Raw genomic sequence first — 57671 nt, 5'->3', positions numbered from 1 at the left:
ATGCCCGCGCGACGCTCCACTTCCGCTTTGAACGTCTCCACGCCCACGCGCTCCAGGGTGTATTTGGTTTTCGCGTTTTTACGGTCGGTACGGTTGCCCCAGTCGCGCTGGGTGGTCACTACCGCTTCCGCCACGGCCAGCGTGTGCTCCAGCGGCAGGAAGCCGAACTCGCTTGCGGTGCGGGCGTAGGTTTTCTTGTTACCGTGCTCAATGGACAGGCCGCCGCCCACCAGCAGGTTAAAGCCGACCAGCTTGCCGTTTTCGGCAATCGCCACGAAGTTCATGTCGTTGGCATGCAGGTCGATATCGTTCTGCGGCGGGATCACGACAGTAGTTTTAAACTTACGCGGCAGATAGGTCTGGCCAAGGATCGGTTCTTCATCCGTAGTGGCGACTTTTTCCTGATCGAGCCAGATCTCTGCATAGGCGCGCGTACGCGGCAGCAGATGCTCGGAGATCTTCTTCGCCCACTCGTACGCTTCGGCATGCAGCTCGGACTCATACGGGTTCGAGGTGCAGAGCACGTTACGGTTCATGTCGTTTGCGGTCGCCAGCGCGTCCAGCCCAACGGAGTGCAGCATCTGGTGGACCGGCTTGACGTTCTTCTTCAGAATGCCGTGGAACTGGAAGGTCTGACGGTTGGTCAGACGGATGCTGCCGTAGATCGTGTTTTCACCGGCAAACTTGTCGATCGCCTGCCACTGTTTGGTGGTAATCACCCCACCCGGCAGACGGCAGCGCAGCAGCATCGCGTGACGCGGCTCCAGCTTCTGCTCTGCACGCTCGGCGCGGATGTCGCGGTCGTCCTGCTGGTACATGCCGTGGAAACGGATCAGCAGGAAGTTGTCGCCTTTGAAACCGCCGGTGAGACCGTCATTCAGATCTTCAGCAATGGTGCCACGCAGATAGTTGCTTTCCAGCTTCATGCGCTCGGCGTCTGTCAGTTTACCTTCGACCACCAGTGGCCCTGGATGTTTTTCGCTCATTAGTAGACATCTCGCTGATAACGGCGCTCAACGCGCAGCTCACTTATAAATTCGTCCGCCGCTTCGGCATCCATACCGCCGAATTCGGCAATCACTTCCAGCAAAGTCTGCTCAACGTCTTTCGCCATGCGATTGGCGTCGCCGCAGACATAAATGTGGGCACCGTCATTGATCCAGCGCCACAGTTCTGCGCCCTGTTCGCGCAGTTTGTCTTGTACGTATACTTTTTCTTTCTGGTCGCGGGACCAGGCCAGATCGATACGGGTCAGTACGCCTTCTTTCACATAGCGCTGCCACTCAACCTGGTAGAGGAAATCTTCGGTAAAGTGCGGATTGCCAAAGAACAGCCAGTTTTTACCCGGCGCGCCGTCTGCCGCGCGCTGCTGCATGAAGGCGCGGAACGGCGCAATGCCGGTGCCCGGGCCAATCATAATGACCGGCGTTTCCGGGTTTGCCGGCAGGCGGAAGTTATCGTTGTGCTCGATAAAGACGCGCACTTCGCCCTCTTCTTCCACGCGATCCGCCAGGAAGCCTGATGCCCCACCCGTGCGGGCGCGGCCTTCGATATCGTAACGCACCACGCCGACGGTAATATGCACTTCACTCTCCACTTCAGCCTGCGAAGAGGCGATGGAGTACAGGCGCGGAGTGAGCGGACGCAGCAGACCGATCAGCGCATCGGCGTCCAGCTGTGCCGGAGAGAAGCGCACCATATCGACAATCGGCGTCGTCGCGGCGTAATGCTGCAGCTTCGCCTTGTCGCCCACCAGCGGCAGCAGAGATTCGCTGCGCGTCAAGGTGGCATAATTTTCGACGATATTCGGGGTGTTCACCGTCAGCTCAAAATGCCACTGCAACGCTTCAGAAAGCGGCTGCGTTTTGCCTTCAACGGTGACAGGCTCGTCGCCTTTCAGCCACAGCAGCTCAACCAGCTCTTTCACCAGCGCCGGATCGTTCTGATACCAGACGCCCAGCGCATCGCCAGGCTGATAGCGCAGGCCCGAGTCGCCCAGATCGATTTCGATATGGCGGACGTCTTTTTCCGAGTCACGTCCGGTGATTTTCTGGTTCACCGACAGGTTTGCCGTCAGCGGCGCCTCTTTGGTGTACGGGCTGGTGTGAATGTCGTTGACGGCACCCGTCGCGGTGAACGCGACCTGCGTCGACGTCTCTTTCGGCACGCGCGCTTTTAACACCTCAACGATGCGGGCGCGCCATTCGGCGGCGGCGGCCTGGTATTCGACATCCGCGTCAACGCGGTCCAGCAGGCGCTCCGCGCCCAGCTCCGCCAGCTTGCTGTCGAAGTCTTTGCCAGACTGGCAGAAGAATTCATAGGAGGTGTCGCCCAGGCCAAAGACGGCAAACGCCGTGCCATCCAGCTTCGGCGCTTTTTTCGAGAACAGGAACTTATGCAGCGCCACCGCTTCTTCAGCGGGTTCACCTTCACCCTGCGTAGAGGCAACCACCACCAGCAGTTTTTCCGACGCGATTTGCTTAAATTTGTAATCCCCGGCGTTGACCAGGTTCACGTTCAGTTTGGCGGCCAGCAGGTCGTCGCGCAATGCTTCGGCCACGCGGCGGGCATTGCCCGTCTGCGAGGCGGAAATCAGGGTAATGGCCGGAATTTCAACGGCCGTGGCCGATGCACCCGCCACAGCGCCAGGCTGTTGATTGAGCATTCCCCAGAAATAACCGGAGACCCAGGCAAGCTGAGTGGGAGAAAAATCAGAGGTGGCAGCCTGAAGGCGCGCCAGTTGCTCCGGGTTCAGGGGAAGCAAGTTTGAAGGTGGGGCCTGTGTTGTCATGCGTCGTTATGTTCCAGTAGCCAAGCGGACTTTAAGCGAATAAATCCAAACTGAAGATAAGGTTAACGGCGAGGATAATAACAATTAAAGAAGGGATGGAAATAATAAATAACCAAATGGACTAACCTGTTTTGGTTGTCATGCTTAGCGATAAAACCGATTAAATAACCTTATGAAATAAAAGAACAAAAAGCGATAAACACCCTGAATACGAGGAGGTTGCCGCTCAGAGCCGTTTTAGTTAATGCTAAAAATTGTGCTTTCCGGTACTATGCGGCGGTTTTTTCCGCATTACTGAGAGCGATCATGTCCACCACACTGTTTAAAGATTTCACCTTCGAAGCCGCCCACCACCTTCCGCATGTCCCTGAAGGGCATAAATGTGGCCGTCTGCACGGGCATTCGTTCATGGTGCGTCTTGAGATCACCGGTGAAGTTGATCCGCATACCGGTTGGATCATGGATTTTGCCGAGCTGAAGGCGGCGTTTAAGCCGACCTACGATCGTCTGGATCACTACTACCTGAATGAGATCCCGGGCCTCGAAAACCCGACCAGCGAAGTGCTGGCAAAATGGATTTGGGATCAGATGAAACCGCGGGTACCGCTGCTGAGCGCGGTGATGATCAAAGAGACCTGTACGGCAGGCTGCGTGTATCGCGGCGAGTGATGCTTGCCGGGTGGCGGCTTCGCCTTATCCGGCCTACAAAAGCCTCGAAACACAGGCCCGGTAAGCGTTCGCGCCACCGGGCTTTTTTTCAGGCAATATTCAGATATTTGTGCGTCTGCATCGACAGGCGCCAGTTGCGCGCAATACAGGTTTCAATGCACAGGCGCGTTGCATCGTCTTTCTGGCTGATAGGCTGCAGGGCAATCACCCGCTGCTTTTCATCCGTCAGGGTGGCCAGCAGTTCATCCAGCGCTTCGATATCACGCACGCGCCCTACCGGGTGCTTAATCTCATCCGCGCGCTCCAGCGCCTGAGACAGCACGTCGTACCCGCCGCGCATATTCACTTTTGGCGATACCGTCACCCAGGTGGTGTGTGAACAACGCACTTCATGGGTGCCGCTGGTTTCGATCTGGCAGCTGTAGCCGTTCTTTTCGAGCAGCTCGGTCAGCGGCGTCAGATCGTGGATGCAGGGTTCACCGCCGGTGATCACCACGTGGCGCGCCGTCCAGCCCTGACGACCAATAATGGCCAGCAGATCTTCAGAACTGCCCGCCCCCCACTTATCGCTCTCTTTGGTTTTCGCCAGAATGCTAAACAGCGACACTTCCCGATCTGCGAGCTTATCCCACGTATGTTTGGTGTCACACCAGGCACAGCCAACCGGGCATCCCTGTAAACGAATGAAAATAGCGGGAACGCCGGTAAAGTAACCCTCGCCTTGCAGGGTCTGGAACATCTCGTTAATCGGGTACTGCATAGTCATCTCAGTAAAGGGGATAAACGATAAGTATCGCAGATCCCCGCCGGATGGTCATGCTCCATCGGTGCTTTACGCGCCAATCGCCGCCATAAACCGTTCCGTAATTTGCTGTGGACGGGTGATCGCGCCGCCGACAACGACCGTATGCGCGCCCAGCGCCAGACACCGGGCCGCGCGCTCGGGCGTATCGACGTTGCCTTCGGCAACCACGGGGACCGTCACGGCCGCCAGCACCGCTTTCAGGAACGCACAGTCATTCTCCGGAAGCGTATGGCCTGCCGTTTCCTCCGTATAGCCGTACAGCGTGGTACCGACGCAGTCAAAGCCAAGCGTCTGCGCCGTCACGGCTTCGTCTACGGTGGAAATATCTGCCATCAGCTGTACCGAGGGGTAACGTGAGCGGATGGCCGTGACCAGTGTTTCCAGGGATTCACCGCCAGGACGTTCCCGCGCCGTCGCATCAAGGGCAATGATTTCCGGAGAGACGGCCATGAGCTCATCAACCTCTTTCATCGTAGCGGTGATAAATACTTCGCTCCCTGGATAGTCCCGTTTGATGATGCCGATAACCGGTAAAGACACCTGCTGCTTAATGGCCTCGATATCCACCACGCTGTTGGCGCGAATAGCCGCGGCCCCGCCCTGTGCCGCCGCCAGCGCCATTCTCGACATAATATACGGGCTGTGCAGCGGTTCATTTTCCAGCGCCTGACAAGAGACGATCAGTTTTCCCTTCAGGTTTTCCAGTACAGTTTTCATTACGATAAGATCTCTTCCACTTCGTTTTTGATAATCGTGACGTGCGGGCCATAGATGACCTGAACGCCGTTGCCGCGCACGATAACGCCGCGCGCCCCGGTGGCTTTCAGCGCCGCGTCATTCACTTTGCTGCCGTCTTTAACCGTCACGCGAAGACGCGTGGCGCAGCAGTCCACCTCGCCCAGATTGTCTTTTCCGCCTAATCCGGCGATCACCGCAGCAGCGCGTTCGTTTTGCGGCAGACTGACTTCGTCAGCAATCGCCTCCTTTTCCCGACCCGGCGTCGCGAAATCAAAGCGGTTAATCAGATAGCGGAAGGTAAAGTAGTACAGGAAGAACCACGGTACGCCGACCAGCGGAACGAACATCCAGTTGGTTTTGGCCTCTCCCTGCAAAATGCCGAACAGCACGAAGTCGATGAAACCGCCGGAGAAGGTTTGCCCGATGGTGATATGCAGCATGTGCGCGAGCATGAATGCCAGCCCGTCAAACAGCGCATGGATGACGTAGAGTACCGGCGCAATAAACAGGAACGAGAATTCGATAGGCTCGGTAATCCCCGTCAGGAACGAGGTTAACGCCGCAGAAAGCAGCAGTCCGGCAACGCGTTTTTTGTTCTCGGGTTTTGCCGTGTGGTACATCGCCAGGCACGCCCCGAGCAGGCCAAACATCATCGTAATAAAGCGCCCGGACATGAAGCGTGATGTTCCCTCATAGAAATGTTGCGTGTTCGGGTCAGCCAGCTGAGCGAAGAAGATCCGCTGCGTGCCTTCCACGAGGTGTCCGTTGACGATTTCACTCCCGCCAAGCGCGGTGGTCCAGAAAGGCAGATAGAAGATGTGGTGCAGACCGAACGGGCCCAGCATGCGGAGAATAAAGCCGTACAGCAGGGTGCCCAGATAGCCGGTCGCATCCACCAGCCCGCCCAGACCAAAAATCAGCTTCTGGAAATGCGGCCAGACCACGGTCATGAGCGCACCGACGAGTATCGCCGCCAGCGAACTGATAATGGGAACAAAGCGCGAGCCGCCAAAAAAGCCCAGAAACTGCGGAAGCGCAATTTTATTAAACCGATGATGGAGCGCGCAGGTCACCAGCCCAATCACCACGCCGCCAAACACGCCGGTTTCCAGCGTCTGAATACCCAGCGTCATGCCCTGCCCCACGGCCCCCGGGTTTTCATGCGCCAGTTTGCCGGTAAGGATCAGCAGCGCGTTGATGGTGGCATTCATCACCAGAAACGCGAGCAGCGCCGCCAGCCCGGCCGTGCCCTTATCGCTTTTTGCCAGCCCGACGGCTACCCCAACGGCAAACAGCACCGAGAGGTTCGCAAACACGATGGATCCTGCGCTGCTCATGATAGTGAAAATGGCCTGCAGCCAGCTCACGTCTAAAAACGGATAGGCCGCCAGCGTGTTGGGATTCGATAACGCGCCGCCTATCCCCAGCAGCAGACCCGCCGCAGGCAACACGGCAATCGGCAACATAAAGGATTTGCCAAAGCGCTGCGCTTTTTCAAACCATCCTCCTGAAGAAGCCCCACTGAATATTTGCATCATTTTTTCATCCCCTCATTAAACGATGAAAATTTTTACCATATAAATATTTAATAGTGAAAATTATCATCACAAACCAGGACGACGATCATACTTTTTCAAAATGACTGGCATCTTTCCCCCGCTTTCCGCCACACTAGTCGCAGAGAAACGCATTAAGGATCGAGCATGTCAGACCATGAAAACCTGCTGCTGAAGCTACGCCAGGAGGCTTCCGGGTACAGCCCAACACAACAAAAACTCGGTGAGTTTGTCCTCAGCGATCCAGCCCGGGTGCTCTACCTGACGATCACCGAGCTGGCGCGCGAGAGCCACACCAGCGAGGCCAGCGTCACGCGTCTTTGCCGGACGCTGGGCTGCAAGGGCTATAACGAATTTAAAATGGCGCTTGCGCTGGATATTCAGCAGGGCCAGCCCGCGCGTCAGGCGGGGGATGAGATTGATCACGTGGTGGATGAGTCGGTGCAGGCATTGCAGGATACCGCCAGGCTTCTTGACCGCGCGCTGCTTGAAAAGGCCGCGCTGGCGCTGCATCAGGCGCAGTCGGTGCAGATTTATGGCGTTGCGGCCAGCGCGATCCTCGGGGAGTATCTCCACTACAAGCTGTTGCGTCTGGGGAAACCCGCACAGCTGTTTAGCGATATGCACCGCGCGGCCATGAATGCGACAACGCTTTCAAAAGAGACCCTGGTGGTGGCTATCTCCAGCTCGGGTTCAACGCGGGATTTACTCCACGTGGTGAAGCTTGCCCGCAAACGTGGCGTTAAGGTACTGGCGCTCAGCAATACGCCCCGCAGCCCGCTGGCGTCCCTGAGCGACATGCAGCTGGTGGCCGCCAAGCCAGAGGGGCCGCTTAGCGCGGGCGCGCTCAATGCTAAGGTTGGGGTCATGCTGCTGGTCGAGCTGCTGACTACGTCCCTGATTGCGCTGGATGGTCATTACGGCGACGTTAGCCAGCAAACAGCCAGCGCCACGCTTCCCCTTTTACTCTGAAAATCATTCGCAGGCTAAATAAAACAGCCTGCGTCTTGTGTCGTCTGATTTACGTTAAGGGGGGGTTAAATCATTTATTCGGTAAATGTTTGGTGTAACAAAGTATTATATTTATTACATTTTGAATTAAGCTCATCACCTGGTGGTTAAGAAATAAAAAACTCAAAAATCAACAGTTTAAAATATTAATCTTAATAAATTGAATTTTTACCCAGCCTGTAATGTCCAATATCTCCACCTGATTTCCTTTCCTTAAAATAAGCTTAAGATGCTGTCGGTTTCGGCGATTTATTATTTAAATGCCGTTTACTTTTGCGCGCCTACAATCCGCCTCATCAATCATAATGAGACGGTATTAATGAAGATGTTATTGATTACAGGCGTGACCGGATTTCTGGGCGGTGCAGTTCTTGAAAAAATCCTGACCAACGATCAATCCGTAGAACTCCTTTTGCTTGCGCGTGCCGGCGATCCGCAGAGCGGGCTGGAGCGCGTGCTGGAGAATATGCACAAGTTCAACGTTCCTGAGGACAAACTGGCCTCCCTGACGGTGGATAATATCCTGACTGGCGACCTCAGCCAGCCTGAAGCCTTCCTGAACGATCCCCGTCTGGATCGGGTCACGCATGTCGTGAACTGTGCGGCCGTCGCCTCATTTGGTAACAACCCGCTGATCTGGAAGGTCAACGTTGAAGGTACGCTCGCGCTGGCGCGCCGTATGGAGCAGGTCACAGGACTGCAGCGTTTCCTCCACGTCGGCACCGCGATGTCATGCACGCCGGAGCAGGATTCCCTGGTCGCCGAAAGCGCTGAATTCAGAGAGAATGCTGAACACCTGGTGGAATACACGTTTTCGAAGTCAACCATCGAACAGCTGATGCGCCAGGAATGTCCGAACCTGCCGCTGCTCATCGCTCGTCCGTCCATCGTTGTCGGCCATACCCGCCACGGCTGCACGCCGTCGAGCAGCATTTTCTGGGTCTTCAGCATGGGCCTGATGCTGCAGAAGTTTATGTGCTCCATGGAAGACAGGATCGACGTTGTTCCGGTGGATTATTGCGCCGACGCGCTGTTAATGCTGCTGAACAGCAACGCGCGTCCGGGGGAAGTGGTACACATTTCTGCCGGTGAAGAGAATAGCGTTCGCTTTGCGGATATCGATCAGGCGATGGCGCAGGCGCTGGAGAAAGCCCCCGTCGGGGATAAATATGCGCAGGTTAGCTACGAAACGCTGGTCAGAATGCGCCGCGAGCTGAAAACGATTTTTGGCCCGTGCAACGAACGTCTGATGCTAAAAGCCATGCGGTTATACGGTGCGTTTGCCACGCTTAACGTGCGCTTCAGCAACGATAAGCTGCTGAGCATGGGGATGCCGAAGCCACCCCGGTTTACGGATTATATCGCCCGCTGCGTGCAAACCACCCAGGGGCTGACGATTCCGGAGCAAATGGCGGTCGATTTTAAATAGCCAAAAAAAATGCCAGTCATTCGACTGGCATTTTCATTTTAAGGCTTAGGCGATTATGCCTGGCCTTTGATCTCTTTACGACCGTTGTATGGTGCTTTTTCGCCCAGCGCTTCTTCGATACGAATCAGCTGGTTGTATTTAGCAACACGGTCAGAACGGCTCATAGAACCGGTTTTGATCTGGCCTGCAGCGGTACCCACAGCCAGGTCAGCAATGGTAGCGTCTTCAGTTTCGCCAGAACGGTGAGAGATAACCGCGGTGTAGCCAGCGTCTTTCGCCATTTTGATCGCAGCCAGCGTTTCGGTCAGGGAACCGATCTGGTTGAATTTGATCAGAATGGAGTTAACGATGCCTTTCTCGATGCCTTCTTTCAGGATCTTGGTGTTGGTTACGAACAGGTCGTCACCCACCAGCTGGATTTTGTCGCCCAGTACTTTAGTCTGGTATGCGAAGCCAGCCCAGTCAGACTCGTCCAGACCGTCTTCGATAGACACGATTGGGTACTGTTTGGTCAGGTCTTCCAGGAAGTGAGTGAACTCTTCGGAGGTGAACGCTTTGTTGCCTTCGCCAGCCAGAACGTATTTACCGTCTTTGTAGAATTCAGATGCTGCACAGTCCATCGCCAGGGTGATGTCTTTGCCCAGCTCGTAGCCAGCAGCTTTTACTGCTTCTGCGATAACAGCCAGAGCTTCTGCGTTAGAACCCAGGTTTGGCGCATAGCCACCTTCGTCACCAACAGCCGTGTTCATGCCTTTAGCTTTCAGAACTTTAGCCAGGTTGTGGAACACTTCAGAACCCATACGTACTGCTTCTTTCAGGGATTTCGCGCCAACTGGCTGAATCATGAATTCCTGAATATCAACGTTGTTGTCTGCGTGCTCACCACCGTTGATGATGTTCATCATTGGTACAGGCATGGAGTATTTGCCTGGGGTGCCGTTCAGTTCTGCGATGTGCTCGAACAGTGGCATACCTTTCGCAGCCGCAGCCGCTTTGGCGTTTGCCAGAGAAACGGCCAGGATTGCGTTCGCACCGAAGTTAGATTTGTTTTCAGTACCGTCCAGATCGATCATGATCTTGTCGATGCCAGCCTGGTCTTTGGCGTCTTTGCCAATGATTGCCTGAGCAATAGGACCGTTTACAGCGCCAACCGCTTTCAGTACGCCTTTACCCAGGAAGCGAGATTTGTCGCCATCGCGCAGTTCCAGCGCTTCGCGGGAACCGGTAGAAGCACCTGATGGAGCAGCAGCCATACCAACGAAACCACCTTCCAGGTGAACTTCGGCTTCAACGGTCGGGTTACCACGGGAGTCGATGATTTCACGACCGATGACTTTAACGATTTTGGACATTAGATTTTCCTCAGTACAAGTTAAACTAAAACTCCAGACAAACAACGCGTACCCAAGGTACGCGTTGCCGTTCTAACTTTTTTTACTTCGCCTGACGCTTCTGGTAGTCGCTGGCGGCCTTCACAAAGCCTGCAAACAGCGGATGCCCGTCACGTGGCGTTGAAGTAAATTCCGGGTGGAACTGGCAGGCGACAAACCACGGATGGTTTGGCACTTCAATGATCTCGACTAACTGATCATCCCCGGAGCGTCCCGCAACACGCAGGCCCGCGGCTTCAATAGGCTTCAACAACATGTTGTTGACTTCATAGCGGTGACGATGGCGCTCGGTGATGACCGGCTCGCCATACAGTTTGCGAACCACGCTATCGTCAGTCAGCTGGCAGGCCTGTGCGCCAAGACGCATGGTGCCACCCAGATCGCTCTTCTCGGTACGGACTTCGACGTTACCTTCTTCGTCACGCCATTCGGTGATAAGCGCCACAACAGGGTACTTACAGTCTGGCACAAATTCCGTAGAGTTCGCGTTTTCCATTCCCGCTACGTTGCGCGCAAATTCGATCAGCGCAACCTGCATACCCAGACAGATGCCGAGGTATGGAATATTGTTTTCACGCGCATAGCGCGCGGTGGCGATCTTGCCTTCTACACCACGGTAGCCGAAGCCGCCAGGGATAAGAATAGCATCCAGATCTTTCAGGATTTCAACGCCACGCGTTTCAACATCCTGCGAATCAATCAGCTTGATGTTCACGGAGACACGGTTCTTCAGACCACCGTGTTTCAGCGCTTCGATCACGGACTTATAGGCATCCGGCAGCTCAATGTACTTGCCGACCATACCGATAGTCACTTCGCCTGCCGGGTTGGCTTCTTCGTAAATAACCTGTTCCCATTCAGACAGGTTAGCTTCCGGACAGTTCAAGCTGAATCGTTTACAAATATAATCGTCCAGGCCCTGAGATTTCAACAGGCCCGGGATTTTATAAATGGAATCGACATCTTTCATTGAAATAACGGCTTTTTCAGGCACGTTACAGAACAATGCAATTTTCGCACGTTCGTTCGCCGGAATGGCGCGATCGGAACGGCAAACCAGGATGTCAGGCTGAATACCGATAGAGAGCAGCTCTTTAACAGAGTGCTGAGTCGGTTTGGTTTTCACTTCACCTGCAGCGGCCATGTACGGCACCAGCGTCAGGTGCATGAACAGCGCGTGTTCACGACCAATGTCTACCGCCAGCTGACGAATCGCTTCGAGGAACGGCAGGGATTCGATATCCCCCACGGTACCGCCGATTTCAACCAGCACAACGTCATGCCCTTCGCCACCGGCAAGGACACGCTCTTTGATGGCGTTAGTGATGTGTGGGATAACCTGCACGGTCGCGCCCAGATAGTCACCACGGCGCTCTTTACGCAGAACATCAGAGTAGATGCGGCCAGTCGTGAAGTTATTACGACGGGTCATTTTGGTACGAATAAAACGCTCGTAGTGGCCAAGATCCAGATCGGTTTCAGCGCCGTCTTCAGTAACGAACACTTCCCCGTGTTGGGTTGGGCTCATGGTGCCCGGATCGACGTTGATGTACGGATCCAGTTTCATCATGGTCACATTGAGGCCACGGGCTTCAAGAATGGCTGCGAGGGAGGCTGCGGCAATGCCTTTACCCAGAGAGGATACGACCCCGCCGGTCACAAAAATATAGTTCGTTGTCATGCTGAACCTGAGAAGTTAGGGTGAAACGATGGAATAACCAGGACGGGAAAGTAGTATACCCGAACACGGCGAGCGCCACAAACTTTCATTCTCAGTCTCCATTCCAGGCCATGACAAACATAAGGAGTGAGAAAATAGCCCCTTTTGGGTAAATGTTTTTGACGCAAATCAAGCGCTTGTCATTTAAAAAATCACACAAATTGCGCTTGATCGCAAAATTTCGTTAGAGATCAGATTCCTGGCGCTTTACTTCCTGCCAGACTTCTTCCATCGCGTCGAGGTCAATCCCGGTCATTTCCAGGCCTCGCGAGGCGACAATCCGCTCTACTTCGCGAAAGCGGCGTTCGAATTTCAGGTTGGCTTTTTGCAGTGCCGTTTCCGCTTTTACACCCAGGTGGCGAGAAAGGTTGACGGTCGCGAACAGCAGGTCACCCATCTCTTCCTCAAGCTTTGCTTCATCCACCACCGCCTGCTGCGCTTCGTGCATGACTTCGTCAATCTCTTCGTGCACTTTATCCAGCACCGGGCCGAGGGAGGTCCAGTCAAACCCCACCGCGGAGCAGCGTTTCTGGATTTTGTGCGCGCGCATCAGCGCGGGCAGGCTCAGCGGGATATCATCCAGCGCGGAGTGCAGGGATTTTTCTGCCCGCTCGGCACTTTTGATCTGCTCCCAGCGGGCCAGCACTTCGGTGCTGTTTCCTGCGGTAGCATCACCGAAAATATGGGGATGACGGCGCTCAAGCTTGTCGCTGATGGCAGCGCAAATATCGTCAAAGTTAAAGCGCCCTTCTTCCTGCGCCATCTGCGCGTAGAACACCACCTGGAACAGCAGATCGCCCAGCTCGCCGCGCAGGTCGTCAAAATCTTCACGGGAGATAGCGTCCAGCACCTCGTAGGTCTCTTCAAGGGTGTACGGGGCGATGGTGGCGAAAGTCTGCTCTTTGTCCCACGGGCAGCCGTTTTCCGGGTCGCGCAGGCGCTTCATGATGCCGAGCAGGCGGTCGATTTGAGTCATAGTTCTGTCCTGATGAAAAAATGCCGGGTGGCGGCGTTGCCTTACCCGGCCTACGGAAGAGGATGTTTAGCCGCCGTGCAGACGACGCGCGTCAATCACATCCGGCACCTGGTTCAGCTTGCCGAGCACGCGGCCCAGCACCTGCAGGTTGTAGATTTCGATAGTCATATCGATGGTGGCAAGCTGCTCGCGGGTATCGCTGCGGCTGGCGACACCCAGCACGTTGACCTTCTCGTTGGCGAGAATGGTCGTGATGTCACGCAGCAGGCCGCTGCGGTCATTGGCGGTAACGCGTACCACCAGCGAATAGCCAGCGGAATAGCTTTCCCCCCAGACCGCTTCCACGATGCGCTCCGGCGCATGGGACTGAAGCTCGGCAAGCTGGTCGCAGTCGGAACGGTGAATCGAAATTCCGCGCCCCTGGGTGATAAAGCCGACGATATCGTCCCCTGGGATTGGCTGACAGCAGCGGGCAATGTGGTGCATCAGGTTACCGACACCTTCGACCACCACGCGGCCGTTGTCCTTGCTGCGCTGCTGCGGCGCGTAGGTTTTCTGCTGCAGCTGCTTCAGCGCCGCCGCGTCCTGCTCTTCCGCGCTTGGCTTATTGAACTGCGCCTGCAGGAAGTTCACCATCTGATTCAGACGAATATCACCGCCGCCAATGGCCGCTAACAGCTCATCAAGCTCGTTGAAGTTGTAGCGCGGCAGCAGGAATTTCTCCGCCTCTTTCAGGCTGATTCCGATATGCTCCAGCTCGTCGTCGAGGATCTGACGACCGGCAAGGATATTCTTGTCACGATCCTGTTTACGGAACCAGGCGTGAATTTTCGAGCGTCCGCGGCTGGTGGTGACATACCCCAGGTTCGGGTTAAGCCAGTCCCGGCTCGGGTTCGGCTGCTTCTGGGTAATGATTTCAATCTGGTCACCCATCTGCAGCTGATAGGTGAACGGTACGATACGCCCGCCAATTTTCGCCCCGATGCAGCGGTGTCCCACATCGCTGTGGATGTGGTAGGCAAAATCGAGCGGCGTAGAGCCCGCAGGCAGGTCGACAACGTCCCCTTTCGGCGTAAAGACATACACCCGATCGTCAAAGACCTGGCTGCGCACTTCGTCAAGCATCTCGCCGGAGTCGGCCATCTCTTCCTGCCACGCAATCAGCTTGCGCAGCCAGGCAATGCGGTCTTCGTGGCCTGAACGCGCCCCGCCGGACGTGCCTTCTTTGTATTTCCAGTGCGCGGCAACGCCCAGTTCGGCATCTTCATGCATCTGTTTGGTGCGGATCTGAATCTCGACCGTTTTACCGCCCGGGCCAAGCACCACGGTATGGATAGACTGATAGCCGTTCGGTTTGGGGTTGGCGACATAGTCATCGAACTCATCCGGCAGATGACGGAAATGCGTGTGTACTATCCCCAGCGCGGCGTAGCAGTCCTGCAGACGCTCCGCCACGATACGCACGGCACGCACGTCAAACAGCTCGTCAAAGGCGAGGTGTTTCTTCTGCATTTTGCGCCAGATGCTGTAGATATGCTTAGGCCGACCGTAGACTTCGGCGCGCACGTTCTCTTCTTTCATCGCCTGGCGCAAGCCACCGACAAACTCCTCGATATAGTGCTCGCGATCGATACGGCGCTCGTGCAGGAGTTTGGCAATGCGTTTATATTCCGCCGGGTGCAGATAGCGGAAGCAGTAATCTTCCAGCTCCCATTTCAGCTGACCAATCCCTAAGCGGTTCGCCAGCGGCGCATAGATGTTTGTACACTCTTTGGCGGCCAGCACGCGCTCGTCTTCCGGCGCATCCTTCACCTCTCGCAGGTGGGCAATACGCTCGGCCAGCTTGATGACCACGCAGCGGAAATCATCCACCATAGCCAGCAGCATCCGGCGAACGTTATCAACCTGTTCTGAGGAGACGGAATCGGTGTGCGCAGCTTTGAGCTGGCGGATGGCCGCCATATCGCGCACGCCGTGGATAAGCGCGACGACGGATTTCCCGACGCTGTCGCGCAGCACGTCTTCGCTTACCACGTCCGCATCCGCGAGGGGGAACAGCAGCGCGGCCTGCAGCGTTTCGATGTCCATATTCAGCATGGACAGGATTTCAACCATCTCCACGCCGCGCCACAGGAGAAGATCGGCGTCGGGATGCCCCTGCGTGGTGCGCAGACAATAGGCCCAGGTTTCGGTTAAGCGTTCACACGACTGCTGGCTGGAAATTCCCAGACTTGCGATCCATTTTTGTGGGTCAAACTCCCCAGCTTTATTGAGATGTGCACTTCTTACCGCAACCATTGTCCTCTCCTTTAGGGACCAGGGCCTGTCGAAGTCGACAAGCCAAACAAATTAGATGTGCTCGAACAACACCATCGATTCCAGATGCCCAGTGTGCGGGAACATGTCCAGCATTGCCAGACGCTGAATCTGGTAACCCGCGCTGAGTAATGCCTCGCTGTCCCGGGCAAGCGTTGCCGGGTTACAGGAAACATAGACCACACGCTTCGGCGCGAGTTTAATAATATGTGCCATCACGCCCGGGGCACCGGCACGTGCCGGGTCGAGCAAAATTTTATCAAAGCCCTGCTTTGCCCACGGCTGTTGGGTGACATCTTCCTCAAGATTTTGATGAAAGAATGTCACATTTTGCAAGCCGTTCTGCCGCGCGTTCTCCTGCCCTTTCGCCACCAGCGCCTCAACGCCTTCCACGCCGACGACGCTGGCCGCTTCTCGCGCCAGCGGCAGCGTGAAGTTGCCCATTCCGCAGAACAGATCGAGCACCCGGTCGCTTTTCTGAACATCCAGCCACGCCAGCGCTTTCGCCACCATCTGCTGGTTAACGCCATCATTGACCTGAATGAAATCTCGCGGACTGAACGTTAAGCGTAGCCCGTTTGACGCATACCAGGGCGCCTCACCGGTAACCTGTTCAAGTATCTCGCTTTGTGGTGCAAGGAAAAGCGCCAGGTCGTGGGAATGCGAAAAGCGTTCCAGTTTTTCGCGATCTTTTTTCGACAACGGCGCGGTATGGCGCAGCACCATCAGCGGGCCATTGTTTGCCATGACCAGTTCGACATGCCCAAGATGGCGAACGCCGTCCAGCCCGGAGAGGCAGATGCGCACTTCCGGAAGCAATGCCTCAAGATGGGGCACCAAAATGGGGCACTGCTTCACGTCAACGATGTCGCTGGAGCCGGCCTTGCGAAACCCCATCTCCAGCCGCTCCGTTTTTGGCTGATAGCTGAGACTCAGCCGGGCGCGACGACGATAGCCCCAGGGCTCATCGGCAAGAATTTCGTTAACGTCATGTTTAAGCAGACGCGCCAGCGCGCGGCTTTTACTTTTTTGCTGTAATTCTGTGCTCGCGTGCTGTTGCTGGCAGCCGCCGCACACGCCAAAATGAGGACAGCGAGGCGCCACACGCTCCGGGCTATCGTTGAGGCGACGCTTAACCTGCCCGCGCGCAAACTGGCGTTTATCTTCCGTCAGCGTAATTTCTGCTCGTTCTGTTGGCAGTAAACCTGTTATAAACAGAGTCTTACCATTGTGACGTGCCACTCCCTGACCAAACGGATCAAGGTCCGTGGCTTCAACGGTTATGATTTCACGCGTCGTCACGCGTCGCTTTGCAGAGTAGAATTGCGCCATCGCCGAGATTTTTCTCACATAAACATAATTATCTTAATTGTCCCATAACGGAACGCCATGACCAACTACAGCCTGCGCGCGCGCATGATGATTTTGATCCTCGCCCCCACCGTTCTCATCGGTTTGCTGCTGAGTATCTTCTTTGTGGTGCACCGCTATAACGATTTGCAGCGACAGCTGGAGGATGCAGGCGCCAGCATTATCGAACCGCTTGCCGTCTCCAGCGAGTACGGCATGAACCTGCAAAACCGCGAATCCATTGGGCAGTTAATCAGCGTACTCCACCGCCGCCACTCGGACATCGTACGCGCCATTTCCGTTTACGACGAACATAACCGCCTGTTTGTCACCTCGAACTTTCATCTCGATCCGGCAGCCCTGAAGATCCCGGACGGTACGCCGTTCCCGCGCCACCTCACCGTATTGCGGCGCGGCGATATCATGATCCTGCGCACGCCGATCGTGTCGGAAAGCTATTCCCCCGATGAGTCTGCGCAGTCCGACGCCAAATCCAGCAATAATATGCTGGGATATGTGGCGCTGGAGCTGGATCTCAAGTCGGTCCGGCTACAGCAGTACAAAGAGATTTTCATTTCCGGCGTGATGATGCTGTTCTGCATCGGCATTGCGCTGATCTTCGGCTGGCGCCTGATGCGCGACGTGACGGGTCCCATCCGCAACATGGTTAACACGGTTGACCGCATTCGCCGGGGACAGCTCGACAGCCGTGTGGAAGGGTTTATGCTGGGCGAGCTGGATATGCTGAAAAACGGCATCAACTCGATGGCGATGTCGCTGGCGGCGTATCACGAAGAGATGCAGCACAACGTTGACCAGGCGACGTCCGACCTGCGCGAAACGCTGGAGCAGATGGAGATCCAGAACGTTGAGCTGGATCTGGCGAAAAAGCGCGCTCAGGAAGCGGCGCGTATCAAATCGGAATTCCTTGCCAATATGTCGCACGAGTTGCGCACGCCGCTCAATGGCGTGATCGGCTTTACCCGGCTGACCCTGAAAAGCGAGCTGAATCCTACTCAGCGCGATCACCTGCACACCATTGAACGCTCGGCCAACAACCTGCTGGCGATCATCAACGACGTGCTGGACTTCTCCAAGCTGGAAGCGGGCAAGCTGATCCTCGAGAGTATTCCCTTCCCGCTGCGCAGCACGCTCGATGAAGTGGTGACGCTGCTCGCGCACTCGTCGCACGACAAAGGCCTTGAGCTGACGCTTAACATTAAAAACGACGTGCCGGATAACGTCATAGGCGATCCGCTGCGCCTGCAGCAGGTCATTACCAACCTTGTCGGGAATGCCATTAAATTCACCGAAAGCGGTAATATCGACGTCCTGGTAGAGAAACGCTCGATCAGCAGCAATAAGGTCCAGATTGAAGTCCAGATCCGCGATACCGGCATCGGCATTCCGGAGCGCGACCAGTCGCGTCTGTTCCAGGCGTTCCGTCAGGCGGATGCCAGTATCTCCCGCCGTCATGGCGGCACCGGTCTGGGACTGGTGATCACCCAGCGTCTGGTGAACGAGATGGGCGGCGATATCTCTTTCCACAGCCAGCCAAACCGCGGCTCAACCTTCTGGTTCCACATTAATCTGGACCTCAATCCGAACGTGCTGACCGATGGCCCGGTGACGGACTGCCTGAAAGGCAAGCGTCTGGCCTACGTTGAACCTAACGCTGCGGCGGCGCAGTGTGCGCTCGACATCTTAAGCACCACGCCGCTGGAGGTGGTCTACAGCCCAACCTTCTCCGCTCTGGCCGTTGAGCATTATGACATCCTGCTGATGGGGATCCCGGTCACCTTCACCGGCGAGCTGACCATGCAGCAAGAGCGGCTGGCGAAAGCCGCGTCGATGACCGACTACCTGCTGCTGGCGCTGCCTTGCCACGCGCAGCTCAATGCAGAAGAGTTGAAAAATGACGGGGCCGCCGCGTGTCTGCTGAAACCGCTCACTGCGACCCGCCTGCTGCCCGCGCTCACGGAATATTGCCGCCTCAGCCAGCATGCCCTCCCGATGATTGACGATGAGCAAAAATTGCCGATGAGCGTGATGGCGGTGGATGATAATCCGGCCAACCTGAAGCTCATTGGCGCATTGCTTGAAGACCAGGTTCAGCATGTTGAGCTGTGCACCAGCGGCGCGCAGGCGGTTGAACAGGCTAAGCAGATGCAGTTCGATTTAATCCTGATGGATATTCAGATGCCGGGCATGGACGGCATTCGGGCCTGCGAGCTGATCCACCAGCTGCCGCATCAGCAGCAAACGCCGGTTATTGCTGTCACCGCGCACGCGATGGCGGGCCAGAAGGAGAAGCTGCTGAGCGCCGGGATGAATGACTATCTGGCAAAGCCCATCGATGAAGAGAAACTTCATAGCCTGCTGTTGCGCTACAAGCCGGGTCATATTGGCGGAACGTACACGGTTTCCAGCGAGCAGGCTGAGATAAGTGTTAATCAGAACGCCACCTTTGACTGGCAGCTTGCGCTGCGCCAGGCGGCAGGTAAACCCGATCTCGCCCGCGGCATGCTGCAAATGCTGGTCGCGTTTCTGCCGGAAATTCGCAATAAGGTTGAAGAACAGCTGGTGGGCGAGAACCCGGAAGAGCTGCTGGAAGCGATCCACAAGCTGCATGGCAGCTGCGGCTACAGCGGCGTACCGCGGCTGAAAAACCTCTGCCAGCTGCTGGAGCAACAGCTGCGCGCGGGTACGCCGGAATCGGAGCTTGAACCGGAGTTCCTGGAACTGCTGGATGAGATGGACAACGTGACACGGGAAGCGATGAAGGTGTTGGGGAGCTGAGGCAAAAGCCCGGTGGCGCTACGCTTACCGGGCCTACGGTTGCGGTTGCGGGTGCGGCCTGATGCCCTCACCCCGCCCCTCTCCCACGGGGAGAGGGAGAACTACATCCCCTGCCCCACTTTCAGGACCGCCGCGATATTCCTTGCGGCCATCTGTACATTCGCGCTGGCATTTTCCAGCGCGTCTTCCAGCGTGCAGATGGTGTAGATCACGCTAAACACAGCATCAATGCCGTGATCGTGTACCACGCCAACGTCCGCCGTCAGGCTGCCTGCAATGCCAATAACGGGTTTGTTAAAGCGTTTCGCCACCTTCGCCACCCCCACCGGGACTTTGCCGTGGATCGTCTGGCTGTCAATGCGGCCTTCCCCCGTGATCACCAGATCCGCATCGGCCACCTGATCGGCCAGGTGTAGCGCATCGGTCACGATCTCAATGCCCTGGCGCAGCTGCGCGCCGCAAAAGGCGTAGAGCGCCGCGCCCATGCCCCCCGCCGCGCCGCCGCCAGCAAGGTTCAGCACGTCGATATCCAGGTCCCGGACAATCACGCTTGCATAGTGCGCAAGCGCGTTGTCCAGGGTGACGATCATCTCGGGTGTGGCGCCCTTCTGCGGGCCGAATACCGCTGACGCGCCATCCTTCCCGGTAAGCGGATTGGTTACATCGCAGGCCACCTCAATCCGGCATTCCACCAGACGCTTGTCCAGCCCGCTCAGGTCGATACGCGCGAGTTTTCCCAGCTCGCCCCCGCCCTGCCCAAGAGGCTGTTCATTGTCGTCCAGCAGCTTCGCCCCCAGCGCCTGCACCATCCCTGCGCCGCCGTCGTTGGTAGCGCTGCCGCCAATGCCAATAATAATATGCTTAACGCCCACATCCAGCGCGTGACGAATCAGTTCGCCCGTGCCCCAGGAGGTGGTTTTCAGCGGATTACGCTGCGAAGGCGCAACCCGCTCCAGGCCGCTTGCCGCCGCCATTTCAATAAAGGCGCTCTGCTTATCTCCGGACAAGCCATAGAACCCCTCCACGCGCTCGCCCAGCGGGCCGGTCACCGGAACTTGCACAATGCTTCCCTGCGTTGCCGCGATCATCGCCTCAACCGTCCCTTCGCCACCGTCCGCGACCGGCAGCTTCACGTAAACCGCCTCGGGAAAGATCTCGCGAAAACCACGTTCTATCGCTGTCGCAACCTCAAGCGCACTCAAACTTTCCTTATACGAGTCCGGTGCGATAACAATTTTCATAAGCCATCCTTACGCATAGTTGTTACGTTAAGCATACACCACGTAAAAGACCGCTCATGGGAGCGGTCCCAATGCGTTTATCGTACCATGCACGGGCGTTTATTGTCGAATGTCCAGTCAGGGATGAGATACTGCATCGCCATCGCATCGTCGCGCGCGCCCAGACCGTGTTTCTGATACAGCTCATGGGCCTTCATGACCTGATCCATATCCAGCTCAACCCCCAGCCCCGGCGTGGAAGGCACCTGCACCATGCCACCTTTGATCTCAAACGGCTGCTTAGTGAGACGCTGATTACCTTCCTGCCAGATCCAGTGGGTGTCGATAGCAGTGATCGTGCCAGGCGCAGCGGCGGCGACGTGCGTGAACATCGCCAGCGAGATATCGAAGTGGTTGTTGGAGTGCGAACCCCAGGTCAGGCCAAACTCATGGCACATCTGCGCCACGCGCACCGAGCCCTGCATTGTCCAGAAGTGCGGGTCCGCCAGCGGGATATCCACCGATTGCAGAGAGAGCGTGTGCCCCATCTGACGCCAGTCGGTGGCGATCATATTGGTCGCGGTTGGCAGCCCTGTAGCGCGACGGAATTCTGCCATCACTTCACGGCCAGAGAAGCCTTGTTCAGCCCCACACGGATCTTCCGCATACGCCAGCACGCCTTTCAACTGCTTACCAATTTTGATCGCTTCATCAAGCGACCAGGCGCCGTTCGGATCCAGCGTCACGCGGGCCTGCGGGAAACGTTTTGCCAGCGCGGTGATGGCTTCCGCCTCTTCCTCCCCGGCCAGCACGCCGCCCTTCAGTTTGAAATCATTGAAGCCATATTTTTCATAAGCGGCTTCCGCCAGGCGCACCACCGCATCCGGGGTCATTGCCTCGTCGTGGCGAAGTCGGTACCAGTCGCATTGTTCTTCGGGCTGGCTCTGATACGGCAGTGGCGTCAGCTTGCGGTCGCCGACAAAGAACAGATAGCCCAGCATTTCCACTTCGCTGCGCTGCTGACCCTCGCCCAGCAGCGACGCAACGTTAACGCCCAGATGCTGGCCCAGCAGATCCAGCATCGCGGCTTCAATTCCGGTCACCACGTGGATGGTGGTGCGCAGATCGAAGGTCTGCAGGCCCCGGCCCCCGGCATCGCGATCGGCAAAGGTATTGCGCACGGTGTTCAGAACATTTTTATACGCCCCCAGCGTTTTGCCCACCACCAGCGGAATGGCCTCTTCCAGGGTTTTGCGGATCTTCTCCCCGCCCGGAATTTCGCCCACGCCGGTATGGCCAGCATTGTCTTTGATAATGACAATGTTGCGGGTAAAGAACGGCGCGTGCGCGCCGCTCAGGTTCATCAACATGCTGTCATGGCCCGCTACCGGAATAATCTGCATGGCGGTGACGACAGGGGTAGATAAAGTACTCATCATTCAATCCTTTTATCAGTGACGTCCGAAAACAGGGCGCTTACGGTCAAATGTCCAGCCGGGAATAAGGTACTGCATCGGGCCCGCGTCGTTACGCGCGCCGCCCGGCAATTTTTTATACGCCTCATGGGCTTTCTGGATCCGATCCCAGTCCAGCTCCACGCCCAGGCCCGGCGCATCCGGTACGGCAATTTTGCCCTCTGTGATTTCCAGCGGATTTTTCGTCAGGCGGGCTTCGCCTTCCTGCCAAATCCAGTGGGTGTCGATGGCGGTCGGGTTACCCGGCGCTGCGGCGCCAACGTGGGTAAACATCGCCAGCGAAATATCAAAGTGATTGTTCGAGTGACAGCCCCAGGTGAGCCCCCAGTCATCGCACAGCTGGGCCACGCGCACTGCGCCGGAGAGCGTCCAGAAGTGCGGGTCCGCCAGCGGTATGTCGACGGCGTTCAGCATCACCGCGTGCCCCATTTCGCGCCAGTTCGTGGCGACCATATTGGTCGCCACCGGCAGCCCGGTGGCACGACGGAACTCGGCCATCACTTCGCGGCCCGAGAAGCCCTGCTCCGCGCCGCAGGGGTCTTCCGCATAGGTCAGAACATCCCCCAGCCCTTTGCACAGGCTAATGGCTTCATCCAGCAGCCATGCGCCGTTGGGATCGACGGTGATCCGTGCATCCGGGAAGCGCCGTTTCAGCGCCCGGGCCGTTTCAATCTCCTGCTCGCCGGGCAGCACGCCGCCCTTCAGCTTGAAATCCTTAAAGCCGTAGCGATCCTGCGCCGCCTCGGCCAGCCGCACCACCGCGTCGCTGGAGAGCGCTTCCTGGTGGCGCAACTGATACCAGTCGTGGTCGCCCGCGGTTCGGGCCAGATAGGGGAGGTCGGTTTTATTGCGATCGCCAACGTAGAACAGATAGCCCAGCACGGTGACCGCATCGCGCTGTTTGCCGGGCCCCAGCAGTTCGCAGACCGGGACATTGAGCGCCTTCCCCAGTAAATCAAGCAGAGCCGCTTCCAGGGCAGCAACCGCGTTGACGCGCAGTTCAAACGTCCAGGCACCTTTACCGAACGTCTCAAAGTCTGCCGACTGATTGCCCTTATGCACCCGCTGAACCACCTTGTTCAGGCGGGCAATCTCCTGCCCCACGACCTGCGGAATGGCATCGACCAGCGTCTGGTAAATCACCTCTCCGCCTGGCGCCTCGCCCACGCCGGTATTTCCTGCGCTGTCTTTCAGCACCACGATATTACGGGTAAACCAGGCGTTATGCGCACCGCCAATATTGAGCAGCATGCTGTCCTGCCCGGCCACCGGGATGACCTTCATCTCAGTGATCGTTGGGCTCGATTGCGTTGTCATCAGCCACGCTCCGCAACAGGTTTAAGTTCGACGCGTTTGATATCCCCCACCAGCACCAGGTAACTCAGGACCGCCACCAGCGCATGCACACCCACGTAGATTAGCGCACCGTTGAACGATCCGGTGGTGCCGACGATGTAGCCGATAGCGATGGGTGTAACAATCCCGGAGATGTTACCGAACATGTTGAACAGACCGCCGCTCAGGCCGCTGATCTCTTTCGGGGCCGTATCCGCCATCACCGCCCAGCCCAGCGCGCCAATGCCTTTGCCGAAGAAGGCCATCGCCATAAAGCCGATAATCATCCACTCGGCATTGACGTAGTTACAGAACACCATGGTCATGGAGAGCAGCATGCCGAGCACGATAGGCGTTTTACGCGCGATGTTCAGGGAACCGGTGCGGCGCATTAGCCAGTCGGAAATGACCCCGCCGAGCACGCCTCCCACGAAACCGCAGATAGCCGGAACCGAGGCGACAAACCCCGCTTTCAGAATCGACATGCCGCGTGCCTGCACCAGGTAAACCGGGAACCAGGTGATGAAAAAGTAGGTCAAGGCGTTGATACAGTACTGGCCCAGATAGATCCCGATCATCATGCGCGAGCCAACGAGCTGCCTGATCTGCGCCCATTTCTGGCTGAACGGCACTTTCGCCGTCGAGGATTTCTGATCCATGTTGATCAGCGCACCACCTTCTGCAATGTACTCCAGCTCTTTTCTGTTTACGCCAGGGTGCTGGTTGGGTTCGTGGATCACTTTCAGCCAGATAAAGCTGATGACGATCCCGAGTCCGCCCATAAAGAAGAACACGTGCGACCAGCCCACCTCATGGGTCAGCCAGCCCATAATGGGCGCAAAGATCACCGTCGCGAAGTACTGTGCGGAGTTAAAAATAGCCACCGCCGTTCCCCTCTCCTGCGCCGGGAACCAGGCCGCCACAATGCGGCTGTTGCCCGGGAAGGAAGGCGCTTCCGCTAACCCCACCAGGAAGCGCAGCGTGAAGAGCGCCACGATAATGCCGAAGCCGCTGAAGATATCGACGAAGCCCTGCAGCAGGGTAAAGGCAGACCAGATAAAGATGGACCAGAAATAGACCCGTTTAGAGCCAAAGCGGTCCAGCAGCCAGCCGCCAGGAATTTGCCCGATGACGTAGGCCCACGAGAAGGCGGAGAAAACGTAACCCATGCCCACGGGATCGAGGCCGATATCTTTTGCCATTTCCGAGCCGGCAATCGACAGCGTGGCGCGGTCACCATAGTTAAAGGACGTGACGATAAACAGCATCACCACTATCCAGTAGCGGGCATTGGTGCGCTTTTCAGCGCTGCTCGCTGCGTGGCTTAATGAACTCATTGTTGCACTCCTGAAACATAGCTTTCGCCTGGTTCATTCTGTACAGCACCGGTAGGGTAAGCAGAATGAGATTAATTTTGTCGTTTTGGTACGGCCTGAAGCCGTTTTATCGTGACCGGAAAAGTATATGAAGGAGTGCCTCTTCACCTCACCGTGCAAATACACAGTATTAAAGGGTGTGAAGGAGGTTGTTTAGGGCATAAGCCCAGAGGAGTGGAAGGTGGTTCACGGAAATGGCGTTTGGGGCGGGGTGTATTGCCGGGTGGCGGCTTCGCCTTACCCGGCCTACGGGGTTTATAGGCCCGCGCAAGCGAAGCGCCGCCGGGCAGAGTGTTATTTGAGAAGTGAGGCCCAGTTCTCCACCCACGGGTTTGATTCGCTTTCAGGCTCCGGGTGCTCACCCGCATCTATCAGCAGCATCTCGCCCACGCGCTGGGCGCTCTGCTCCTGCAGGAGCGCATCGAACTGCTTGCCGCCGCCGCAGAAGTTAGCGTAAGAACTGTCGCCGAGGGCGATGATGCCGTAGTGAACATCTGGCTGATAGCCAAGCTGGTCTTTAATGCCCTGGAACAGCGGCACGATGCTGTCCGGCAGATCGCCCTGCCCGGTGGTGGAGGTCACCACCAGAATGTATTTATCTTTATATTTTTCCCAGTCCGCCAGCTCCGGATCTTCATAGACCGTGGCTTTATGGCCCTGGCTTGCCAGAATCGCCTCCGCCTCTTCCGCAACCAGCAGCGAGTTGCCGTACATTGTGCCGACAAAAATCCCTACTTCAGCCATGATATTTTCCCATAATGAATGCGTTTACCGTTCATCCTGAACGTTGCCCGATACAAACTCAACCCTTTCATTTTCGGGGAGTTGTCCCAGCCAGCCAAACTGTGACAGCGCCTGCATCCAGACGTCGTCCAGCCCCGCACGGATAGTCAGCGGTTCGCCGGTAAACGGGTGCGTCAGGCTCAGCTCGCTGGCGTGTAACATCAGACGATGGCAGCCAAAGTGCTCGGCCGCGCTGCGGTTCTGGCGCAAATCACCGTGTTTGCTGTCGCCAATAATCGGGTGGCGCAGATGCGCAAGATGGCGTCGCAGCTGGTGCTTACGCCCGGTTTTGGGCAGAAGCTCAACCAGGCTGTAGCGTGTGGTCGGAAATTTGCTGGTGGCCACCGGCATTTCCGTCGTCGCCATGCCGCGATAATCCGTCACGGCCGGCTGCGGGCCTTTGTCATCCCGGGCAAATTTATCGGCGATTTTGTCCAGTTCCTCCACCAGCGGGTAGTCCAGGGTGGCGGACTCGGTCAGCCAGCCACGCACGACCGCGTGATAGCGCTTCTGGATCTGGTGCTGTTCGAACTGCTGCGCCAGCAGACGGCCAGCTTCGCTGGAAAGCCCCATCAGCAGCACACCGGAGGTCGGCCGGTCGAGACGATGGGCGGTAAATACATGCTGACCAATCTGGTCGCGAACGGTCTGCATCACCACCACTTTCTCGTCGCGATCCAGCCAGCTGCGGTGCACCAGCCAGCCTGACGGTTTATTCACCGCCACCAGCCACTCGTCCTGATAGAGGATCTCAAGCGTCATGCATCTTCACCGGCAAACAGGGCATCCAGTTTTTCCAGTTCGACCAGCATGACGTCGCGCGCAGGGTGCGTCGCTTCGAGCGCCATTTCATAATAGGGAGAGACAGCAAACGCCTGCGGCAAGGGGTGCCCCCCCTCAAGCAGGGCGTGCATGCGCGGAATTAACACCCACTGCAGCCACTCGAAAGGCGCCAGCGTATCCAGGCAAAAGGGCTGGGTGCTGGCGAACGCTTCTGGCTGCGGCGCGGTCTCCTGCCACAGCTGATGTTGGCGCAAAAGGGCTTCGATGGCGTGCAACTGAGCACGAACGCTATCGTGTTGCGTCATAGTAACCTCAACTGAAAAAATGAACGGCGCGCAGCATAGCATTGCGAAAGGCAGAAATAAAAAAAGGGAGCACTGTAAAAACAGTGCTCCCGGTTCGTTCCGCAGCATTCCAGCTACAATTCGTGCTCCCTGCTCATCCGTGACAACTTTTCCTGAAGCCCGAAGGCCTGGTCATCCTTATACCTTTCGCATCCTGCACACATCGTCCTGACGTGTTTGTTTCATCCTGAAACGTCCTGGCCTTCCTGACCCACCGACCATCCTGACCGGCTCTCGTTCTCCTTCCTGGAGGTGTCCCTTACGCATCCTGCGTTATCCACTTTGCTTCATCCTGAAGCCTTCCTGCAGCGCCATCCTGACGAGTCCTGTGTGAGAAACGCCATCATCCTGATGTTCGTTTCTCGTGTCGGCTTCCTGTCGACGGAGATAGAATCCGCTATTCCGCTTCGTCTTACAACCCACTCAGCCAGAGTTGTAAGACGCCGGGACTCCCTAAAAATAATAGGCCGAACAACTAATGCATTGAAAAATAGGGTGATATTAATCTGAATTTAATGAGGTAATACTGAATGTTCCAGCGATCTCTCACAAACCTTGTAAGAGATCTCTCACACGCGCTGTAGCAGCATGGATTACAGAAGGGGCTCAAGTCGGGTGAGGAAATCCGCAAGAGAGGGGGCGAGAGTCTCGCGATTGCGGGTACCGATAGTCTCTTTAATCACTTCACCTGACAGGTTACAGACGGAGATTACGTCCAGCTCGCTGTCCAGTGTGGCGATAAAGAGCGTCGGAGAAAGCTTAAGGCGCTTTTGCGTGACCAGATGACCAATCAGGTTTTCCTGAACACGCTGCAGATCGTCTTCGCTCCAGGTCTGCAACAGCGTCAGCGTCATGTCCGCAAAGCGCGCAGGCATATCCCCTGCAAACTGCGTGGCATAAAACGCATGAACCGCTGGTTGTACCACAATGTCCATTGCCCGTTCAACCGCATTTACATTCTGCTCGCCGGTATTCGGCTTCGGCTGCCAGATCACGTAATCATCAAGCGAAGAGATAATGCATGGCGAAGGGACGCCATATAAATCAGCGCTTTGCGGCCACGTGCCCTGCTTTTCATGCCATGCGTCGCAGTAGCGGGTCGTGAAGGTAGTGAGGGCATTTGCAGTTTCGATGTCCACCGATTTCTCTCTTCTTGTCAGACAGGATAAACTCAGGCCATAAGTGTACCTGTAAAGTGGCTATGAAACATGTCTTACGAAAATCATCAGGCGTTAACCGGCTTAACGCTGGGTAAATCGACCGATTACCGCGATACCTACGATGCAAGCCTGCTGCAGGGCGTGCCGCGTAGCCTGAACCGCGATCCTCTGGGTCTGCACGCGGACGCGCTGCCGTTCGTGGGGGGCGATATCTGGACGCTGTACGAACTCTCGTGGCTCAACGCGCGCGGCCTGCCGCAGGTGGCAGTGGGCCACGTTGAGCTGGACTACGCCAGCGTGAATCTCGTCGAGTCGAAAAGCTTTAAGCTCTATCTCAACAGCTTTAACCAGACCAAATTCAACAGCTGGGAGGATGTTCAGCACACCCTGGAACGTGATTTAAGCGCCTGCGCGCAGGGAAAGGTGAGCGTCTCACTGTATCGCCTGCACGAGCTGGAAGGCCAACCGGTCGCCCACTTCAACGGAACCTGCATCGACGATCAGGACATCGAGGTGGAGAATTATGAATTCAGCGCGGACTACCTCGAAAACGCGGCGAGCGGCAAGGTGGTCGAAGAGACGCTGGTCAGCCATCTGCTGAAATCCAACTGCCTGATCACGCATCAGCCGGACTGGGGCTCGGTGCAGATCCAGTACCGCGGCCCGAAAATTGACCGGGAAAAGCTGCTGCGCTACCTGGTGTCATTCCGCCATCACAATGAATTCCACGAGCAGTGCGTGGAGCGCATCTTTAGCGATATTCAGCGCTTCTGCCAGCCAGAAAAATTGAGCGTTTACGCGCGCTACACCCGCCGCGGCGGTCTGGACATTAACCCGTGGCGCACCAACACCGATTTTGTGCCGGCGACGGGCCGGCTGGTGCGTCAGTAATATAAATATTTTCACAATATGCGCGGTATCTTCCGCGCTTTAGGTTGTGAAACGTCACGCGCCAGGGCTATTGTAATCAACAGGGAAAGACGATAATCGTCCCGTAAGGAGCTCACTTGATTACACATATTAGCCCGCTTGGCTCAATGGATATGTTGTCGCAGCTGGAAGTGGACATGCTTAAACGCACGGCCAGCAGCGATCTTTATCAACTGTTTCGTAACTGTTCACTTGCCGTTCTGAACTCCGGAAGCCTGACAGATAACAGTAAAGAACTGCTGTCCCGCTTCGAAAGCTTTGATATCAACGTGCTGCGCCGCGAGCGTGGCGTGAAGCTTGAAGTCATCAACCCGCCGGAAGAGGCGTTTGTCGACGGACGCATCATTCGATCACTTCAGGCTAACCTGTTTGCCGTGCTGCGTGACATCCTGTTTGTTAACGGGCAGATCCACAACGCAGGCCGTTTCCAGCATCTCGATCTGGAAAGCTCGGTCCATATCACCAACCTGGTGTTCTCCATTTTGCGCAACGCCCGTGCCCTGCACGTGGGTGAAGCGCCGAACATGGTCGTCTGCTGGGGCGGTCACTCCATTAACGAAACCGAATACCTTTATGCGCGTCGGGTGGGCACCCAGCTTGGCCTGCGCGAGCTGAATATCTGTACCGGGTGTGGTCCAGGTGCGATGGAAGCGCCAATGAAAGGTGCTGCAGTGGGTCACGCGCAGCAGCGCTACAAAGAGGGGCGGTTTATCGGCATGACCGAGCCGTCCATCATCGCCGCTGAGCCACCTAACCCGCTGGTTAACGAGCTGATTATCATGCCGGATATCGAAAAACGTCTTGAAGCGTTTGTTCGTATCGCCCACGGCATTATCATCTTCCCGGGCGGCGTGGGGACAGCAGAAGAGCTGCTCTATCTGCTGGGTATTCTGATGAACCCGGCCAACAAAGATCAGGTGCTGCCGCTGATCCTGACCGGACCAAAAGAGAGCGCCGACTACTTCCGCGTGCTGGACGAGTTTATCGTGCACACGCTGGGTGAAGCCGCGCGTCGTCACTATCGCATCATCATCGACGATGCTGCGGAAGTGGCGCGCCAGATGAAAAAAGCGATGCCGCTGGTGAAAGAGAACCGTCGCGATACCGGGGATGCCTACAGCTTTAACTGGTCAATCCGTATTGCGCCGGATCTGCAGATCCCGTTCGAGCCTTCACACGAGAACATGGCGAACCTGAAACTCTACCCGGATCAGCCGGTGGAAGTTCTGGCCGCCGATCTGCGTCGCGCCTTCTCCGGGATTGTGGCGGGCAACGTCAAAGAGGTCGGTATCCGCGCCATTGAGCAGTACGGTCCGTACAAGATCCACGGCGATCCGGAGATGATGCGCCGTATGGATGACATGCTTCAGGGCTTTGTCGCCCAGCACCGCATGAAGCTGCCGGGCTCTGCCTATATTCCTTGCTACGAAATCTGCACCTGACGCTTAGCGATATCTCATCAAAGCCGGGTCGTCCTGTTGCGCGTCCCGGCTTTTTTTATTCCTGATGTAATTCATAGGCATCACTTATATATTTTACAAAGTTGTCACATACGCAAACGATTACCTGCATTTTGCAACCGTAAATTATCAGCCTTAATCCAAATTACCTGCCAGAAAATACTAAAAACCCATTTCTTTACAGCGAAAGACACCTATATCACGGGGCGGTCTTTCAGCGCACATGTCGTTGGTGGTAGCCTTCGCGCCCGTAAATTCTCTTTGATGTTTTTTTAACAGATAAATGGTCTAAAGATGCCCACATCATAAGTGGATTATTGCATTTGGGATCACGATCACTGATAGATTCATAACTAGAATGTATCTTTCCGCCCGCCAATAGTTACGGGCAAAAATTATTAAAAAACCGTCACTGAACGAATTTCATATTACCGTCAGGCACTTTTTCATCGGATTTGACTAAAAACCTGACAATTCGCTTCCTCCAGGAGATACAGATGGAAACCACTCAAACCAGCACCGTTGCTTCGATTGAATCCCGAAGTGGTTGGCGCAAAACGGATACCATGTGGATGCTTGGCCTTTACGGCACGGCAATCGGCGCTGGTGTACTGTTCCTTCCTATCAACGCAGGCGTCGGCGGTCTGATCCCGCTGATCATTATGGCTATCATTGCTTTCCCGATGACCTTCTTTGCACACCGCGGTCTGACCCGCTTCGTGCTGTCCGGTAAAAACCCGGGCGAAGACATCACTGAAGTGGTTGAAGAGCATTTCGGCGTGGGCGCGGGTAAATTGATTACCCTGCTCTACTTCTTCGCGATTTACCCTATCCTGCTGGTTTACAGCGTGGCGATCACCAACACCGTTGAAAGCTTCATGCTGCACCAGCTGCACATGACGCCGCCACCGCGTGCCATCCTGTCTCTGATCCTGATTGTCGGCATGATGACCATCGTGCGCTTCGGCGAGCAGATGATTGTGAAAGCGATGAGCGTACTGGTGTTCCCGTTTGTGGCCGCACTGATGCTGCTGGCCTGCTACCTGATCCCACAGTGGAACGGTGCAGCGCTGGAAACCCTGTCCCTGAGCAGCGCGTCTGCGACCGGTAACGGCCTGCTGATGACCCTGTGGCTGGCGATCCCGGTTATGGTCTTCTCCTTCAACCACTCTCCTATCATCTCCTCTTTCGCCGTGGCGAAACGTGAAGAGTACGGTAATGGCGCAGAGAAGAAGTGCTCCAGCATTCTGGCACGCGCTCACGTCATGATGGTGCTGACCGTGATGTTCTTCGTCTTCAGCTGCGTACTGAGCCTCTCCCCGGCGGACCTGGCGGCAGCGAAAGAGCAGAACATCTCTATTCTGTCTTACCTGGCGAACCACTTTAACGCACCGCTGATTGCGTGGATGGCACCGATCATCGCGATGATCGCCATCACCAAATCCTTCCTGGGCCACTACCTGGGCGCACGTGAAGGCTTCAACGGTATGGTGATTAAATCTCTGCGCGGTAAAGGCAAGAGCATTGAAATCAACAAGCTGAACAAAATCACTGCACTGTTCATGCTGCTCACCACTTGGGCGGTAGCGACGCTGAACCCAAGCATCCTGGGCATGATTGAGACCCTGGGCGGCCCGGTCATCGCGATGATTCTGTTCCTGATGCCGATGTACGCGATTCAGAAAGTCCCGGCTATGCGTAAGTACAGCGGTCATGTCAGCAACGTCTTTGTGGTTATCATGGGGCTTATCGCTATCTCTGCGATCTTCTACTCCCTGTACACCATGTTCTGATTCTCACCCGCGCCGTCCCCGGACGGCGCACTCCCTCCTCTCTGACTGAAAGCAATGGACGCATCATGATTAGCGTATTCGATATTTTCAAAATCGGTATTGGTCCTTCCAGCTCTCACACCGTCGGACCGATGAAAGCCGGTAAGCAGTTCACGGATGACTTGATTGCACGCGGCATCTTGCACGACATCACCCGCGTGGTTGTCGATGTATACGGCTCGCTTTCCCTGACCGGGAAAGGCCACCACACCGATATCGCCATTATCATGGGCCTGGCGGGAAACCTGCCGGATACCGTTGATATTGATGCGATCCCTGGCTTTATCCAGGACGTGAACACCCACGGGCGACTGCTGCTGGCGAACGGCGAGCATGAGGTTGAATTCCCGGTTGACCATTGCATGAATTTCCATGCGGACAACCTGTCGCTGCACGAAAACGGTATGCGCATCACCGCGCTGGCCGGCGACAAAGCGGTATACAGCCAGACGTATTACTCTATCGGCGGTGGTTTTATCGTCGACGAAGACCACTTTGGTCAAACCAACACCTCTTCTGTCGAGGTGCCGTATCCGTACAAAACGGCGGCAGACCTCCAGCGTCACTGCCAGGAGACCGGCCTTTCCCTCTCCGGTCTGATGATGAAAAACGAGCTGGCGCTGCACAGCAAAGAGGAGCTGGAACAGCACTTCGCTAACGTCTGGGATGTGATGCGCGGCGGTATTGAGCGCGGGATCACCACCGAAGGCGTTCTGCCGGGCAAGCTTCGCGTACCGCGTCGTGCGGCAGCGCTGCGCCGTATGCTGGTGAGCACCGACAAAACGACTACGGACCCGATGGCCGTGGTGGACTGGATCAACATGTTCGCCCTGGCGGTAAACGAAGAAAACGCCGCAGGGGGCCGTGTGGTCACCGCGCCGACCAACGGTGCCTGCGGCATCGTTCCGGCGGTACTGGCGTACTACGACAAGTTTATCCGTGAAGTGAATGCGAACTCGCTGGCGCGCTACCTGCTGGTCGCCAGTGCGATTGGTTCTCTGTATAAGATGAACGCCTCCATTTCCGGTGCGGAAGTGGGCTGTCAGGGTGAAGTCGGGGTGGCGTGCTCCATGGCGGCAGCGGGTCTGGCGGAGCTCTTGGGCGCAAGCCCGGCGCAGGTGTGCATTGCTGCGGAAATCGGCATGGAACACAACCTGGGGCTGACCTGTGACCCGGTTGCCGGCCAGGTACAGGTTCCGTGTATCGAGCGTAACGCGATTGCCTCCGTGAAGGCGGTGAACGCGGCGCGTATGGCGCTGCGCCGCACCAGCGAACCGCGCGTCTGTCTCGATAAGGTTATCGAAACCATGTACGAAACCGGTAAAGATATGAACGCCAAATACCGCGAAACTTCTCGCGGCGGCCTGGCGATGAAGATCGTAACCTGCGATTAAGCCTCTCAGGAAGCCTCGTTTTGCGAGGCTTCTTCCTGTTTTCCCCACCATTCATAGTTTCATGCTGCTGACAGTGTTACCCTTCACGCATTAGATAGAAGGGAGATTATCTGTGGCCGTTCATTTACTTATCGTCGATGCACTTAACCTGATTCGCCGTATCCATGCGGTACAGGGTACGCCTTGTAAAGACACCTGCCTGCACGCGCTGGAACAGCTTATCCGCCATAGTGAACCCACCCATGCGGTCGCGGTATTTGATGACGAAGCCCGCAATACGGGCTGGCGACACCAGCGTCTGCCCGACTACAAAGCCGGACGCGCACCGATGCCGGATGATCTTCACGCCGAATTGCCCATGCTGCGCGCCGCATTTGAACAGCGGGGCGTCCCCTGCTGGGGCGCACAGGGAAATGAAGCCGACGATCTCGCGGCCACCCTGGCCGTAAAGGTGGCGAGTGCCGGGCATCAGGCCACGATTGTTTCAACGGACAAAGGTTACTGCCAGCTGCTCTCCCCTACTATCCGCATTCGCGACTATTTTCAAAAACGCTGGCTGGACGCGCCGTTCATTGCCAGCGAGTTTGGCGTATCGCCTGAGCAATTGCCGGATTACTGGGGTCTGGCAGGCATCAGCAGCTCTAAAGTTCCGGGTGTCGCCGGTATTGGGCCGAAGAGCGCCGCGCAGTTGCTGACCGATTTTCAGAGTCTGGAAGGCATTTACGCCCGTCTGGACGAGGTGCCAGAAAAATGGCGCAAGAAGCTGGAGGCGCATAAAGAGATGGCGTTTATCTGCCGGGAAATCGCAACGCTACAGACGGATTTACAGCTGGACGGGAATTTACAGCAGTTGCGTTTAGAACGTTAAAACGACTACAGGGATTTGTAGGCCCGGTAAGCGCAGCGCTACCGGGCAAAACAAAGCACGTATTAGCGCTCGTCGCGACGCCCGCCTACGGCCGCCCACCAGCGACGAATATGCACCGTCACCTCTTCGCGGTCGTGATACAGCTGACGCGCCTGGATCTCCACGTTAATACCGTGCTCATCCAGTTGCGCCTGGATGTAGGCCAGGTTCTGGGAGACCTCCTCGTAGCGCTTTTTCATCGGCAGCTTGAGGTTGAAAATGGTCTCACGGCACCAGCCGTTCACCAGCCAGGAAGCCATCAGCGCGGCCACTTTCGCCGGCTTCTCCACCATGTCGCACACCATCCACGAGATGTTGTTGCGGGTTGGGCGATAGCGGAAACCGTCTTCTCGCAGCCAGGTCACCTGCCCGGTGTCCATCAGGCTTTGCGCCATTGGGCCGTTATCGACGGACGATACCCACATATTGCGTTTCACCAGCTGATAGGTCCAGCCGCCCGGACACGCGCCAAGGTCGACGGCATACATGCCGTTAGCCAGACGCTCGTCCCACTCATCTGCCGGGATAAAGACGTGAAATGCCTCTTCCAGCTTCAGGGTTGAACGGCTCGGCGCATCTGACGGGAACTTCAGACGCGGGATGCCCATAAAGAATGGCGAATTGTTATTGGTGTACGAATAGCCCGTATAGCAGCAGCCCGGTGCGATAAAGAAGATATGCACCACCGGACGCTTCGGCGTTTCGTAGTTCGTCAGCACGCCCGCATCACGCAGCGCCGCGCGCAGCGGAACGGTGAACTTACGGCAGAACTTCATCAGCTCTTTACTTTCGTTGGTATCCGCCACTTCAACGCGCAGATCGCCGCCCTTCTCCACCACGCCCTGCAGCATGCCGACAATGGGGGTGATGCGGTCTTCCGGGGGAAGATCCTTCAGCAGCTCACCCGCGACAAACATCTGGCGCGCAAAGATCAGCGAGCTAAACGGCAGCTCGCGTGCCAGCTTATCCGCATCTTCAGGCTGATAGCATTCAAAAACCACGTAACCCGCGTTTTCTTTTACGCGAGCAAAGCCGAAGATTTCGCGCTTCGCCGCTTTATCGGTAATTTCCGCGGCGCACTCTTTCTCAAACCCCGGGCGACAATATAAAACAACCTTATTCATGAACAACGCCCTTGCGTTTCAGACGGATAGCTCCGATAAACATTAATACCCAACCCGCCAGGAAGCTGACGCCGCCGACAGGTGTAACAAACGCCCACAGGCGTAAATGCGAAAGTGCCAGACAGTAGAGGCTGCCGCTAAAAAGCACCGTGCCCAGCGCCAGGAAGACACTGCTCCAGTAAAACCAGATGCTGATACGGCGCTGCATCGCCACCGCCAGCCCAAAGATCGCCAGCGTATGGAACGCCTGATATTCAAGGCCGGTCTGGATCCAGCCCATTTCTACAGCGCCCAACGACTTGCTTAAGACATGTGCGCCGAAGGCGCCCAGTGCAACAAAAATAAAGCCACTCACCGCGGCAAAAATCAGCATGAATCGGCTGGTCATGTTTAAGTCCTGAATTAATGCGTGCCCGGCACACAAACGTTATTGTTCATACCTGAAGCGGAATTTTTCTTGCTCGCTTGCCGCTTTCGCCAGTATCCACTGCCGGAAGGCGGCTATTTTACCCAGTTCTGCCTGACTGTCATGACAAACCAGATAAAACGCATTCTTGCTGACCAGTACATCATTAAAAGGGCAGACCAGGCGACCTGCCTCAATTTCGGACTGCGCCATGACGTTGTTCGCCAATGCCACGCCCTGCCCGTGAATGGCAGCCTGTAACACCATCGCGCTGTGGCTAAAGATGGGTCCCTGCTGCACGTTTATATGAGTAAGACCTAATTGACGGGTATAAGTTTGCCAGTCGCGTCGAGAGGCATCATGTAAAAGCGTATGCTGCGCCAGGTCAGCGGGGGACTTCAGCGCCTTGTCGCCCGTTAACAGCAGGGGAGAACAGACCGGCAGGAGATATTCTGCGTATAATTTCTCAACACGCAAGCCCGGCCAGTTACCGCGCCCATAAAAAATCGCGACGTCCACGTCATCGGCCAGCTTGTCTTCCTGACGATCCACGGCCTGGATTCGAACGTCTATCCCCGGATAAGCTGAGTTAAAGCTTGAGAGTCTTGGCACCAGCCACTGAATGGCAAAACTGGGCAATAAACTGACAGTCAGGGCACCTTTTGCACTGCGGGCCTGTAGTTTACGCGTGGCTTCAGTGAGCTGCGAAAAAATCTCTTTAATATCCTGAAAATAGCTCTGCCCCTCTTCGGTCAACAGCAACGAGCGGTTGCGTCGACGAAACAGCTTAAGGCCCAGAAAATCCTCCAGAGACTTGATTTGGTGACTTACTGCGGCCTGTGTCACAAAAAGCTCATCGGCTGCGCGGGTGAAGCTCAGGTGACGTGCTGCTGCATCAAATACACGTAATGCGTTGAGGGGGGGCAATCGCTTTGACATGGTTATCTGGCTTAGATGTTAAAGGAATTTAACAAATAGGAAACAACGTTTAACCTATTAGTTTTTTTTATCTGAGCCATTATAATTTGTCCGTTGAGGAACTACCAGCAAATACCTATAGTGGCGGCACTTCCTGAGCCGGAACGAAGAGCTTTTTTCGGAATGCGTGTTCTGAAGGGCTTTTGGCTTACGGTTGTGATGTTGTGTTGTTGTGTTTGCAATTGGTCTGCGATTCAGACCACGGTAGCAACGCTACCAATTTTTCACTTCCTGTACATTTACCCTGTCTGTCCATAGTGATTAATGTAGCACCGCCAATTTGCGGTGCTTTTTTTTCGCCTGCGATCGGTTAATGCTCGATCTCTTTCATCTCTTTCACGTCCGTGCGGTTGATCTGCTGCTTGTTCCCGTTAGCATCTTTGTACGAAATCATCCCGGTATCATTATCGGTAGTCGGTTTCCCTTCCGAAACGATAGAACGACCATCGTTGGTGTGCATCACGTAGTTATTACCAGAACAGGCGCTCAGGGCAAAAGTAAACGCACAGGCAGAAATGATTGCAGCTGTCTTATTCATGATTATTCTCCTTTAGCAATTAATGCTATTCAAACCTCGATTTATAACAGGCTAAAACATCCGCCTAACACTATTTAGCATAACCTGCTTTTTTGAGGCCGTAAGGATAAGCAGACAATTCTGATAGATATCAACCTCCTTGCCCTGCCGCTGAAATTGCGCGACGATCGTGATATTGAAATGAGGAATCCCATGAACGCTTTCAGTCCTGCGCAGTTCCGCGCACAGTTTCCGGCGCTGGCCGATGCCGGTATTTATCTGGACAGTGCCGCCACCGCCCTCAAGCCACAGGCGGTCATTGACGCCACGCAGCAGTTCTACAGCCTGAGCGCCGGGAACGTGCATCGCAGCCAGTTTGCCGAAGCGCAGCGATTAACCGCGCGCTATGAAGCAGCGCGCGATCGTGTTGCGCACCTGATCAATGCCGAAAGCGGGAAGAACATCATCTGGACGCGCGGCGCCACCGAGGCCATCAATATGGTGGCCCAGTGCTACGCGCGCCCGCTGCTTCAGCCGGGCGATGAGATCGTCGTCAGCGAGGCGGAACATCACGCCAACCTGGTGCCGTGGCTGATGGTGGCCGAACAAACGGGTGCACGCGTAGTGAAGCTTCCGCTTGGCGCAGACCATCTGCCCGATGTGGCCCGTCTCCCCGAGTTGATTACCCCCCGCAGCCGCATTCTGGCGCTCGGACAGATGTCCAACGTTACCGGTGGTTGCCCGGACCTGGCTCAGGCTATTCGGATAGCCCATGCCAGCGGGATGGTGGTGATGGTCGACGGCGCGCAGGGCGTGGTGCACTTCCCCGCCGACGTACAGGCGCTGGATATCGACTTCTATGCTTTCTCAGGGCATAAGCTCTACGGACCAACCGGTATAGGGGCGTTGTACGGCAAGCCGGAACTGCTGGCAAAAATGACGCCGTGGCTCGGGGGCGGCAAGATGATCACCGAAGTGACTTTTGACGGTTTCAAAACGCAGGATGTGCCTTACCGCCTGGAAGCCGGTACGCCGAACGTGGCGGGTGTGATTGGCCTAAGCGCGGCGCTGGAGTGGCTGGCAGAAACAGACGTTGTTCAGGCTGAAAGCTGGAGCCGGGGACTGGCGACGCTGGCAGAGGAAGAACTGAAAAAGCGCCCGGGTTTCCGCTCGTTCCGGGTTCAGGACTCAAGTCTGCTCGCCTTTGATTTTACGGGCGTGCATCACAGCGACATGGTGACGCTGCTGGCCGGGTATGGTATCGCCCTGCGCGCCGGGCAGCACTGCGCGCAGCCGCTGCTGGCGGCGCTCGGCGTGAGCGGTACGCTGCGTGCCTCGTTCGCGCCCTATAACACACAAAGCGATGTTGACGCGCTGGTCGCTGCCGTTGACCGCGCGCTTGAAATACTGGTGGATTAATGACTCACGCTGCTTTAGCCGGACATCCGTTTGGCACCGTCATCACTGAAGAGACGTTAAAACAGACCTTTGTCCCGCTTTCACAGTGGGAAGATAAATATCGCCAGCTGATTCTTCTCGGTAAGCAATTACCAACCCTCTCTGACGATCTCAAGGCGCAGGCGAAAGAGATCGCTGGCTGTGAAAACCGCGTCTGGCTGGGCGTAAGCGTGTCCGGCGAGAAGCTGCACTTTTTCGGCGACAGCGAAGGCCGCATCGTCCGGGGCCTGCTGGCCGTATTGTTGACGGCTGTGGAAGGGAAAAGCGCGGCGGAACTGCTGGCACATTCGCCACTGGCGTTATTTGATGAGCTGGGGCTGCGCGCGCAGCTCAGCGCCTCGCGCGGTCAGGGGTTGATCGCGCTCAGCGACGCGGTACTGGACGCCGCCCGTCAGGCTCAGGCCTGACGTTCCGCCTTCGCCATCATCTTCTTCAGGGCGTGAGACACCGCCACAAAGCCGAAGGAAGCGGTCACCATGGTGGCCGCGCCAAAGCCTGAGGCACAATCCATTCTTTTTGGCCCTTCCGCCGTGCTTTTCATCGCACACACGGAGCCATCCGCCTGCGGGTAGACCAGCGCTTCGGTCGAGAACACGCAGTCAACGCCCAGCTTGCCCTTGCTGTTCTTCACGACGTTAAAGTCGCTTTTCAGGCGTTCACGCAGCTTGGCGGCAAGAGGATCCTGAATGGTTTTCGCCAGATCGGCCACCTGGATCTGCGTCGGATCGATTTGTCCGCCCGCGCCGCCGGTGGTCACCAGTGGGACCTTGTAACGACGACAGTAGGCGATCAGCGCGGCTTTTGGACGCACGCTATCGATGGCGTCAATCACATAGCTGTAGCCTTTGCTCATGTACTCCGCGACGTTATCTGCCGTCACAAAGTCGTCGATCACCGTCACGCGGCACTCCGGGTTGATCAAACGGATACGCTCCGCCATGACCTCCGATTTTGCCAGGCCGACGTTATCTCGCAGGGCGTGGATTTGACGGTTGGTGTTGGTGACGCACACGTCATCCATATCAATCAGCGTGATAGCGCCAATACCGGTTCTCGCCAGCGCTTCTGCGGCCCACGACCCCACACCACCAATGCCCACGACGCAGACATGCGCATCCGCAAACAGCTGCAGGGCTTTTTCACCATAGAGACGTGCCGTGCCGCCAAAACGCTGGCGCCAGGCATCGCTGATTACCACAGACATAACACCTCAGATGTAAAAAGGGTGAGGTTCTCCTCACCCTGAACAGTAATCCGTATTGCGCTCAGAATACCACAATCAGCCGCTGAATACGTTTCCGGCACCCGGTGCGGCCTTCAGTACCCACACGCGTCCGTAGTGGTTATACCAGCCTGCACGGTGGCCTGCATCCGGGCCAATGCCCTGATAGATATCGAAGTGCTGACCTTTAATCGCGCCGCCGACGTCCAGCGCCACCATCAGACGCAGCTCATACTGGCCGTTGAACTTGCCGTTGTTGTCCAGCAGCGGGACCTCTGCCAGCAGCGTGGTGCCCGCAGGAATAATCGAACGATCCGATGCTACCGACGCACGGCCAATCAGCGGTACCGCGCTCGCCCCTTTCACCGGCGCGAAGTTTTGCGGTTTAAAGAAGACAAACGACGGGTTCTGCTCCAGCAGCTCACGCACCTCGGCCTCGCTGTGCTTTTCGCCCCACTCGCGGATCGCCTGCATCGACATGTCTTCTTTCTTCACTTCGCCGCGGTCGATCAGCACCTTGCCAATACTGCGATAGGCGTGGCCGTTTTTACCGGAATAGCTGAAGAAGTTAAGCGGTGAACCGTCGCCAAAATCAATGTAGCCGCTGCCCTGAACGTCCATGATGAAGTTATCCATCAGGGAGTTGCTGTAGGCCAGAACGTAATTTTCACTCAGCGCACCAGCATAGATTTCGGCGCGCGAAGGCAGACGACCGCGTTTTGGCGGCATACGGTAGATAGGGTACTGGAATTCGCCCTGACGCGTGTGTCGCGCCTGGATAACCGGGGTGTAGTAGCCGGTAAACTGAACGTTGCCGTAATTATCGGCCCCTTCCATCTGCCAGGCGTCGATACCAAACTGGCGCATGTTGCGCGTATCGCCGCCCGCCCGCAGCCAGTCCTGTACCGCGCTATAAACGTTATTCTGTGCGCTATATAAACGCGGTGATGCGTTGCGGATCTGGTACACCTGCTCGGAGAAATCACCGGCATTAATCGGTGCGCCGACAGCATCAGGCTGATTAACTAAAGAGAAAGGCTGGGATAACTTCCCGTCTTTATACTGTTGACCGCGATCGGTCGGTTTGGAAGAACAGGCCGCAAGAATCGCTACCATTGCGCCCGCCATCAGATACTTTGCCCAACGTCCTTTCATTCTGTCTCGTCTTTAAGTTGCCCATTTCCGCGTGATGAAGATAACAAACCGCCAGGGCTAATGAAATGCGATCGCATGCCCTTTGGCAAATTTTGCGCAAAAAATAGTCCAAACAGCGCCATGTCGTTCAATTTGCATACAAAATCATGATAAATGTGAAAAAGGGGTTGCATCACAAACCTATCCGAGTATAGTGCGCATCCACGGACGCGGGGTGGAGCAGCCTGGTAGCTCGTCGGGCTCATAACCCGAAGGTCGTCGGTTCAAATCCGGCCCCCGCAACCAATTAAAATTTGATGAAGTATCTTCTACGACAGTAGAAAGACGGACGCGGGGTGGAGCAGCCTGGTAGCTCGTCGGGCTCATAACCCGAAGGTCGTCGGTTCAAATCCGGCCCCCGCAACCAATCAAATTTGAAGAAGTAAGCTTCTACAAGAGTAGAAAGACGGACGCGGGGTGGAGCAGCCTGGTAGCTCGTCGGGCTCATAACCCGAAGGTCGTCGGTTCAAATCCGGCCCCCGCAACCAACACTTCTAAAACAATAAACACCCTTAAGGGTGTTTTTTTGTATCTGTCGTTTGTGAATTTGCCGGGCGTAAACCCGGCCAAAAGATCTACCCGCGCCGCGCCAGCGTCGCCCCGTCAGAGAAATACGCACGAATCCCTGCCAGAATCGACTCCGCCACCTCCTGCTGGAATTTTGCCGTCTTGAGCTTACGCTCCTCTTCCACGTTACTGATAAACGCGGTTTCAACGAGGATGGACGGGATGTCCGGCGCCTTGAGTACCGCAAATCCGGCCTGTTCAACGCTGTTCTTATGCAGCTTATTGATGTTGCCCAGCTTGCCCAGCACCGCTTTACCAAACTTCAGGCTGTCGTTAATGGTCAGCGACTGCACCATATCGAACATGGTGTGGTCGACGTAGCGATCGCCGCTTTTGCTCACGCCACCGATCAGATCCGAGGCGTTCTGGGTGTCCGCCAGGTATCGTGCAGCGGTACTGGTCGCGCCTTTGGTTGAGAGCGCAAACACCGACGAGCCGCTTGGCTGACGGCTGGTAAACGCATCCGCATGGATCGAGACGAACAAATCTGCGCGCTGCTTCTGCGCTTTCGCCACCCGGACCTTCAGCGGAATAAAGACGTCTTCATTGCGCGTCATATAGGCGCGCATATTGCCTTCTTTATCAATCAGCGCCTTCAGACGACGGGCAATTTGCAGAACCACGTCTTTTTCACGCGTGCGGTATTTCCCCACCGCGCCGGAGTCTTCGCCGCCGTGGCCTGGATCGAGCATGATCACAATCGGACGATCGCGCCCTGCTTTCCCCGGCTGCGGACCGCTTTGCGCCGGCGGAACCTGACGCTGCAGATCGCCCTTGTTGTAATCTTCCAGCAGGGCAAGAAGCGGATCCTGAATATCCGTCGCATTGGCCGGGTAGAGATCCATGACCAGGCGCTCTTTGAACGTCGCGACAGGCGCCAGGGCAAACAGCTGCGGCTTCACGTTCTGCTTCAGTTCAAACACCATGCGCACGGTTTGCGGATCGAACTGCCCGACGCGCGCCGATTTAATAAACGGATCGTCGCCGCGGATCTGCGCCGCCATCCCTTTCAGCACGGAGTTGAGGTTAACGCCTTCGAGATCCACCACCACACGTTCCGGGTTGCTGAGGGCAAATTGCTTATATTTCAGCACGCGATTGGATTCGACCGTCACGCGCGTATAGGTCGACGATGGCCAGACGCGCACCGCCACGACCTGACTGGTGGCGGCAAGACCGACCTGACTGACGCTAAGCAACCACATTGCCCCGGCCCCTTTTAACAAACGGCGGCGGCTTATTGCTGAATTGGATCCCGACATGCTTCTCCCGAGCAAGAACACTGACTGATATACAAAATGTCCAGATTGACCGAAAACTTTAACGAATGACGCATAAACTGTCATCTATAAAAGGGTAAACAATCATACGCTAACGCACGGATTACTTATCATTTTCTGTGGGTCGCGGAAAATTTGCGCTTGCACACGCGGCCACAATCGAATAAAAATACAGAAATTACGAATAAACATTCATTAAGGGTTGTGCCATGGTGAAGGAACGTAGAACCGAACTGGTCCAGGGATTCCGCCATTCTGTTCCCTATATCAACGCCCATCGGGGAAAAACGTTTGTCATCATGCTTGGTGGCGAAGCCATTGAGCATGAAAATTTTTCCAGCATCGTCAATGACATTGGCCTGCTGCACAGCCTGGGGATCCGCCTGGTGGTGGTCTATGGCGCGCGCCCGCAGATCGACGCCAACCTGGCCGCTCACCACCACGAGCCGATTTACCACAAACATACCCGCGTCACGGATGCCAAAACCCTTGAACTGGTGAAGCAGGCGGCGGGTCTGCTGCAGCTGGATATTACCGCTCGCCTGTCCATGAGCCTGAACAACACGCCGCTGCAGGGCGCGCATATCAATGTCGTGAGCGGCAACTTCATCATTGCCCAGCCGCTCGGCGTGGACGATGGCGTGGATTACTGCCACAGCGGCCGCATTCGTCGTATTGATGAAGAAGCCATACACCGCCAGCTGGACAGCGGAGCCATCGTCCTGATGGGCCCGGTCGCCGTTTCGGTGACCGGCGAAAGCTTTAACCTCACCTCAGAAGAGATCGCCACGCAGCTGGCGATCAAGCTGAAGGCGGAAAAAATGATTGGGTTCTGCTCCTCCCAGGGCGTCGTGAATGATGAAGGAACAATCGTGCCGGAACTCTTCCCGAATGAAGCCCAGGCCCGCGTGGAAGCGCTGGAAGCCGAAGGCGATTACCACTCCGGCACGGTCCGCTTCCTGCGTGGCGCCGTGAAGGCCTGCCGCAGCGGCGTGCGCCGTAGCCACCTGATCAGCTATCAGGAAGACGGAGCTCTGCTGCAGGAGCTGTTCTCCCGCGACGGTATTGGCACCCAGATTGTCATGGAGAGTGCGGAGCAGATTCGCCGCGCCACCATCAACGATATCGGCGGTATTCTGGAACTGATCCGCCCGCTGGAACAGCAGGGTATTCTGGTGCGTCGTTCACGCGAGCAACTGGAGATGGAGATCGACAAATTCACCATTATTCAGCGCGATAACCTGACCATCGCCTGCGCCGCGCTTTATCCGTTCCCGGAAGAGAAGATCGGTGAAATGGCCTGCGTGGCGGTGCATCCTGATTACCGCAGCTCTTCACGCGGTGAAATGCTGCTTGAGCGCGTGGCGGCACAGGCGCGCCAGATGGGGCTGAGCAAGCTGTTCGTCCTGACGACGCGCAGCATTCACTGGTTCCAGGAGCGCGGGTTCACACCTGTGGATATTGATTCTCTGCCGGAAACGAAGAAAGAGATGTACAACTATCAGCGCCGTTCAAAGGTGCTGATGGCAGACCTGGGGTGATACAGGGCTTGCCGGGTGGCGCTGCGCTTACCCGGCCTACATTCCGTTCCTGATTCAAAGGGACTCAAATATCGCGCCCAGCCCGCTTCGGCGTTCCGTGCGGGTGGATATCGCCTGCACCAGCACGCGTTCATCCGTATACAGTGACAGGCGCTGACGCGCGCGCGTAATGGCGGTATAGATCAGCTCGCGGGTAATGACGGGGGAAAGCTGCGTGGGCAGGATCAGCGCCGCGTGGTTAAACTCGGAGCCCTGGGATTTATGCACCGTCATCGCCCAGGCGGTTTCATGCTCGGGCAAACGGCTGGGCTGGAAAGACTTCACGCTCCCGTCCGGCATCTGGAACCAGACACGCAGGCCCTGGCCGCAGTCGAGCGCAATCCCGATGTCCCCATTAAAGAGCCCCAGCGCGCTGTCGTTGCGGGAAATCATCACCGGCCGCCCTTCATACCAGCGCGAGTGCGGGGTACGGTTAATTTTACGCTTTTGCACCAGCAGCTGTTCCAGCCTGTCGTTCAGGCCCCGGACGCCAAAGGGACCTTCCCTCAGCGCACAGAGCAGCTGATATTCACCAAACGCGGCAATGACCTGCTCCGGCGAACGCTGCTGTTGTACGCCCGTCAGAAAGTGCTGATACCCCTGCAGGGCATCATCCAGCATCGCCTGATACTCTTCCCCGGTCTGCAGCGATTTTTTCTCAATATCCGTAAAGGTGCCGTCAAACACCGCAGTGGTTGTGCGCCGGTCGCCCCGGTTCACGGCCGCCGCAAGCTGGCCGATGCCGGAATCGCTGCCGAAGCGGTAGCTTTTCTGCAGCAGACACAGGCTGTCGCGCAGCGCGCCCGCAAGCGAGTGGCTTTCAGAGGTGAGCGTACATCCGGTGAGACGGGCGAGCTCCTGGGCGCGTTCAGCGGTATACCCCAGGCTGGCATAGGTGCAGATATCACCCAGTACCGCCCCTGCCTCCACGGAGGCAAGCTGGTCGCGATCGCCGAGAAAAATGACGCGCGCGTGCGGCGGTAGCGCATCAATCAAACGCGACATCATCGTCAGGTCAATCATCGACGCTTCATCCACCACCAGCACGTCAAGATGCAGAGGATTACCGGCATGATAGCGCAGACGCTGGCTACCTGGCTGAGCGCCAAGCAAACGGTGCAGCGTGCTGGCCTCATTGGGGAAAAGCGCAAGCTGCTCCCCGGTTAGCGGCAGCTTTTGCAGCGCACCGCCTAACGATTCCGTCAGACGCGCCGCCGCTTTACCGGTGGGGGCCGCCAGGCGAATACGGCACTTTTGCTCACCCGACAGCTGAATTAGCGCGGCAAGCAGTTTTGCCACGGTGGTCGTTTTCCCGGTGCCCGGTCCGCCTGAAATCACCGAGATCCGGCGCGTTAAGGCCACGGCTGCCGCCACTTTCTGCCAGTCTGTCGCCTCGTCAGAGGAAAACAGCGTATCCAGCGTTTGCCGGAGCTGCGTTTCATCGCAGGGAAGCGGGGCGTTGGTCTCGCTGAAGAAGCGCGCCACCGTCAGTTCGTTACGCCACAGCCGGTTAAGATACAAACGCTCGCCGACCAGAATCATTGGCGTCCCGGTATCGGCTCCGCTCACGGCAGGCGAACGGCGTAGTATCGCCTGCCAGTCCACGGCGTCACCCAGCAGCGCGAAACACGCCTGTAAAGCCGGAGGCATTTTCTCATCCACCGCCAGACGCGACAGCGGCAGACATACGTGCCCCTCCCCCGCGTCTTTGCTCAGAATGGCGGCGGCAAGCATCACGGCAGGCTCCTCGCCTGCCACCATCATGGCAAACTGCACATCCAGGTGGCGCAGTAATCGTTGTTCAACCGCGTCCAGCAGTAGCGCCTGCATCGTCATGCCACCTCCTTCGTGCCTGCAGCAAACAGGTTATCCATTTTTTCAATCAGTTCCACAGCCGGACGCGTGCTAAAGACGCCGGAACGCGGGTCGTTGGCATCCACGCCGCGCAGGAACAGGTAAATCACGCCGCCAAAATGCGCGTCGTAACAGTAATCGGCAATACGATGGCGCAGGTAACGGTGCAGCGCCAGGGTATAAAGCTGGTACTGCAGATCGTAGCGATGCAGTTGCATAGCCGACGCCATCGCCTGTTGGGTATAGGCTGTGCTGTCTTCGCCCAGCCAGTTCGATTTGTAATCCAGCAGGTAGTAGCGCCCTTCGTGGCGGAAAACGAGGTCGATAAAGCCTTTTAGCATCCCCTGCACCTGGCGGAAGTTCAGCGGCGGGCATCCGGCGGATAACGGATCGTACTCGCGGATCACCGCATCAAGCGCCTCGGCCCTGAGCGGGCTGGCGATGGGGAGGTAAAACTCCATCTCCACCTGCTTATCTTTGGCGGTCAACTGGCTAAGCGAGATCCCCTGCGCGGTGAGCGGAGCGTGCAGAGCGGCGCGGATCCAGTCGGTGAGAACCGGCTGCCAATGCGCGTCGTAACCACCGCTCTGTAACATCTTTAGCACCCACTCTTCGGAAACCGGCTGGGTAAAATCCAGCTCTTCAAACAGGCTGTGCAAAAACGTGCCCGGCGAGGCGCCGCGCGGGAACTGGTGCGGCGTCAGCACCGGCTCAACGGGTACGCTACCGGCGCCTGCGGCATCCACGTCCAGTTTTGGCATCAGATCCTGCGCAATACTCTGCCCGTGCTGCTGTAGGCCGGTGTAGCTGGTAACGCGCCAGTCGTCGGCAATCGTGCGTACCACCCGACGGGCATGGAGATCTGACTCGTGCGGCTCTGGCATGTGCCAGCGGCTGTTGTCGGGCAGCGAAGGAATATGCAGGGCAACATGCTCAGAGCAAAGGGATTCGATGCACTGGCGTAGGCCCGCCGCGTCTTTGGGTTCACCCTGCAGAATAAGCCGCCCCAGCGCGCTCAGATGAAAATCGCTCTCCCCGCTCTTTTCGCCCCGACGCCGGAACAGCGGCGCAACGCCCAGGCTGCAGTGCCAGACCGAGCGGGTTAGCGCCACGTAGAGCAGGCGTAAATCTTCCGCCAGACGTTCGGCCTCTGCCAGCTCAACGCTGGACTCCGCGTTGCTGAGATCGAGCACCGCCTCAAAAGACTCGCGATCGTGGTAAAAAGCCTGATCCTGCACGCGGTAATTGGCGATAAACGGCAGCCAGACCAGCGGATATTCCAGGCCTTTCGACTTGTGAATGGTGACGATCTGCACCAGATGTTTATCACTCTCGAGGCGCATCTGCTGGCTGGCGGAATTGCTGTTCGGATCGGCAATCTGCTGTGCCAGCCAGCGCACCAGGGCGTGCTCGCTCTCCAGCTGCGTACCCGCTTCCTGCAAGAGTTCGCTGATGTGCAAAATATCGGTCAAACGCCGCTCCCCGCCTGCGGTAGCCAGCATATTCTCGGCAATGTGCCGCTGAGCCATGAGCTCGCGCACCATCGCCATCACGCCGCGCTTCTGCCATTTTTCGCGATAGCGCACAAACTCCTCTACCACGGCATCCCACGCGGCTTCGTCATTGTTGAGGGTATCAATATCGCGCGCGTTCAGTCCGAGCATCGCGCTGGCTAATGCGCTGCGCAATGTACTTTCCCGCTCCGGGGCCAGCACGGCCTGGAGCAGCCATAACATCTCCTGCGCCTCCAGCGTTTCAAAGACGCTGTCACGGTTCGAGAGGTAGACAGAGGGGATATTCAGTAACGTCAGGGCGTCGCGGATGAATGCGGCCTCCTGACGGCTGCGCACCAGCACCGTAATATCCGATGCCTTTACCGGGGTGGGGTTATCCCCCTTCCACAGCAGCGCCTCGCCCCGCGCCCCGGCACTGAGCCAGTCACGGATTTGCGCGGCACAGTGCTGGGCCATGGCATTTTGATAGTCGGCAACGCCATAGCCTTCCCCATCCAGCAGCCAGAAGTTCATGGCAGGCTGCGTCACGCCGTTAAACTCGAAGCGCAGCGAGGCATTTTTCGGGGCAAATTTTACCGGCTGAAACGGGATCTCCCGGAACATAAACGCCGTATCCATACGGCTAAACAGCGCATTGACGCTTTCCACCATGCCAGGAGAGGAGCGCCAGTTAGTATCGAGCGTGTAATGCGCGTCAACCTCGCTGCGGGCTTTCATATAGGTGAAAATATCCGCACCGCGGAAGGCGTAGATGGCCTGTTTCGGATCGCCGATTAACAGCAGCGCGGTGTCGGGCTGCTGGCGCCAGATACGGCGAAAAATTCGGTACTGCTGAGGGTCGGTGTCCTGGAATTCGTCTATCATCGCCACCGGGAAGCGGGTGCGAATCGCGGCGGCAAGTGCTTCGCCATTTTCACTGCACAGCGCCGCATCCAGGCGGCTCAGCATATCGTCGAAGCCCAGCTCGCCACGGCGGCGCTTTTCGCGCGCCACGGCTTCACGAATTTCGGTCATGGCGCGGGTGATCATCAGATCGTTGAGCGTAAGGGGCTCCGCCATCAGGGTTTCAATCGCCACAAACAGGGGATGCTCAGGCACAATGCCGTCGGCTTTGGTCCGCTCAGCCAGAAAACGTTGGGAGAATTTCTCCAGCGCATCCGGGAGCTGATAGCCCCGCGTCTCTTCCTGCGCCCAGGCGCTGACCTTGTCGATCCATTTTGCCTGATTGCCACGGTTGAACTTGCGACGGTCAATCCCGGAATTTTCGATAATGGCGTCAATCTCGCCGACTGACTCCATCCATTTTTGCTTGATGTCCGCAATTTTCGCGATGATTTTTTCATGCCGCGAGGCCAGGGTTTCATCTGCTGGCGGCGGAGATTTAATGACCGGCGCTTCCCCCTGCAGATAACGATCGATCGCGCGCAGCAGCGCTTCCGGGCCTTTCCAGAGCGCATGAACCGCTTCGGCGATTTCACGCTGTAAGGGGTAGCAGTGGCGACGCCAGAAATCCGCGCAGGCCTGATAGCGAAGCACGGATTCATCTTCAATGAGCTGCTGTTCGAACAGCATACCGGACTCGAACGCATTCAGGCTCAGCATGCGCTGGCAAAAACCGTGAATGGTAAAGACGGACGCTTCATCCATCTGCCGTTCAGCGAGCAACAGCCACTGGGCGGCCTGCTGCTTATCGGCAATCTCTTCCAGAAGGCTGGCGTAGAGGGGGTTATCCGTGCTCTGACGCAGACAGGCGATGCGCAGCTCGTGGATATTGGTACGAATACGGCCCCGCAGCTCTGCGGTAGCGGCCTCGGTGAAGGTAACCACCAGCAGCTCTTCCACGCTCAAAGGGCGTGGAAAAGCAACGTTGCCGCCAAGCCCTAACAGCAGGCGCAGATAGAGGGCAGCAATGGTGAAGGTTTTTCCCGTTCCCGCTGAGGCTTCAATCAATCGTTCACCCTGCAGAGGTAAACGTAAGGGATCAAGGGACTCAGCGGTATCGGTCATTCTTTCTTACTCCAGGGCATAGATTGCTGCAGCGCGCTGACGCTCTTCCAGACTTTCCAGCCTTTCGGGTTTACGTACTCCGTTTTCCCGTTCTGGCTACCGGAAACCTGAGACAGGATGGTTATTCCCTGCGGCTTAATGACCGCCTGATGGAAGAAGTCGGCAACCTTCTGCGGCGTCAGCTGTTTTATCTCGGCCACTACTTTATCACGCGAATCAAATTTCAGATTACCGCGATCGAAATCTTTGCTCAGTTGCGAGGCTTCTTCACCCAGCGTCTGCGGCGGCTGCATCACCTGCGCGATGACGGCCTGCTGGATCTGGGCAAACTCTTCCGGCTTCATGGCACGCAGTTTTGCTTCCACCTGCGGGAAGAAGGCCTGGTAACGCTGCCAGAGATACGCCGGTTGTTTATCGCTGCTTTGCAGCAGGAAACCCAGCCCCCACTGACGACCAACATTCATGGAGAAGGCAAACACCGCGTAGCCAAGCTGCTCCTCCGTGCGTAACTGGTTATAGAACCACGGCTGAATAATTTGTCCCAGCACGGCACTCTGCGCTGAACTGGCGAATTCATCGTAGCCCGTTGGCACAAAGACCGCGGCCAGCGCGGAATCCGTGCTGTTACCCGCCTTTTCAAAAATCACATTCTGTTTTTTCTCAACCAGCACGTCCTGGTTGCGGCACCACTCGTCGCCTTTTGACCCGAGCTGAGTACGCACGTTCTCCGCCAGCGTTTTGGCCTGTTCCTCACTCATGTTGCCGACGATCAGGAACTCTGGACGCGTGTTGGTTTTCAGCGCGTCACGGTACGCCAGCACGTCTTTTAAGGAGATAGATGGCAGCAGCGCGCGGCGGTCTTCTCGCTGGAAATAAGGCACCTGCGACAGCATTTGCGCCGGCATAAGCGCCAGATCGTAAGCTTTACCTTTCTCCGCGGAATCCATCATCTGCGCATACCACGATTTGGCCTGCTCAAGCTGCTCCTCCGTCGGCGTGTAGCTGAAGTAGCCCTCCAGCAGGGCCTGGAACAGCTGAGGCAAGCGCTGGGTATAGCCGTTTGCATTAAGCATCAAACCGTTATTGGCGTTGGTGGAGAAGCTGATCCCGCCCACGGCGGCCTGGTTGCTGAGCTGATCGAGCGCGATACCGGCGAGATAGTCATTGAGCGCGAACATCACCTGATTTTTGGCGCTGTTCATCGCTTTCGGGTTACGCAGCACCACGCTGACATCGGCTTTAGGCTCACTGGCGAAATAGCGGCTTGGGGTATACACGACGCGCAGCGTTGGCTCATCAATGATGAGTTCCGGGTGCGGGTAATCTTTCGTCGTTTTGATAAGCGAGAAGTCGTCCGGAATATAGGGGTTCAGCTCCGGCAGCTTCAACGCAATCTCCCCGGCCTTTTTCTGCCAGTCGGCGAAGGTCTGAGCGCTGATTTTATCCACCTGATAAGGGGCATCGACAAAGTACGCCGTCTTGTTATGCGGTTCGTTCGGACTGATGTACCAGATGCGGGCATTCTCCGGCGTCATCATCGCCAGGCGGGCTTTTACCGCCCCGGCATCGTACCGGTCGGCAATATTCACCGCGTCGAGAGTATGTTCCACCGGCACGCGGATCATGGTATCCGCCAGCCACTCCACATAATCCATGTCGCGGGTGATGGACGGGTAACGGAAATCGAGATCCAGCACGTGCGCGAGTTCATCAAAATAGCGCTTATCGACGCCTTTCTCGCGCAGCAAAGCGAGGTAGCTAAAGATAGCCGCCACGACTTCATCGCGGTTGGCCAGTCCTTTGTCGGTCAGCGTCGCGGAGATCGCCAGCACGCCACTATTGCCGTTCACAACCGGATCGGAGTCGGCGCGAATGCCTTCCGCCAGCCCCTGCTTTTGCAGCCAGTCAGACAGCGTACCCGGGCTACGGTTACCAATCAGGTAGGTGACCAGCTCATCGGTTTTACTGCGAAACTGTGCCGTGTTGTTATCAATGCGGAATTCCACGCGCAGGACTTTGCGCGGCATGGCAGGAACGTAGTGGATCACGATGCCTTTTTGCGCATCCGTGACCACCGGAACGGTTATTTGCGGCAGGTCGATATTTTTATTCGGCACCCGGCCAAAGGTTTTGGCCGCCATGCCTGCCAGTTCCGGCAACGGTTTATTGCTGTAGATGACCGCCTTCATCAGGTTGGCGGAGTAGTATTTATCGCGAAACGCGTGCAGGGCATCCAGCACCGGGCTGTTCGGTTTGTCGCTCAAGGTTTCCAGGTTACCGCCGGAGAAGCGCGACCCCGGGTGCGCAGGGTTGATGGTTTCGGCGCTGACCTGCGCCATGCGCATACCGTCTCGCGTGCGGGCCATGGTCAGCTCGGCATTCACCGCATTGCGTTCACGCTCGGCGTATTTTTTATCCAGCAACGGCGCGGCGATGGAATCAGCGAGGCGATCGACCGCCCCTTCCAGCGCATCATTTTCGACTTCGAGATAAAAGGCGGTGCGGTACGGCGCCGTGCTGGCATTGTGGCTGCCGCCATGCATCTTCAGAAATTCGGACAGGCTATCAGGCTGCGGGTATTTTTTTGACCCCATCAGCGTCATATGTTCCAGATAGTGTGCAAGACCAGGATGAGCGTCAGGATCTTCCAGCGACCCAACCGGCACCACTAATGCCGACAGAGATTTCACCGCCTGCGGGTCGGAAACCAGCAGCACGGTCATCCCGTTATCAAGGCGAATAGCCTGATATTGACGGGTATCCTTTTCGCTCTTACGGATAGTTTCCTGAACGGGTTGCCAACCGGAGTCTGCGTGAGTGACGGGCGCCCAAAGGGCAATAAACAAAACAAACGCTTTAAACAAGGTGCTGCCTGGCATTACGACCTCTTTATCACGGCTACATCATTAACACACTGCGTGCTGGACACGCCAACATCTCTTTCTTTGGGTACATCAGTCCGTGATAAGAAGTGCATCATAAATGAACACCCTTGGCTGCGCAATTTTTATACAGCGCTCAGGACTGATTAAATTTAAACAACGGCAGCAGGTAGCGCTGCGCCTCTTCCGTGATAGCCTCCAGGTATTCTGGCTCGAGCGTTCGCCACAAACGCTGATACCAGACATCATCCCCTTCGCCCCGCACCATCATGTTTCCTTCGTAGGCCTGCATAAATTTGCTGCGAGCTTTCTGCAGCGAAGCCTCATCCGTTAACATCGCATCATTCTGTGCGTCATAACAGGCTTTTATCCAGACGCCGCCACTTTCCGGCAGTAACAGGAGCGGTTTGTTCATTCCCTGGCGGTAGCCCTCAATGTACAAAGAGAGATACCCTAACGCCTGCTCGGCTTCCATCGGCGGAAAGCGCCACTCTCCCTCTTTGCGCACGAAAATGCGGCTTTCACCTTTATGCCCACCCGCACTGTAGACAAGATGTTCCAGCCAGAGTTGCAATCCTTGCGAAACGCTTAGCATTGAGGGCCGCCAGCGCAGCAGCCCATCCGGCTGAACCTGGGTTAACCAGCCCGTGAGCTGTACCCCGTTGCAGTTGAGATCGATTTCAATACTTTTCCCTGGCTGTCGGCACGCTCGTACGCGCTCTGCCAGGGCGGTCATCTCCTGACACTGCGCCTCCCAGACGATCTCCCCAAACGCTCCGTAAGGCAGCTGACCTGCAGCACGGTAGCGGCGGTAAAGTTTGTCGGCATCCTCCTCTTCAACCAGCGCGTTCAGCAGCTGCAGATTTAACTGATAGCGCTCCAGACCTTCCAGCGTAAACGGCTCTGCCTCAGGAATTTCGCTCTCTTCAGAGCGGAAGTTGACCTGCAGTCGTTGCTGGAAAAAGGCGCGCACCGGATGCGCCCAAAACCGCTGAAGCTGCTCGAAGGTCAGAGTGTCGATAGGGCGCGGGTCAAGTTCCTGAATGAAATCGGTATGCGCATTCCCTTCCTTTTTCGCCGCCGGCAACCACTCAAGGGCGTAGCTCTGGCGCTCGCTGGCAATATAGTTCACCGGGTCAAACGGCATGCGGCTGTGGAAACAGGTGATATGGGCTTTCACCCTCTGCTCGCTCTCATCACAGTTGCGCTCCTCATCTCCCGGCAGGTAGTGGCTCTGGCCGATATAGTCCACCAGCTCCTGCACCAGTACGGAGGGGAAACGCTCGCTGTTGTCCTGAATGGAACGACCGATATAGCTGATATAGAGCTTACTCTGCGCGGAGATGAGCGCTTCCAGGAAGAGGTAGCGGTCATCATCACGGCGGCTACGATCGCCCCGTTTTGGGTTTGCGCTCATCAAGTCGAACCCCAGCGGCGGCAGCGCGCGCGGATACACACCGTCGTTCATGCCAAGCAGGCAGACCACCCTGAACGGGATAGAACGCATGGGCATCAGGGTGCAGATATTGACAGGACCCGCCAGGAAACGCTGGCTGATTCGCTCCTGGTCAAGCCGCTGCGTCAGCTCATCCCGCAACAGCGACAGCGGGATGGCCTCGCGGTAGTGGGAATTCACGCCTTCGTCGATGATAGCCTGCCACTGGGTTTCAATGAGCGCCATCGCCGCTTCGGTGTCATTGTCCGGCAGGAAGAAATCATTAAGTAACGCCCTGCAGACAGGGAGCCATTCTTCAAGTGGACGCGGCTGCAACAGCGCATATCGCCAGCGGTTAAGCTGCATTAATAGCGATGCTAAATGCCCTACCAGTTCAGCAATTAACCCGCTGGACTCATCGTAAGGCAGCACCTCATTCCACTCGCCCTGGCTGCTTTCCATGGCATAGCCCAACAGCATACGCGTCAGGCCAAATCGCCAGGTGTGCTGCCCGGTAGGGGGAAGCTCGAATTCCTGAACGTTATCGTCATCGATCCCCCAGCGTACGCCAGACTCGTTAACCCACTGACGAAGGTAGCGCAGCCCCTCTTCATTGATGTTGAAGCGTGCGGCCAGCACGGGAACATCCAGCAACGCCAGGACATCTTCGGAAATAAACCGGCTATCCGGCAGTGACAGCAGAGTAATAAACGCCTGCAATACCGGATGCGACTGGCGGGCACGACGGTCAGATATCGCGTAAGGCAGGTATCGCTCACCCGTTGCGCTGCCAAAAACGGCCTGAATAAAGGGACTGTAGCTGTCGATATCCGCCACCATCACCACGATATCGCGTGGCGTCAGGTCGGGATCTTCCTGCAGCATCGCCAGCAGCTGGTCGTGAAGCACTTCGACCTCACGCTGCGGGCTGTGACAAACGTGGATCGTGATACTGCGATCGTCAGGATCCAGTTTTCGCTTATTGTCGCTGCGTTCGAACTCGTTCGCCGTCACGCCCATGACGGCACGGTTTTCCAGCTCCAGAATATCTAACTGGATATTATGCAGCAGGCTGTCCGGGGCGATCTCAACAAAGGCATCCACGTCACCTTCCCCTGAGGAAGTGATGTCTGAAAGCATGTGAATGTAGTCACGTCCCAGCTTCCCCCATGAGGCAAGCAGCGGATTGGGCAGGTTCTGAATACCCTCTTCATCGAAAAGCTGCCCGGCAGTCGAGCCGTCTTTAAACAGCGGGATGGATCGTTCTTCAAAAAGGCGTTTTCGTTGGCGGGTCACCAGCCGCGCCAGCCAGCGTTCGTCGAGGATATCCCCCCAGTACTGTCGGCAAGGGTTGGTAAACAAAATATGGATATCAATATGTTTACCCAGCGCATTCAACGCTTTCAGATAGACAGGGGGTAATGCGGATATTCCGCAGATAAATACGCGTGACGGCAGTCGGGCCGGACGCTCCGACGCATTTTCAAGTATCGAGATAAACCGCTCGTAGAGATTGGCACGGTGCCACTTAGGCTGGCCCAATTTCTCGGTATGCTCTACCAGCGCTTTCCACAGCGGGGCCTGCCATATTTGCGCCTCCGGCAGGCCTTCAACCAACTCGCCCGCTTCCCAACGAATTAACCAGTCAGAGCGGTAAACAAGGTATTGGTCGTAGAGATCGGCGGTGCGCGACGCCAGCTGAAACAGCTTACGCTTGTCGGTATCGTCATTGAGGTAGTGACGCAGCATGGCAAATTCATCGTGCTGCAGCATTTCCGGCAGCAGCGCCATCAGCTTCCAGCTCATGGCCTGCTTGTTGAAGGCGCTCTGCTCCGGGATATCAGGCAACACGCGGACAAACATCTCCCAGATAAAGCTCGCAGGCAGCGGAAAATCAATATTCGCGGCAATGCCAAACTTGCGGGAAAGCGACATTTGCAGCCACTGTGCCATACCGGTGCTCTGCACCAGCACCATTTCAGGCTCAAAAGGATCGTCAAGCCGCTCGCGCTCAACGATAAACTCCATCAGTGCTTCCAGCACATCCAGACGATTTGAGTGGTAGACCCTTAACATAGACGCTCCCGACTACTGGCTAACCGGGCAATGCAGACGCGTTAACTCACCGCGCCGCCCCAGAGGAGAAATAAGTGTAACCGTGATGCTGACACATCCTGCGAGCGTTGTCTGCCCCCGACGGGCCTGCCAGCCTGCAGGAAGAACATTTGTTGAGAGCTGAGACTGGTTCCAGGCATGGTGCCAGAGCTGGCGATACTGATTAAATGCGATGAACCGCGCCGCCAGCGCCCGGTGATACCCCGACAGTGCGGTCACGACCACCACCAGCAACATCATCGCCAGCAGAACCTCAACCATGCTAAACCCTTTTTCTCTGCTCACGGCAGCTGACATAACGCGCTCTCCTTAAGAGGACAAAAATCGCTCCAGCCGTGAGGCGAAAAGCGAAGGTTCCCGTCGACAATCTCTCCTGCACGCCAGAGCAGCAGGTCACTGTCTCCGGCAATCAGCAGCACACGCGCCTCACTCAGTTGACGCAAACACACTCGCCATGTCGATGCCTTTTTGCACTGGATTTGTGGCGCTGACGACCAGCGCTGAACCCGTCCCCACTCAAGCGCGGACTGTACCGTCGCCTGCTGCTGAAGCGAGCGGCTCTCACCGCCAACGAGCGCACTGAACGTTGTGACCTGCTGGTTTAGCCCCGTCAGGATCAGGGTACCGAGCACCAGTAAAAGCAGAACCAGCCCCAGCGAAGACATCCCGCGTTGACGGCTCACAGGTTATACCCCGTGACCGTATACAACGCCTGCCAGGACTCCCCTTTATCGCCTTTACGCATTGCGGATAGTTCGATATTCACCTCTGGCGCAAAACCGGCATGTTCCACTTTCCTCACCACAAAATGCGCGATCGCAAGCCTGTCCGGGTCCGTGAGCTTTTCCCATCCTTTTCCTTCACACGAGGTCGCGCCACGCAGGGTTTCCAGCGCCCCCGATTCCAGCCGAAAACCGGTGCTGTCATTTTCTGATGCGCTGCTATCCCAGCGACCGTTACTGTTGGCATCCCACCGCACAATGATGCA

At 56.6% G+C, this 57671-nt stretch carries 44 protein-coding genes and 3 tRNA genes (2 of these 47 only partly in view); 15 read left to right on the top strand and 32 right to left on the bottom strand.

The features are described from left to right. Together cysI and cysJ are read right to left on the bottom strand one after the other, a co-directional pair. Positions 1-986, bottom strand: the 5' portion of a protein-coding gene (cysI, locus tag CWR52_RS17055) for an assimilatory sulfite reductase (NADPH) hemoprotein subunit (protein WP_104950213.1). Its footprint begins 727 nt before the window's first position; the window shows 986 of its 1713 coding nt (coding positions 1-986); it begins with the start codon at positions 984-986; the stop codon falls past the left edge of the window. After that, on the bottom strand, positions 986-2791 hold the full coding sequence (gene cysJ / locus CWR52_RS17050; RefSeq protein WP_104950212.1) for an NADPH-dependent assimilatory sulfite reductase flavoprotein subunit: 1806 nt from the start codon (positions 2789-2791) through the stop codon (positions 986-988). Before cysJ ends, cysI begins: the two co-directional genes overlap by 1 nt. A gap of 306 nt (positions 2792-3097) precedes the next feature. Here cysJ and queD point away from each other — a divergent pair, with 306 nt between their 5' ends. After that, positions 3098-3460 (top strand): 6-carboxytetrahydropterin synthase QueD, encoded by a 363-nt coding sequence (queD, locus tag CWR52_RS17045; protein WP_008499619.1) that lies wholly within the window; start codon positions 3098-3100, stop codon positions 3458-3460. An 88-nt stretch (positions 3461-3548) separates the two neighbouring features. On the opposite strand, the gene queE is transcribed toward queD, so the two are convergent. The 3 genes from queE to CWR52_RS17030 all read right to left on the bottom strand — a co-directional run bounded on the left by queE (position 3549) and on the right by CWR52_RS17030 (position 6541). Beyond that, a complete protein-coding gene (queE, locus tag CWR52_RS17040; RefSeq protein ID WP_023333236.1) occupies positions 3549-4220 on the bottom strand; it encodes a 7-carboxy-7-deazaguanine synthase QueE in 672 nt (223 codons plus the stop codon). Between the two features lie 72 nt (positions 4221-4292). After that, positions 4293-4982: an N-acetylmannosamine-6-phosphate 2-epimerase gene (locus CWR52_RS17035; protein WP_104950211.1), complete on the bottom strand. Its 690-nt coding sequence runs from the start codon at positions 4980-4982 to the stop codon at positions 4293-4295. Then, a complete protein-coding gene (locus CWR52_RS17030; protein WP_104950210.1) occupies positions 4982-6541 on the bottom strand; it encodes a PTS transporter subunit EIIC in 1560 nt (519 codons plus the stop codon). Before CWR52_RS17030 ends, CWR52_RS17035 begins: the two co-directional genes overlap by 1 nt. Positions 6542-6706: 165 nt before the next feature. On the opposite strand from CWR52_RS17030, the gene CWR52_RS17025 reads away from it, so the two are divergent. Together CWR52_RS17025 and CWR52_RS17020 are read left to right on the top strand one after the other, a co-directional pair. After that, complete coding sequence (locus CWR52_RS17025) at positions 6707-7531, top strand: MurR/RpiR family transcriptional regulator (RefSeq protein WP_104950209.1); 825 nt, start codon at positions 6707-6709, stop codon at positions 7529-7531. 358 nt (positions 7532-7889) lie between these two features. After that, the gene (locus tag CWR52_RS17020) at positions 7890-8999 is read left to right on the top strand and encodes an SDR family oxidoreductase (protein ID WP_104950208.1); all 1110 of its coding nucleotides are present in this window, start codon (positions 7890-7892) and stop codon (positions 8997-8999) included. A 53-nt stretch (positions 9000-9052) separates the two neighbouring features. Here the strand turns inward: CWR52_RS17020 and eno are convergent, their stop codons facing one another. The 5 genes from eno to rlmD form a co-directional block, all read right to left on the bottom strand. Beyond that, complete coding sequence (gene eno / locus CWR52_RS17015) at positions 9053-10351, bottom strand: phosphopyruvate hydratase (protein ID WP_024909267.1); 1299 nt, start codon at positions 10349-10351, stop codon at positions 9053-9055. An 82-nt stretch (positions 10352-10433) separates the two neighbouring features. Next, complete coding sequence (pyrG, locus tag CWR52_RS17010; protein WP_104950207.1) at positions 10434-12071, bottom strand: glutamine hydrolyzing CTP synthase; 1638 nt, start codon at positions 12069-12071, stop codon at positions 10434-10436. 223 nt (positions 12072-12294) lie between these two features. Then, positions 12295-13086, bottom strand: a complete 792-nt coding sequence (mazG, locus tag CWR52_RS17005; RefSeq protein WP_104950206.1) for a nucleoside triphosphate pyrophosphohydrolase — start codon at positions 13084-13086, stop codon at positions 12295-12297. A 66-nt stretch (positions 13087-13152) separates the two neighbouring features. Beyond that, entirely contained in the window at positions 13153-15384 is a 2232-nt protein-coding gene (gene relA / locus CWR52_RS17000) for a GTP diphosphokinase (RefSeq protein WP_008499628.1), read from the bottom strand. A gap of 51 nt (positions 15385-15435) precedes the next feature. After that, positions 15436-16734, bottom strand: coding sequence for a 23S rRNA (uracil(1939)-C(5))-methyltransferase RlmD (gene rlmD / locus CWR52_RS16995; protein WP_104950205.1), 1299 nt, complete (start codon positions 16732-16734; stop codon positions 15436-15438). A 57-nt stretch (positions 16735-16791) separates the two neighbouring features. Here rlmD and barA point away from each other — a divergent pair, with 57 nt between their 5' ends. After that, positions 16792-19551 carry a two-component sensor histidine kinase BarA gene (gene barA, locus CWR52_RS16990; RefSeq protein ID WP_104950204.1) on the top strand — a complete coding sequence of 920 codons (2760 nt, stop codon included), beginning with the start codon at positions 16792-16794 and terminating at the stop codon, positions 19549-19551. A gap of 101 nt (positions 19552-19652) precedes the next feature. Here barA and CWR52_RS16985 read toward each other — a convergent pair whose 3' ends face one another. From CWR52_RS16985 to syd, 8 genes are all read right to left on the bottom strand, one after another. Further along, positions 19653-20792, bottom strand: coding sequence for a glycerate kinase (locus tag CWR52_RS16985; RefSeq protein ID WP_104950203.1), 1140 nt, complete (start codon positions 20790-20792; stop codon positions 19653-19655). Positions 20793-20869: 77 nt separating this feature from the next. Further along, positions 20870-22210 carry a glucarate dehydratase gene (gene gudD, locus CWR52_RS16980; RefSeq protein WP_104950202.1) on the bottom strand — a complete coding sequence of 447 codons (1341 nt, stop codon included), beginning with the start codon at positions 22208-22210 and terminating at the stop codon, positions 20870-20872. A gap of 12 nt (positions 22211-22222) precedes the next feature. Next, on the bottom strand, positions 22223-23563 hold the full coding sequence (locus CWR52_RS16975; RefSeq protein WP_104950201.1) for an enolase C-terminal domain-like protein: 1341 nt from the start codon (positions 23561-23563) through the stop codon (positions 22223-22225). Beyond that, the gene (gene gudP / locus CWR52_RS16970; RefSeq protein WP_104950200.1) at positions 23563-24918 is read right to left on the bottom strand and encodes a galactarate/glucarate/glycerate transporter GudP; all 1356 of its coding nucleotides are present in this window, start codon (positions 24916-24918) and stop codon (positions 23563-23565) included. The genes CWR52_RS16975 and gudP overlap by 1 nt, the downstream gene beginning before the upstream one ends. Positions 24919-25251: 333 nt before the next feature. Beyond that, positions 25252-25701, bottom strand: a complete 450-nt coding sequence (locus CWR52_RS16960) for a flavodoxin (RefSeq protein WP_023294459.1) — start codon at positions 25699-25701, stop codon at positions 25252-25254. 24 nt (positions 25702-25725) lie between these two features. Then, the gene (gene truC, locus CWR52_RS16955) at positions 25726-26502 is read right to left on the bottom strand and encodes a tRNA pseudouridine(65) synthase TruC (protein WP_104950199.1); all 777 of its coding nucleotides are present in this window, start codon (positions 26500-26502) and stop codon (positions 25726-25728) included. After that, positions 26499-26828: a YqcC family protein gene (locus CWR52_RS16950; protein ID WP_023309024.1), complete on the bottom strand. Its 330-nt coding sequence runs from the start codon at positions 26826-26828 to the stop codon at positions 26499-26501. Before CWR52_RS16950 ends, truC begins: the two co-directional genes overlap by 4 nt. 632 nt (positions 26829-27460) lie before the next feature. After that, complete coding sequence (gene syd / locus CWR52_RS16945; RefSeq protein WP_045908467.1) at positions 27461-28006, bottom strand: SecY-interacting protein; 546 nt, start codon at positions 28004-28006, stop codon at positions 27461-27463. A gap of 69 nt (positions 28007-28075) precedes the next feature. Between syd and queF the strand changes: the two genes are divergently transcribed. From queF to xni, 5 genes are all read left to right on the top strand, one after another. Further along, positions 28076-28918, top strand: a complete 843-nt coding sequence (queF, locus tag CWR52_RS16940) for an NADPH-dependent 7-cyano-7-deazaguanine reductase QueF (RefSeq protein WP_063622377.1) — start codon at positions 28076-28078, stop codon at positions 28916-28918. A gap of 116 nt (positions 28919-29034) precedes the next feature. Continuing rightward, positions 29035-30399: a nucleotide 5'-monophosphate nucleosidase PpnN gene (ppnN, locus tag CWR52_RS16935; protein WP_008499641.1), complete on the top strand. Its 1365-nt coding sequence runs from the start codon at positions 29035-29037 to the stop codon at positions 30397-30399. Positions 30400-30914: 515 nt separating this feature from the next. Then, positions 30915-32210, top strand: coding sequence for an HAAAP family serine/threonine permease (locus tag CWR52_RS16930; RefSeq protein ID WP_045404160.1), 1296 nt, complete (start codon positions 30915-30917; stop codon positions 32208-32210). 65 nt (positions 32211-32275) lie between these two features. Then, a complete protein-coding gene (gene sdaB, locus CWR52_RS16925) occupies positions 32276-33643 on the top strand; it encodes an L-serine ammonia-lyase II (protein WP_048029187.1) in 1368 nt (455 codons plus the stop codon). A gap of 112 nt (positions 33644-33755) precedes the next feature. Continuing rightward, positions 33756-34511 carry a flap endonuclease Xni gene (xni, locus tag CWR52_RS16920; RefSeq protein WP_021241892.1) on the top strand — a complete coding sequence of 252 codons (756 nt, stop codon included), beginning with the start codon at positions 33756-33758 and terminating at the stop codon, positions 34509-34511. Positions 34512-34573: 62 nt separating this feature from the next. Here xni and rlmM read toward each other — a convergent pair whose 3' ends face one another. The 4 genes from rlmM to CWR52_RS16900 form a co-directional block, all read right to left on the bottom strand. Next, positions 34574-35674, bottom strand: coding sequence for a 23S rRNA (cytidine(2498)-2'-O)-methyltransferase RlmM (rlmM, locus tag CWR52_RS16915; protein ID WP_104950198.1), 1101 nt, complete (start codon positions 35672-35674; stop codon positions 34574-34576). Continuing rightward, positions 35667-36062: a DUF423 domain-containing protein gene (locus CWR52_RS16910; protein WP_008499646.1), complete on the bottom strand. Its 396-nt coding sequence runs from the start codon at positions 36060-36062 to the stop codon at positions 35667-35669. Before CWR52_RS16910 ends, rlmM begins: the two co-directional genes overlap by 8 nt. A 39-nt stretch (positions 36063-36101) precedes the next feature. Then, on the bottom strand, positions 36102-37019 hold the full coding sequence (gcvA, locus tag CWR52_RS16905) for a glycine cleavage system transcriptional regulator GcvA (RefSeq protein ID WP_008499647.1): 918 nt from the start codon (positions 37017-37019) through the stop codon (positions 36102-36104). 349 nt (positions 37020-37368) lie between these two features. Beyond that, positions 37369-37596 (bottom strand): YgdI/YgdR family lipoprotein, encoded by a 228-nt coding sequence (locus tag CWR52_RS16900; protein WP_008499648.1) that lies wholly within the window; start codon positions 37594-37596, stop codon positions 37369-37371. A gap of 192 nt (positions 37597-37788) precedes the next feature. Between CWR52_RS16900 and csdA the strand changes: the two genes are divergently transcribed. Further along, positions 37789-38994, top strand: coding sequence for a cysteine desulfurase CsdA (gene csdA / locus CWR52_RS16895; RefSeq protein ID WP_104950197.1), 1206 nt, complete (start codon positions 37789-37791; stop codon positions 38992-38994). After that, a complete protein-coding gene (csdE, locus tag CWR52_RS16890; protein WP_104950196.1) occupies positions 38994-39440 on the top strand; it encodes a cysteine desulfurase sulfur acceptor subunit CsdE in 447 nt (148 codons plus the stop codon). The genes csdA and csdE overlap by 1 nt, the downstream gene beginning before the upstream one ends. On the opposite strand, the gene tcdA is transcribed toward csdE, so the two are convergent. Both tcdA and mltA read right to left on the bottom strand, forming a co-directional pair. Then, positions 39431-40237, bottom strand: a complete 807-nt coding sequence (tcdA, locus tag CWR52_RS16885; protein WP_006811804.1) for a tRNA cyclic N6-threonylcarbamoyladenosine(37) synthase TcdA — start codon at positions 40235-40237, stop codon at positions 39431-39433. The genes csdE and tcdA overlap by 10 nt on opposite strands. Positions 40238-40312: 75 nt before the next feature. Beyond that, positions 40313-41410 (bottom strand): murein transglycosylase A, encoded by a 1098-nt coding sequence (gene mltA, locus CWR52_RS16880; RefSeq protein ID WP_021241890.1) that lies wholly within the window; start codon positions 41408-41410, stop codon positions 40313-40315. 208 nt (positions 41411-41618) lie between these two features. Here mltA and CWR52_RS16875 point away from each other — a divergent pair. The 3 genes from CWR52_RS16875 to CWR52_RS16865 all read left to right on the top strand — a co-directional run bounded on the left by CWR52_RS16875 (position 41619) and on the right by CWR52_RS16865 (position 41937). Further along, positions 41619-41695: transfer RNA gene (locus CWR52_RS16875), tRNA-Met, on the top strand. Between the two features lie 44 nt (positions 41696-41739). Next, positions 41740-41816 (top strand) — tRNA-Met (locus CWR52_RS16870). Between the two features lie 44 nt (positions 41817-41860). Further along, a tRNA-Met gene (locus CWR52_RS16865) sits at positions 41861-41937 on the top strand. A gap of 87 nt (positions 41938-42024) precedes the next feature. On the opposite strand, the gene amiC is transcribed toward CWR52_RS16865, so the two are convergent. Continuing rightward, positions 42025-43278 carry an N-acetylmuramoyl-L-alanine amidase AmiC gene (gene amiC, locus CWR52_RS16860; protein WP_021242006.1) on the bottom strand — a complete coding sequence of 418 codons (1254 nt, stop codon included), beginning with the start codon at positions 43276-43278 and terminating at the stop codon, positions 42025-42027. A 227-nt stretch (positions 43279-43505) separates the two neighbouring features. Between amiC and argA the strand changes: the two genes are divergently transcribed. Next, the gene (argA, locus tag CWR52_RS16855; protein ID WP_008499655.1) at positions 43506-44837 is read left to right on the top strand and encodes an amino-acid N-acetyltransferase; all 1332 of its coding nucleotides are present in this window, start codon (positions 43506-43508) and stop codon (positions 44835-44837) included. Positions 44838-44891: 54 nt separating this feature from the next. Here the strand turns inward: argA and recD are convergent, their stop codons facing one another. From recD to CWR52_RS16820, 7 genes are all read right to left on the bottom strand, one after another. Beyond that, on the bottom strand, positions 44892-46712 hold the full coding sequence (gene recD, locus CWR52_RS16850) for an exodeoxyribonuclease V subunit alpha (RefSeq protein WP_104950195.1): 1821 nt from the start codon (positions 46710-46712) through the stop codon (positions 44892-44894). Further along, positions 46709-50251: an exodeoxyribonuclease V subunit beta gene (gene recB / locus CWR52_RS16845; RefSeq protein WP_104950194.1), complete on the bottom strand. Its 3543-nt coding sequence runs from the start codon at positions 50249-50251 to the stop codon at positions 46709-46711. Before recB ends, recD begins: the two co-directional genes overlap by 4 nt. Then, a complete protein-coding gene (gene ptrA, locus CWR52_RS16840) occupies positions 50248-53130 on the bottom strand; it encodes a pitrilysin (protein WP_104950193.1) in 2883 nt (960 codons plus the stop codon). Before ptrA ends, recB begins: the two co-directional genes overlap by 4 nt. A gap of 139 nt (positions 53131-53269) precedes the next feature. Next, complete coding sequence (gene recC / locus CWR52_RS16835; RefSeq protein WP_104950192.1) at positions 53270-56644, bottom strand: exodeoxyribonuclease V subunit gamma; 3375 nt, start codon at positions 56642-56644, stop codon at positions 53270-53272. 12 nt (positions 56645-56656) lie between these two features. Then, complete coding sequence (locus tag CWR52_RS16830) at positions 56657-56980, bottom strand: prepilin-type N-terminal cleavage/methylation domain-containing protein (protein WP_104950191.1); 324 nt, start codon at positions 56978-56980, stop codon at positions 56657-56659. Next, entirely contained in the window at positions 56965-57366 is a 402-nt protein-coding gene (locus CWR52_RS16825) for a DUF2509 family protein (protein WP_104950190.1), read from the bottom strand. Before CWR52_RS16825 ends, CWR52_RS16830 begins: the two co-directional genes overlap by 16 nt. Next, positions 57363-57671, bottom strand: the 3' portion of a protein-coding gene (locus CWR52_RS16820) for a prepilin peptidase-dependent protein (protein WP_104950189.1). Its footprint extends 252 nt past the window's final position; the window shows 309 of its 561 coding nt (coding positions 253-561); its start codon lies beyond the right edge, outside the window; it ends in the stop codon at positions 57363-57365. The genes CWR52_RS16825 and CWR52_RS16820 overlap by 4 nt, the downstream gene beginning before the upstream one ends.

The organism is Enterobacter sp. SGAir0187 (genome assembly GCF_002952735.2).
Lineage (GTDB): Bacteria > Pseudomonadota > Gammaproteobacteria > Enterobacterales > Enterobacteriaceae > Enterobacter > Enterobacter quasiroggenkampii.
This window is presented reverse-complemented; position numbering and strand designations above follow the sequence as displayed.

Excerpts from the sequence above, each read along its gene's own strand:
- cysJ (WP_104950212.1), bottom strand. The coding sequence starts at position 2,791 with ATGACAACACAGGCCCCACCTTCAAACTTGCTTCCCCTGAACCCGGAG.
- queD (WP_008499619.1), top strand. The coding sequence starts at position 3,098 with ATGTCCACCACACTGTTTAAAGATTTCACCTTCGAAGCCGCCCACCAC.
- queE (WP_023333236.1), bottom strand. The coding sequence starts at position 4,220 with ATGCAGTACCCGATTAACGAGATGTTCCAGACCCTGCAAGGCGAGGGT.
- CWR52_RS17035 (WP_104950211.1), bottom strand. The coding sequence starts at position 4,982 with ATGAAAACTGTACTGGAAAACCTGAAGGGAAAACTGATCGTCTCTTGT.
- CWR52_RS17030 (WP_104950210.1), bottom strand. The coding sequence starts at position 6,541 with ATGATGCAAATATTCAGTGGGGCTTCTTCAGGAGGATGGTTTGAAAAA.
- CWR52_RS17025 (WP_104950209.1), top strand. The coding sequence starts at position 6,707 with ATGTCAGACCATGAAAACCTGCTGCTGAAGCTACGCCAGGAGGCTTCC.
- CWR52_RS17020 (WP_104950208.1), top strand. The coding sequence starts at position 7,890 with ATGAAGATGTTATTGATTACAGGCGTGACCGGATTTCTGGGCGGTGCA.
- eno (WP_024909267.1), bottom strand. The coding sequence starts at position 10,351 with ATGTCCAAAATCGTTAAAGTCATCGGTCGTGAAATCATCGACTCCCGT.
- pyrG (WP_104950207.1), bottom strand. The coding sequence starts at position 12,071 with ATGACAACGAACTATATTTTTGTGACCGGCGGGGTCGTATCCTCTCTG.
- mazG (WP_104950206.1), bottom strand. The coding sequence starts at position 13,086 with ATGACTCAAATCGACCGCCTGCTCGGCATCATGAAGCGCCTGCGCGAC.
- relA (WP_008499628.1), bottom strand. The coding sequence starts at position 15,384 with ATGGTTGCGGTAAGAAGTGCACATCTCAATAAAGCTGGGGAGTTTGAC.
- rlmD (WP_104950205.1), bottom strand. The coding sequence starts at position 16,734 with ATGGCGCAATTCTACTCTGCAAAGCGACGCGTGACGACGCGTGAAATC.
- barA (WP_104950204.1), top strand. The coding sequence starts at position 16,792 with ATGACCAACTACAGCCTGCGCGCGCGCATGATGATTTTGATCCTCGCC.
- CWR52_RS16985 (WP_104950203.1), bottom strand. The coding sequence starts at position 20,792 with ATGAAAATTGTTATCGCACCGGACTCGTATAAGGAAAGTTTGAGTGCG.
- gudD (WP_104950202.1), bottom strand. The coding sequence starts at position 22,210 with ATGATGAGTACTTTATCTACCCCTGTCGTCACCGCCATGCAGATTATT.
- CWR52_RS16975 (WP_104950201.1), bottom strand. The coding sequence starts at position 23,563 with ATGACAACGCAATCGAGCCCAACGATCACTGAGATGAAGGTCATCCCG.
- gudP (WP_104950200.1), bottom strand. The coding sequence starts at position 24,918 with ATGAGTTCATTAAGCCACGCAGCGAGCAGCGCTGAAAAGCGCACCAAT.
- CWR52_RS16960 (WP_023294459.1), bottom strand. The coding sequence starts at position 25,701 with ATGGCTGAAGTAGGGATTTTTGTCGGCACAATGTACGGCAACTCGCTG.
- truC (WP_104950199.1), bottom strand. The coding sequence starts at position 26,502 with ATGACGCTTGAGATCCTCTATCAGGACGAGTGGCTGGTGGCGGTGAAT.
- CWR52_RS16950 (WP_023309024.1), bottom strand. The coding sequence starts at position 26,828 with ATGACGCAACACGATAGCGTTCGTGCTCAGTTGCACGCCATCGAAGCC.
- queF (WP_063622377.1), top strand. The coding sequence starts at position 28,076 with ATGTCTTACGAAAATCATCAGGCGTTAACCGGCTTAACGCTGGGTAAA.
- CWR52_RS16930 (WP_045404160.1), top strand. The coding sequence starts at position 30,915 with ATGGAAACCACTCAAACCAGCACCGTTGCTTCGATTGAATCCCGAAGT.
- sdaB (WP_048029187.1), top strand. The coding sequence starts at position 32,276 with ATGATTAGCGTATTCGATATTTTCAAAATCGGTATTGGTCCTTCCAGC.
- rlmM (WP_104950198.1), bottom strand. The coding sequence starts at position 35,674 with ATGAATAAGGTTGTTTTATATTGTCGCCCGGGGTTTGAGAAAGAGTGC.
- CWR52_RS16910 (WP_008499646.1), bottom strand. The coding sequence starts at position 36,062 with ATGACCAGCCGATTCATGCTGATTTTTGCCGCGGTGAGTGGCTTTATT.
- gcvA (WP_008499647.1), bottom strand. The coding sequence starts at position 37,019 with ATGTCAAAGCGATTGCCCCCCCTCAACGCATTACGTGTATTTGATGCA.
- CWR52_RS16900 (WP_008499648.1), bottom strand. The coding sequence starts at position 37,596 with ATGAATAAGACAGCTGCAATCATTTCTGCCTGTGCGTTTACTTTTGCC.
- csdA (WP_104950197.1), top strand. The coding sequence starts at position 37,789 with ATGAACGCTTTCAGTCCTGCGCAGTTCCGCGCACAGTTTCCGGCGCTG.
- csdE (WP_104950196.1), top strand. The coding sequence starts at position 38,994 with ATGACTCACGCTGCTTTAGCCGGACATCCGTTTGGCACCGTCATCACT.
- tcdA (WP_006811804.1), bottom strand. The coding sequence starts at position 40,237 with ATGTCTGTGGTAATCAGCGATGCCTGGCGCCAGCGTTTTGGCGGCACG.
- mltA (WP_021241890.1), bottom strand. The coding sequence starts at position 41,410 with ATGAAAGGACGTTGGGCAAAGTATCTGATGGCGGGCGCAATGGTAGCG.
- amiC (WP_021242006.1), bottom strand. The coding sequence starts at position 43,278 with ATGTCGGGATCCAATTCAGCAATAAGCCGCCGCCGTTTGTTAAAAGGG.
- argA (WP_008499655.1), top strand. The coding sequence starts at position 43,506 with ATGGTGAAGGAACGTAGAACCGAACTGGTCCAGGGATTCCGCCATTCT.
- recD (WP_104950195.1), bottom strand. The coding sequence starts at position 46,712 with ATGACGATGCAGGCGCTACTGCTGGACGCGGTTGAACAACGATTACTG.
- recB (WP_104950194.1), bottom strand. The coding sequence starts at position 50,251 with ATGACCGATACCGCTGAGTCCCTTGATCCCTTACGTTTACCTCTGCAG.
- ptrA (WP_104950193.1), bottom strand. The coding sequence starts at position 53,130 with ATGCCAGGCAGCACCTTGTTTAAAGCGTTTGTTTTGTTTATTGCCCTT.
- recC (WP_104950192.1), bottom strand. The coding sequence starts at position 56,644 with ATGTTAAGGGTCTACCACTCAAATCGTCTGGATGTGCTGGAAGCACTG.
- CWR52_RS16830 (WP_104950191.1), bottom strand. The coding sequence starts at position 56,980 with ATGTCAGCTGCCGTGAGCAGAGAAAAAGGGTTTAGCATGGTTGAGGTT.